41 protein-coding genes, 1 tRNA gene, 1 rRNA gene and 1 pseudogene are annotated in these 46,033 nt (G+C 66.1%); 15 read left to right on the top strand and 29 right to left on the bottom strand.

What is annotated here, in order from left to right; genetic code table 11:
- Window positions 1–92 precede the first annotated feature (92 nt).
- Window positions 93–167 (bottom strand) — tRNA-Gln (locus QM019_RS07680).
- Between the two features lie 163 nt (window positions 168–330).
- Between QM019_RS07680 and QM019_RS07675 the strand changes: the two genes are divergently transcribed.
- From QM019_RS07675 to QM019_RS07665, 3 genes and pseudogenes are all read left to right on the top strand, one after another.
- Window positions 331–711: a VOC family protein gene (locus QM019_RS07675; RefSeq protein ID WP_282852497.1), complete on the top strand. Its 381-nt coding sequence runs from the start codon at window positions 331–333 to the stop codon at window positions 709–711.
- A gap of 69 nt (window positions 712–780) precedes the next feature.
- Window positions 781–1,113 (top strand): annotated as a pseudogene (locus QM019_RS07670) (dihydrofolate reductase family protein); the annotation flags it as partial.
- A gap of 295 nt (window positions 1,114–1,408) precedes the next feature.
- Window positions 1,409–3,013 carry a DEAD/DEAH box helicase gene (locus tag QM019_RS07665; RefSeq protein WP_282852496.1) on the top strand — a complete coding sequence of 535 codons (1,605 nt, stop codon included), beginning with the start codon at window positions 1,409–1,411 and terminating at the stop codon, window positions 3,011–3,013.
- A 54-nt stretch (window positions 3,014–3,067) separates the two neighbouring features.
- On the opposite strand, the gene QM019_RS07660 is transcribed toward QM019_RS07665, so the two are convergent.
- Window positions 3,068–3,256, bottom strand: coding sequence for a PLP-dependent transferase (locus QM019_RS07660; protein WP_282852495.1), 189 nt, complete (start codon window positions 3,254–3,256; stop codon window positions 3,068–3,070).
- 75 nt (window positions 3,257–3,331) lie between these two features.
- On the opposite strand from QM019_RS07660, the gene QM019_RS07655 reads away from it, so the two are divergent.
- The 4 genes from QM019_RS07655 to QM019_RS07640 all read left to right on the top strand — a co-directional run bounded on the left by QM019_RS07655 (window position 3,332) and on the right by QM019_RS07640 (window position 7,383).
- Window positions 3,332–4,642: an ISL3 family transposase gene (locus QM019_RS07655; protein ID WP_282852499.1), complete on the top strand. Its 1,311-nt coding sequence runs from the start codon at window positions 3,332–3,334 to the stop codon at window positions 4,640–4,642.
- Entirely contained in the window at window positions 4,639–5,031 is a 393-nt protein-coding gene (locus tag QM019_RS07650) for a hypothetical protein (RefSeq protein ID WP_282852494.1), read from the top strand. Before QM019_RS07655 ends, QM019_RS07650 begins: the two co-directional genes overlap by 4 nt.
- A 22-nt stretch (window positions 5,032–5,053) precedes the next feature.
- Complete coding sequence (locus tag QM019_RS07645; RefSeq protein ID WP_282828773.1) at window positions 5,054–5,866, top strand: hypothetical protein; 813 nt, start codon at window positions 5,054–5,056, stop codon at window positions 5,864–5,866.
- A 206-nt stretch (window positions 5,867–6,072) separates the two neighbouring features.
- Entirely contained in the window at window positions 6,073–7,383 is a 1,311-nt protein-coding gene (locus QM019_RS07640) for an ISL3 family transposase (RefSeq protein ID WP_282852493.1), read from the top strand.
- Here QM019_RS07640 and QM019_RS07635 read toward each other — a convergent pair.
- From QM019_RS07635 to QM019_RS07605, 7 genes are all read right to left on the bottom strand, one after another.
- Entirely contained in the window at window positions 7,352–8,569 is a 1,218-nt protein-coding gene (locus QM019_RS07635) for an O-acetylhomoserine aminocarboxypropyltransferase/cysteine synthase family protein (RefSeq protein ID WP_282852492.1), read from the bottom strand. The two genes, QM019_RS07640 and QM019_RS07635, sit on opposite strands and share 32 nt — an antisense overlap.
- Window positions 8,566–9,618 (bottom strand): LLM class flavin-dependent oxidoreductase, encoded by a 1,053-nt coding sequence (locus QM019_RS07630; RefSeq protein WP_282852491.1) that lies wholly within the window; start codon window positions 9,616–9,618, stop codon window positions 8,566–8,568. The genes QM019_RS07635 and QM019_RS07630 overlap by 4 nt, the downstream gene beginning before the upstream one ends.
- A 10-nt stretch (window positions 9,619–9,628) precedes the next feature.
- A complete protein-coding gene (locus tag QM019_RS07625; RefSeq protein WP_282852490.1) occupies window positions 9,629–10,660 on the bottom strand; it encodes an ATP-grasp domain-containing protein in 1,032 nt (343 codons plus the stop codon).
- Entirely contained in the window at window positions 10,660–11,181 is a 522-nt protein-coding gene (locus tag QM019_RS07620; protein WP_282852488.1) for a flavin reductase family protein, read from the bottom strand. Before QM019_RS07620 ends, QM019_RS07625 begins: the two co-directional genes overlap by 1 nt.
- Complete coding sequence (locus QM019_RS07615; protein WP_282852487.1) at window positions 11,178–12,590, bottom strand: LLM class flavin-dependent oxidoreductase; 1,413 nt, start codon at window positions 12,588–12,590, stop codon at window positions 11,178–11,180. The genes QM019_RS07620 and QM019_RS07615 overlap by 4 nt, the downstream gene beginning before the upstream one ends.
- 143 nt (window positions 12,591–12,733) lie before the next feature.
- Entirely contained in the window at window positions 12,734–13,324 is a 591-nt protein-coding gene (locus QM019_RS07610; protein ID WP_282852486.1) for an HD domain-containing protein, read from the bottom strand.
- On the bottom strand, window positions 13,318–13,716 hold the full coding sequence (locus QM019_RS07605; RefSeq protein WP_282852485.1) for a hypothetical protein: 399 nt from the start codon (window positions 13,714–13,716) through the stop codon (window positions 13,318–13,320). Before QM019_RS07605 ends, QM019_RS07610 begins: the two co-directional genes overlap by 7 nt.
- Window positions 13,717–13,975: 259 nt before the next feature.
- On the opposite strand from QM019_RS07605, the gene QM019_RS07600 reads away from it, so the two are divergent.
- The gene (locus QM019_RS07600; protein WP_282852484.1) at window positions 13,976–14,614 is read left to right on the top strand and encodes a SatD family protein; all 639 of its coding nucleotides are present in this window, start codon (window positions 13,976–13,978) and stop codon (window positions 14,612–14,614) included.
- A gap of 244 nt (window positions 14,615–14,858) precedes the next feature.
- A complete protein-coding gene (locus QM019_RS07595) occupies window positions 14,859–16,265 on the top strand; it encodes an HNH endonuclease signature motif containing protein (protein WP_282852483.1) in 1,407 nt (468 codons plus the stop codon).
- Here the strand turns inward: QM019_RS07595 and QM019_RS07590 are convergent.
- On the bottom strand, window positions 16,262–17,194 hold the full coding sequence (locus QM019_RS07590; protein WP_282826426.1) for an NAD(P)/FAD-dependent oxidoreductase: 933 nt from the start codon (window positions 17,192–17,194) through the stop codon (window positions 16,262–16,264). The two genes, QM019_RS07595 and QM019_RS07590, sit on opposite strands and share 4 nt — an antisense overlap.
- Before the next feature lie 9 nt (window positions 17,195–17,203).
- On the bottom strand, window positions 17,204–18,688 hold the full coding sequence (gene gltX, locus QM019_RS07585; protein ID WP_193128333.1) for a glutamate--tRNA ligase: 1,485 nt from the start codon (window positions 18,686–18,688) through the stop codon (window positions 17,204–17,206).
- A gap of 38 nt (window positions 18,689–18,726) precedes the next feature.
- On the opposite strand from gltX, the gene QM019_RS07580 reads away from it, so the two are divergent.
- Both QM019_RS07580 and QM019_RS07575 read left to right on the top strand, forming a co-directional pair.
- Window positions 18,727–19,761 (top strand): magnesium and cobalt transport protein CorA, encoded by a 1,035-nt coding sequence (locus QM019_RS07580; protein ID WP_282852482.1) that lies wholly within the window; start codon window positions 18,727–18,729, stop codon window positions 19,759–19,761.
- A gap of 84 nt (window positions 19,762–19,845) precedes the next feature.
- Entirely contained in the window at window positions 19,846–20,694 is an 849-nt protein-coding gene (locus QM019_RS07575) for an ion transporter (RefSeq protein WP_282852481.1), read from the top strand.
- Here the strand turns inward: QM019_RS07575 and QM019_RS07570 are convergent.
- The 3 genes from QM019_RS07570 to QM019_RS07560 form a co-directional block, all read right to left on the bottom strand.
- Window positions 20,669–21,439, bottom strand: a complete 771-nt coding sequence (locus QM019_RS07570) for a fumarylacetoacetate hydrolase family protein (protein ID WP_282852479.1) — start codon at window positions 21,437–21,439, stop codon at window positions 20,669–20,671. The two genes, QM019_RS07575 and QM019_RS07570, sit on opposite strands and share 26 nt — an antisense overlap.
- 19 nt (window positions 21,440–21,458) lie before the next feature.
- The gene (locus QM019_RS07565) at window positions 21,459–23,021 is read right to left on the bottom strand and encodes an APC family permease (RefSeq protein WP_282852478.1); all 1,563 of its coding nucleotides are present in this window, start codon (window positions 23,019–23,021) and stop codon (window positions 21,459–21,461) included.
- 62 nt (window positions 23,022–23,083) lie between these two features.
- On the bottom strand, window positions 23,084–23,974 hold the full coding sequence (locus tag QM019_RS07560; RefSeq protein ID WP_282852477.1) for a universal stress protein: 891 nt from the start codon (window positions 23,972–23,974) through the stop codon (window positions 23,084–23,086).
- A 124-nt stretch (window positions 23,975–24,098) separates the two neighbouring features.
- Between QM019_RS07560 and QM019_RS07555 the strand changes: the two genes are divergently transcribed.
- The gene (locus QM019_RS07555) at window positions 24,099–24,764 is read left to right on the top strand and encodes a TetR/AcrR family transcriptional regulator (RefSeq protein ID WP_282852476.1); all 666 of its coding nucleotides are present in this window, start codon (window positions 24,099–24,101) and stop codon (window positions 24,762–24,764) included.
- Here QM019_RS07555 and gabT read toward each other — a convergent pair.
- Window positions 24,745–26,076 carry a 4-aminobutyrate--2-oxoglutarate transaminase gene (gabT, locus tag QM019_RS07550; protein ID WP_282852475.1) on the bottom strand — a complete coding sequence of 444 codons (1,332 nt, stop codon included), beginning with the start codon at window positions 26,074–26,076 and terminating at the stop codon, window positions 24,745–24,747. The two genes, QM019_RS07555 and gabT, sit on opposite strands and share 20 nt — an antisense overlap.
- A 143-nt stretch (window positions 26,077–26,219) precedes the next feature.
- On the opposite strand from gabT, the gene QM019_RS07545 reads away from it, so the two are divergent.
- Window positions 26,220–27,671 carry a PucR family transcriptional regulator gene (locus tag QM019_RS07545; protein ID WP_282852474.1) on the top strand — a complete coding sequence of 484 codons (1,452 nt, stop codon included), beginning with the start codon at window positions 26,220–26,222 and terminating at the stop codon, window positions 27,669–27,671.
- Here QM019_RS07545 and QM019_RS07540 read toward each other — a convergent pair.
- The 13 genes from QM019_RS07540 to QM019_RS07480 all read right to left on the bottom strand — a co-directional run bounded on the left by QM019_RS07540 (window position 27,668) and on the right by QM019_RS07480 (window position 42,996).
- Entirely contained in the window at window positions 27,668–28,765 is a 1,098-nt protein-coding gene (locus QM019_RS07540) for a branched-chain amino acid aminotransferase (protein WP_282852473.1), read from the bottom strand. The two genes, QM019_RS07545 and QM019_RS07540, sit on opposite strands and share 4 nt — an antisense overlap.
- Window positions 28,766–28,785: 20 nt before the next feature.
- Entirely contained in the window at window positions 28,786–29,835 is a 1,050-nt protein-coding gene (locus tag QM019_RS07535; RefSeq protein ID WP_282826405.1) for a 3-isopropylmalate dehydrogenase, read from the bottom strand.
- Between the two features lie 41 nt (window positions 29,836–29,876).
- Window positions 29,877–31,700: an ABC transporter ATP-binding protein gene (locus QM019_RS07530; protein WP_282852472.1), complete on the bottom strand. Its 1,824-nt coding sequence runs from the start codon at window positions 31,698–31,700 to the stop codon at window positions 29,877–29,879.
- 70 nt (window positions 31,701–31,770) lie between these two features.
- Window positions 31,771–32,796, bottom strand: a complete 1,026-nt coding sequence (ilvC, locus tag QM019_RS07525; RefSeq protein ID WP_125107794.1) for a ketol-acid reductoisomerase — start codon at window positions 32,794–32,796, stop codon at window positions 31,771–31,773.
- A 47-nt stretch (window positions 32,797–32,843) separates the two neighbouring features.
- Window positions 32,844–33,350, bottom strand: a complete 507-nt coding sequence (gene ilvN / locus QM019_RS07520) for an acetolactate synthase small subunit (RefSeq protein ID WP_125107793.1) — start codon at window positions 33,348–33,350, stop codon at window positions 32,844–32,846.
- Window positions 33,351–33,355: 5 nt separating this feature from the next.
- Window positions 33,356–35,116, bottom strand: coding sequence for an acetolactate synthase large subunit (locus QM019_RS07515; protein WP_282826399.1), 1,761 nt, complete (start codon window positions 35,114–35,116; stop codon window positions 33,356–33,358).
- Between the two features lie 29 nt (window positions 35,117–35,145).
- Window positions 35,146–36,867, bottom strand: a complete 1,722-nt coding sequence (gene ilvD / locus QM019_RS07510; RefSeq protein ID WP_125107791.1) for a dihydroxy-acid dehydratase — start codon at window positions 36,865–36,867, stop codon at window positions 35,146–35,148.
- 9 nt (window positions 36,868–36,876) lie between these two features.
- Window positions 36,877–37,329, bottom strand: coding sequence for a monovalent cation/H(+) antiporter subunit G (gene mnhG / locus QM019_RS07505; RefSeq protein WP_125107790.1), 453 nt, complete (start codon window positions 37,327–37,329; stop codon window positions 36,877–36,879).
- On the bottom strand, window positions 37,319–37,747 hold the full coding sequence (locus tag QM019_RS07500) for an MrpF/PhaF family protein (RefSeq protein WP_282826383.1): 429 nt from the start codon (window positions 37,745–37,747) through the stop codon (window positions 37,319–37,321). The genes mnhG and QM019_RS07500 overlap by 11 nt, the downstream gene beginning before the upstream one ends.
- Window positions 37,747–38,427 carry a Na+/H+ antiporter subunit E gene (locus tag QM019_RS07495; RefSeq protein WP_282852471.1) on the bottom strand — a complete coding sequence of 227 codons (681 nt, stop codon included), beginning with the start codon at window positions 38,425–38,427 and terminating at the stop codon, window positions 37,747–37,749. Before QM019_RS07495 ends, QM019_RS07500 begins: the two co-directional genes overlap by 1 nt.
- Complete coding sequence (locus QM019_RS07490; protein WP_282852470.1) at window positions 38,427–40,010, bottom strand: Na+/H+ antiporter subunit D; 1,584 nt, start codon at window positions 40,008–40,010, stop codon at window positions 38,427–38,429. The genes QM019_RS07495 and QM019_RS07490 overlap by 1 nt, the downstream gene beginning before the upstream one ends.
- Window positions 40,007–40,495 (bottom strand): Na(+)/H(+) antiporter subunit C, encoded by a 489-nt coding sequence (locus QM019_RS07485; protein ID WP_193128342.1) that lies wholly within the window; start codon window positions 40,493–40,495, stop codon window positions 40,007–40,009. Before QM019_RS07485 ends, QM019_RS07490 begins: the two co-directional genes overlap by 4 nt.
- The gene (locus QM019_RS07480; protein ID WP_345961021.1) at window positions 40,492–42,996 is read right to left on the bottom strand and encodes a Na+/H+ antiporter subunit A; all 2,505 of its coding nucleotides are present in this window, start codon (window positions 42,994–42,996) and stop codon (window positions 40,492–40,494) included. Before QM019_RS07480 ends, QM019_RS07485 begins: the two co-directional genes overlap by 4 nt.
- A 555-nt stretch (window positions 42,997–43,551) precedes the next feature.
- Here QM019_RS07480 and QM019_RS07475 point away from each other — a divergent pair.
- Together QM019_RS07475 and QM019_RS07470 are read left to right on the top strand one after the other, a co-directional pair.
- Window positions 43,552–44,355, top strand: coding sequence for a sugar phosphate isomerase/epimerase family protein (locus QM019_RS07475; protein WP_282852469.1), 804 nt, complete (start codon window positions 43,552–43,554; stop codon window positions 44,353–44,355).
- A 118-nt stretch (window positions 44,356–44,473) separates the two neighbouring features.
- A complete protein-coding gene (locus tag QM019_RS07470; protein WP_428831961.1) occupies window positions 44,474–45,793 on the top strand; it encodes an ISL3 family transposase in 1,320 nt (439 codons plus the stop codon).
- 122 nt (window positions 45,794–45,915) lie between these two features.
- Here QM019_RS07470 and rrf read toward each other — a convergent pair.
- Window positions 45,916–46,032, bottom strand: a 5S ribosomal RNA gene (rrf, locus tag QM019_RS07465).
- Between the last annotated feature and the right edge of the window lies 1 nt (window position 46,033).

The raw sequence follows: 46,033 nt of genomic DNA, 5'->3' as shown, positions 1-46,033 counted from the left end.
GGCCTCGACCTAGGTCGAGGCCCGCCCCCTGTTGTTTCCGCCGACGCGAACATCGGAAACGAAAAAACCCTCGCGCTCGCGAGGGTTTTCATTGGCTGGGGTACCTGGACTCGAACCAAGAACAACGGTACCAGAAACCGCCGTGTTGCCAATTACACCATACCCCATTGGTGCGCCCGCCGACCCGTGGAAGAGGCCGCGGCACAACGAATTACTTTACAGGGTTTTGAGCGAAACGCAAAATGGGCAGAACTTTGGCAACCGCTCACCTCCGGGCGCAATACTGACCGAGCCAGGAACCAGCAACCAAGTCAACGCCACGGAGGCACCATGATCACCAAGTTCGGCAACGTCATGATCTACGTCGAAAACCCTCGCGAGGTCGCGGATTTCTGGGTCGACACCGTCGGCTTCACCAAGGTCGACGAGCAGGCGGTCGACGGCACGACCCTCTTCATCGAGCTCACCCCGACGGCGGACTCCGACGCCCACATCACGCTCTTCGATCGCAAGGTCGTCGCGCAGTCCTCGCCCGAGCTCGACCTCGCGACTCCGTCCATCCTCTTCAAGAGCCCGAACATCACCGAGATGCGCGAGACGCTCGCCGCTGCCGGCACAACGGTCGGCGACATCATCGAGGCGGGCGGCATGACCACCTTCAACTTCGCCGACCCCGAAGGCAACTGGTTCGCGGTCCAGCAGGTCGCGTAGCTCAACCAATTCAAGAGGAGCCCCCGATGGCTTCCACCACCTCGCGCGAACCCGCCGTTCCACACCCCGGTCGTCGTGCTCACGAGCCAGCCGCGCGAGCCGCTGCACGTCGAGGGCGGCACGAGCTTCTACTTCTTCGATGGCGCGGCGGATGCGGCGCTCGCCTACGCGCGCGAGCTCGCGCCCGGCACCGACGTCCGCATCGGCGGCGGCACCACAACGGTGCGCGAGTTCCTCGCCGCCGACCTCATCGACGAACTGCACATTGCCATCGCGCCAATCGTGCTCGGCCGCGGCGAGCGGCTCTGGGATGGCCTCGAGGCGCTCGAGGAACGGTTCAACATCGAGTCCGTCACTTCGCCGAGCGGGGTCATCCACCTGATGCTCTGGCGGCGCGGCTAACTGTGCCGGGCCACCCACGTGCCGCCGGGCGTTCGCGCTCAGCGGCACATTTCTGTGCGCACCCGGGGCGCCAGCCCTGGCCCCGCATCGGGCTCGCCTGTAGACTAGGCAGTCGGTCCTCCTGTGAGGCCCATCGTCGCTGACGTAACTTGCCCGGGCATTCCAGCACCGTGCGGCACTCTTCCGCGGCGAACCGATGCGCAACATCTTGCGCACTCGCCGACTAAGTCACGATGCATGCTGCGCGACGCAATCCGTCGCGCTGGAGCCCGTGGCTGCACACCGAAAGCACAACTTGACTTCACCTACCTTCGCCGAGCTCGGCGTTCCGGCCCCCATGGCCACCGCCCTCGAGCAGAACGGCAAGACCACCGCCTTCCCCATCCAGCGCGACACCCTCCCCGACTCGCTCGCCGGCCGCGACGTGCTCGGCCGCGGCCGCACCGGCTCGGGCAAGACCATCGCCTTCGGCATCCCGCTCGTCGCGAACCTCGCGAAGGATGCGCAGGCCAAGCGCAAGCAGGCCCGCCCGCGCGGCCTCGTGCTCGCGCCGACACGTGAGCTCGTCACGCAGATCGCCGAGACCATCGAGATGCTCGGCACCCCCATGGGCGTGCGCGTCACCACGATCTTCGGCGGCGTCTCGCAGAAGCGCCAGGAAGACGCCCTCAACCGCGGCGTCGACATCGTCGTGGCCGCGCCGGGTCGCCTCGACGACCTCATGCGCCAGGGCGTTGTGAGCCTCGACTCGGTTGAGATCACCGTGCTCGACGAGGCCGACCACATGGCCGACATGGGCTTCCTGCCCGTCGTCACGCGCATCCTCAACGCCACCCCGAAGCGCGGCCAGCGCCTGCTGTTCAGCGCGACCCTCGACGGTGGCGTCGACGGCGTCGTGAAGAAGTACCTGCACTCCCCCGTGCTGCACTCGGTCGACAGCGCCGAGTCGCCCGTGCCGCAGCTCACGCACCACGTGTTCGAGGTCGCAGGCAAGAGCGAGAAGGATGCGCTCATCGAGGCGCTCGCGTCGGGCACCGACCGCCGCATCTTCTTCACGCGCATGAAGCACCAGGCGAAGAAGCTCGCGCGCCACCTCACGGCCCGCGGCATCCCCGCCGTCGAGCTGCAGGGCAACCTGTCGCAGAACGCGCGCGACCGCAACCTCGCGGAGTTCGTGAGCGGCGAAGCCAAGGTGCTCGTCGCGACCGACGTCGCTGCCCGCGGCGTGCACGTCGACGGCGTCACGCTCGTCGTGCACGTCGACCCACCCGTCGAGCACAAGGCGTACCTGCACCGTTCGGGCCGCACCGCCCGCGCCGGCAACGAGGGTGACGTCGTCACCGTCGTGTTGCCCGAGCAGCGCGGCGAGATGAAGCAGCTCCTGCGCGCCGCGAAGATTCGCGTGACGCCGGAGCAGGTCACCGCGGCCAGCCCACAGGTGGCGCCGCTCATCGGCGAGGTCGCCGAGCGCATCGACCCGAAGGTCACCGAGCGCAAGCGCGCCGAGACGCAGACCGCCCAGCAGCGCGCCAACGGCCAGGCGCCGGCCGGCGAGGGCCGCTCGCAGGGTGCGAACGCGAAGCGCAAGCGCTCGCGCGGCGGCCGCGGTCGCGGCTCAGGCCAGGGCGGCGCGTCGAACGCTCCGCGCGGCGGCGAGGGGCAGCGCCAGAACAGCACTCGCCCCGAGCACGCCGGGCAGGCTCACCGCGATGGTCAGGGCCAGCGCCAGGGCCAGCGGGACGGTCAGCGCACCGCGAGCGCGGGCCAGCGTTCGGGTTCGGCCAGCTCGAACCAGCGCGGCTCGGGCTCTGGCAAGTTCTCGAGCCAGTTCCCGACGCAGGGTTCGGGCCAGCGCCGCACCGGTCGCCGCGCCCAGAGCACCGGCGGTAGCACCCGCTAGCGCGAACACCGACTCATTGCGTTGTCAACGGTCCGTGAGGAGACCCCCGCGAATCTAGGCTCGTGCGGCCTCGACCCGCGCGACGACCGCCGCGAGGGCGCTGGCGAGGTCGGCCCGAAGGTCCCCCACCGACTCGATCCCGACCGACAACCGCACGAGTCCGTCATGAATCCCGAGCGCGGCGCGCCGCTCGGGTGTGAAGTTCACGGGCTCTTCGCAGTTGAGGGTGTAGCCCGGGACCATCGGCTGGTTCGCGGATAGGCGTCGAGGTCTTCCAGGATGGAAGTTCTCACGCTCACCATCTTGGAAGACCTCGACGTGCACCACCCTACGTTCGCGACCCCTGACCTGACCACGTTCTGCCGTCTCGACGAGCTCGGCCTTCAAGCCGTCGGGCAGCTGCTCGAGCCTGATCGGGCGGTGCTGGAGTGCCGCGTCGTCGATGACGACCCGTGGTGCCGGAAGTGCGGCGCGGAGGGCGTGCCGCGTGACACCGTCACGCGGCCGCTTGCGCACGAGCCGTTCGGGCACCGGCCGACGACGCTGCTGGTCCGGGTGCGCCGATACCGGTGCACGCACTGCCGCCGGACCTGGCGGCAGGACACGTCGAAGGCGGCGGCGCCGAGGGCGAAGATCTCCCGCGGCGGGATCGGGTGGGCACTCACGGCGATCGTGGTCGACCACCTCACCGTCTCCCGCGCCGCAGCAGGGCTTGGGGTGTCGTGGCATACCGCGAACACCGCGATCATCGCCGAAGGCAAGAAGCGGCTGATCGACGACCCGGCGAGGTTCGACGGGGTCACCACGATCGGTGTCGACGAGCACGTCTGGCGTCACACACGGTTTGGCGAGAAGTACGTGACCGTGATCATCGACCTCACCCCCGCGAGGAACAAGACGGGCCCGGCCAGGCTGCTGGACATGGTCGAGGGCCGCTCGAAGCAGGTGTTCAAGGAGTGGCTCGCCGCCCGGCCCGCGGAGTGGTCGAGCCGGATCGAGGTGGTCGCGATGGACGGGTTCTCCGGGTTCAAGACCGCCGCGGCCGAAGAGCTCCCCGACGCGGTCCCGGTGATGGACCCGTTCCACGTCGTCCGCCTCGCCGGCGACGCGCTCGACCGGACCCGGCAGCGCGTCCAACAAGACACCCTCGGGCACCGCGGTCACGCCGGCGACCCGCTCTACGGGGTCCGCCGCACCCTCCACACCGGCGCGAGCTTCCTCACCGAGAAGCAGACCGCCAGGCTCAACGCGGTGTTCGCCGCCGAGGAGCACGTCGAGGTCGAAGCGACCTGGGGCATCTACCAGCGCATCATCGCCGCCTACCGCGAACCCGACAAGAACAAGGCGAAACAGATGATGCGGGCGGTGAGCGACTCTGTCAGCAACGGCGTCCCCGCGCTGCTCAAAGAGGTCCGTCGCCTCGGCCGCACACTGAAGCAGCGCGCCGCGGACATCCTCGCGTTCTTCGACCGCCCCGGAACGAGCAACGGCCCAACGGAGGCCATCAACGGCCGGCTCGAGCACCTTCGCGGTTCCGCCCTCGGCTTCCGAAACCTCAGCCACTACGTCGCCAGATCCCTCCTCGAAGCCGGCGGATTCAGACCGCTCCTACACTCTCATTCGCGATGAGCCACGTTGCCACCTATGATGATGGCGTGTCTATCTCGATGAGCCAGCCTTCCGAGTTCACCCCCACCAATCTCGACTACATGCCGCGAGCAGAAGGTGATACGTCCGTCGTTTTCAAGGTTGTTCTCACCAACAACTCTTCCGAGGTTCTCGAGCCGATCGTTTTCCCCGAGGCAAGTTCGGGCGGTAAGCCGGCGATTATGGTTGCTGACGTGGGAAACCCCGATTATCCGAATCTTGGAATGGCTCCCACGATGTCGATTCTTCCTGGTCAGACCATCGAGTTTTACACGGCCTTCAACGTTGCAGATCCCTCCAACATCACACTCGAGGTTTCTCCGACGTCCTTCAAGTACGAAAACGCAATCTTCACGAACATTCCTTTCTGATATTTATCAACGGAGAAAAAAGATGAAGAACAAGATCATTGCAGGACTTGGTGTTCTGCTTCTGTCGGCCGGCGGATTGCTGATTGCAACTCCGGCTCTCGCTGCGGGATCGGATTCTCCGACTCCGTACACTGTCACGGAAACTGGTATTCAGCTTCCTGCTGGAGTCACTTTCCAGGACAACGGTCATGTGAATGTGAAGACCAACCAGGGCGATAAGGGAATCCACTTCGAATCCCTTAACAACCAGCCTTCGGGCCAGTGGATCGGTAAGGATTTCCTTCCGTTCACGGCTTTCGGATTCAACGTCGATAAGCTCTGTGTTAGCTGGGTACAGCTCAGCCAGTACAATGAGCACTTCGGCGAGGGTGGTCAGAAGCCCGTCGGAAAGGGTTGTGAAGTGACTCCCACACCGGAGCCTTCAGAGACGGTTACGCCTACTCCCGAGCCTTCTGTGACTACTTCTCCGACTCCGGAACCGACCACAACTCCGACCCCTGAGCCTTCTGTGACTACTTCTCCGACTCCGGAACCGACCACAACTCCGACCCCTGAGCCTTCTGTGACGCCCTCACCTGAACCGTCGACGTCCGTCACTCCAGAACCCACTCCGAGTCCTTCGGAGACTTCTGTCGTGGTGACGCCGTCTCCTTCTTCGAGCAGCACTCCCGTTTTTACGGCTCAGCGTTCGAACGACTCTCAGGTTCTCGCAGTAACGGGATCCGATTTCAACCCGATCGGTCCGATTCTTCTCGGATCCATCGTAGCTCTCGGCGGTGCTGTGTTCTTGACGATCGCATATCAGCGTCGTCGGAATTCGGCTCACTCCGAATAAACCAGCCTATTGAGTACCGGCGGAAGATCCTCGTTTCCCCCCAAAAACGATGAGATCAGTTTTGTTGTTATGGATAACATACGGTAGATAATCCGGCTCTTCGCAGTTGAGGGTGTAGTCGAGGGTCGGCGGCTGGTTCGCGGATAGGCGTCGAGGTCTTCCAGGATGGAAGTTCTCACACTGCCCATCCGCCGGAAGACCTCGACGTGCACCACCCTACGTTCGCGACCCCTGACCTGACCACGTTCTGCCGTCTCGACGAACTCGGCCTCCGGGCCGTCGGGCAGCTGCTCGAGCCTGATCGGGCGGTGCTGGAGTGCCGCGTCGTCGACGACGACCTGTGGTGCCGAAAGTGCGGCGCGGAGGGCGTGCCGCGGGACACGGTGACGCGTCCGCTGGCGCATGAGCCGTTCGGGCACCGGTCGACGACGCTGCTGGTGCGAGTGCGCCGGTATCGGTGTGACACGTGCCGACGGACATGGCGGCAGGACACGTCGAAGGCGGCGGCGCCGAGGGCGAAGATCTCCCGCGGCGGTCTCGGGTGGGCGCTGACAGCGATCGTGGTCGACCATCTCACCGTCTCCCGCGCCGCCGCGGGGCTGGGGGTGTCGTGGCACACCGCGAACACCGCGATCCTCGCCGAAGGCAGACGGCGGCTCATCGACGACCCGGCGAGGTTCGACGGGGTGACCACGATCGGTGTCGACGAGCACGTCTGGCGCCACACACGGTTCGGCGACAAGTACGTGACCGTGATCATCGACCTCACCCCGGTCCGCGACAAGACCGGACCGGCACGACTGTTGGACATGGTCGAGGGCCGCTCGAAGGCGGTGTTCAAGCAGTGGCTCGCCGCACGTCCCGCAGAGTGGTCGAAGAGGATCGAGGTCGTCGCGATGGACGGGTTCTCCGGGTTCAAGACCGCCGCGGCCGAAGAGCTCCCCGACGCTGTCCCTGTGATGGACCCGTTCCACGTCGTCCGCCTGGCCGGCGATGCGCTCGACCGGACGAGGCAGCGCGTCCAGCAGGACACGCTCGGTCACCGCGGTCACGCTGAAGACCCGCTCTATGGCGTCCGTCGCACCCTCCACACCGGCGCGAGCTTCCTCACCGAGAAGCAGACCGCCCGGCTCAACGCGGTGTTCGCCGTCGAGGAGCATGTCGAGGTCGAAGCGACCTGGGGCATCTACCAGCGCATCGTCGCCGCCTACCGGGAACCCGACAAGAACAAGGCGAGGGAGATGATGCAAGCGGTGATCGAGTCGGTCAGCAGCGGCGTCCCCACGATGCTCACCGAGGTCCGACGCCTCGGCCGCACGATGAAGCAACGCGCCGCGGACATCCTCGCGTTCTTCGACCGCCCCGGCACGAGCAACGGACCGACGGAGGCCATCAACGGCCGGCTCGAGCACCTTCGCGGTTCCGCACTCGGCTTCCGGAACCTCACGCACTACATCGCCAGATCGCTCCTCGAAGCCGGCGGATTCAGACCGCTCCTACACTCTCATTCGCGATGAGCCAGTTCACGTGCGTCGACGTGCCCGGATGAATCGCGAGCGACCGGGTGTCGCCGATGTTCGTCATCCGCGAGAACACGCACAGGTGGTCGACGAACGTGCGCGCGCCCTCGAGTCCGCCCGCCAGCGTCACCGAGAACACCGAGCCACTGCGGCCGTCATACAGCCGCCGAGCGAGCTCAAAGTCGCGGCCTCCGGGCAGCCCCGCGTAGTCGACCGACTCGACCCCGGGCTGCTCGGCCAGCCAGAGCGCGAGCTCGTGCGCGTTCGCCGCGTGCCGCTCCATCCGCAGCGACAGCGTCTCGAGGCCCTGCTGCAGCAGAAACGCGTTGAACGGCGACAGCGTCGCGCCGAAGTCGTAGAGCTGGTTGAAGCGCACGTACTGCTCGAACGCGCGTCGCGCACCCCACCGCGTGACCGCGTCGGCGAGCTGGGGGTATCGGTCGGCGTGCGCTGCCCAGTCGAAGCGGCTGCCGTCCACGACGACGCCCGATAGCGTCGCGCCGTGCCCGCCGAGGAACTTCGTCGACGAGTGCACGACGAGGTCGGCCCCATGCTCGAGCGGGCGAATCAGCGCCGGCGTCGCGATTGTGTTATCGACCATGAGCGGCACCGCCGCCGCCCGCGCGGCCTCCGCCACCGCCGCAATATCGACAATGTCGTTCTTCGGGTTCGGAATCGTCTCGGTAAAGACGGCGCGCGTCTCGGGTCGCAGCGCCGCCCGCCACTCATCGGTGTCGCGCCAGTCGGCGACAAACGAGACCGAGATGCCGAGCCGGCTCAGCGTGCGCTCGAAGCCGGCGATCGTGCCGCTGTAGATGCTCGCGGTCGAGACGAAGTGGTCACCCTGGCTGCACACCGCGAGAATCGTCGCCATGATCGCGGCGCTACCCGACGCAAACGCGACGGCACCCGAACCGCCCTCAAGCGAGGCGACGCGCTGCTCGGCCACCTCGACGGTCGGGTTGAGGTGGCGCGAATACAGTTGGCCGTCCTCGACGCCCGCGAAGCGATCCCAGGTGTCCTGAAACGAGTCGAAGCGAAACGCATTGCTCACGTGAATCGGCACGACGCGGTCGCCATGGTCGGCGTTCGGCCGCTCGCCCGCGTGCACCTGGCGCGTGTCGAAACCGAACGCATCCCAGTCGTAGTTCGGCGGCACGACGCCGTCGTGGGGCGTCGTCATTGGCCGACCAGTTCGGCCGTCCGCAACTGCTCCACGAGCGGAATCACCTGCTCGCCGAAGCGAATCAGGTCGCCCTCGGGGTCGGCGAACTGCAGCAGCAGCACGTCGAGGCCGACGCGCTCGAACTCGAGGATGCGCCGGGCCACCTGCTCTGGCGTGCCGACGAAGTTCGGGCGCAGGCCGCGGTTCGACACCGAGTAGTCCTCGAGCGAGACGTTGACGTTGAGTTCTGACTTCGAAATGAAGTCCTGGTACGACTCGAAGCCGGGCGAGCCCTCGGCGACGTTCGTGATGCGTTCGCGCTCGGCGAGGGCCTCTTCTTCGGTGTCGCGCACGATCGCGAACGCGGCCATGCCGAAGTGCTTGAACGGCGCACGCCCGGTCGCCTCGCGGCGCACGCGCATGTCGGCGATTTTCTCTCCGAGCTCCTCAACGGTGCCGCCGTGCGTCAGGTACGAGTCGGCGTACTGCGAGATGGATGCGCGGCCGGCCGGTGATTCGCCGCCCGCGAAGATGTGCGGCGCGGGGCTCGGCTTCGGCTGCAGGTGCGTGCCCTCGAACTTGATGAACTCGCCGTCGAAGTTCGCGACGTCGTCGCGCCAGAGCGTCGTCAGCGCATCCACGTACTCGCGCGTGAACGCGTAACGGTCGTCGTGCGCAGCGAACTCGATGCCGTACTGGCGCGCCTCCTCGGCCCACCACCCCGACACGACGTTGATGCTGAAGCGGCCGCTCGTGAGGTACTGCAGCGTCGCCGCCTGCTTCGCGGTGAGCTGCACCGGCTGGTGGTAGATCGGGCGAATCGCGGCGAGAATCTCGAGCTTCTCGGTCGAGGCCCCGAGCACTGAGGCGAGCGACCAGGCGTCGAGCACCGGCCCATCCGCCCCGCCGATGTCGCTGAGGTTGAGTTCGAGAATCAGCGTGATGTCGAAGCCGACCCGCTCGGCCGCGCGCGCGATGCGTTGTTGTGCCTCGAGGTCGGTCGGGAAGGTCTCATCAACGTTGCGAAGCCAACGATCCATCGTCGGTGTCCAGTAGCCAAAGCGCATGTGGGGAGGGTTACTTTCGGAGCTGGTCGAGGTCGCGGCCGAGCGCGCGAACGAGGGATGCGGCGGCCGACGCGGGGGCGATGGCCTCGACGTCGGGGTTGTAGTTCGTGTTCGTGTTGATGTCGTAGACGACGCGGCGGCCGTCGACCGTCTCCATGAACTCGATGCCCGCGACCTCGATGCGGTTCGCAGCGAGGAAGTCGCGCAGGCGCACGATGAGCTCGTCGTCGGCGGTCACCGATTCGCGGATGCTGAACAGGCTGTCGGCCCCGACCTCGCACGCGGCGGCGGCCGGTGCGAAGTCGCCGAGCTGAATCGGCGCGGCCGCCAGAGCCTCGACCTCGACGCCACCCGCGCCGACGGGCACGGCGCACGCCTCGGCCGGGCACAGCTCGAAGCTGCCGGCCGACGTGTCGACGCGCACGGCGTAGACGAACTCGCCGTCAACGAACTCGGCGCGCGTGATGAACGCCTCCGCGCCGACGAGGTATTCCTGCAGCAGCGTGATGCCGTCGATCGGCTCCTCGAAGTCGGTCCCGTCGACGTAGGTGACGAACTCCTCGAGGCGGTCGAAGCGGCGCACGCCCAGGCCCTTGCCGCCCTGGTTGTGCTTCGTGATGAACGGCGTCGCGAGCTCGGCGGCGCGGGAGACCAGCTCATCTTTGCCGAACACCGCGACGGTGTGCGGCACATCGAAGCCGGCTGCCGCGAGCGCCGAGGTCTGCGCGACCTTCGACACCTCGAACTCGATGACGTGGGCGCCGTTGACGACGCGGCGACCGTGCGCCTCGAGCCAGCGCAGCGCCGCGCGGGCGTACTCCTTGGCGTTGCCGTGGTCGCGCGTGTGTGACGAGGCGCTGAGGCGCGACCAGAAGACGCCCTGCGGAGGCTCGGCTGCGAGGTCGATCGAGCCCGAGGTGAGCTCGATCTCGCGCAGCGGCACCCCCTGCGCGGCGAACGCCTCGCGCAGCGGCGGCAACCAGTCTTCGTTTTCGTGCAGCACGTAGACGGCAGGCTCGGCCTGTGGCGTGAAGTCCCTCATCAAATTTCGAATTCCTCGAATCGGCCGAAGCGGCCGCGGTAGTACGCAAGTGGTCCGCCGGATGCGGCGGTCGCCTCAAGCGCGCGGCCAAAGTACACCGTGTGGGTGCCGCCGACCGGCGTGTCCATGACCTCGCAAACGATCGTGGCGAGCGCGTCGTCGAGCGTCGGCACGCCGCCGAACTGCGAGAGGCTGTAGTTCACGCTCGCGAACTTGTCGTCGTTCTTGCGCGAGAAGTGCTTCGCGAGTTCGGCGTTCTGCTCGCCGAGGATGTTCACCGCGAAATAGCCCGAGCCGGTCACGGCCGGGTTGGTCGTACTCGTCTTGTTGAGGCAGACGAGCACCGACAGCGGGTCCATCGACAGCGACGAGAAGGCCGACGCGGTCGAGCCGTAGAGCTTGTCGCCGAACGCGGTCGTGACAACCGTGACGCCCGAGGCGAAGTGGCCGACGACGTTCTTAAATTCGGCCTCGGTCAGCGCGTCGAACTGCGTGTGCGTGGTGGTGTTGGTGTCTGTCATAGTGCGAACTCCCGATCTTCTGCATCTTCGACCGTCTCGCTGAACGCCCCACGGTACCGGGCGGCCGGGTGCGTCTCGAGCACCCTCGACTGGCCCTCACCGTAGAGGCCCTCGCGCAGGGTCGTGCCGGTGTACTCGGTCTGGGCACGGCCGCGTCGCTGCAGCTCGGGGACGACGTAGTCAACGAGGTCCTCGAAGCTGCCCGGCGTCACGGCGTAAGCGAAGTTGAAGCCGTCGAGCCCGCCGACCTCGACCCAGCGCTCAAGTTCGTCGGCAACGGTTTCGGGCCCGCCCACGATGACGGGGCCCATGCCGCCGATGCCGCGGCGGGAGACGATGTCATTGACCGTCCACTGCACCGTGTTGTCCGAAGACGCAAGCGATGCGAGCACCGAGCGCAGGCTGTCGTTGTCGACGGCCTCGAGCGGCTGATCGCGGTCGAACTTCGAGTAGTCGATGCCCGTCCATCCGCCGTAGAGCGCGAGCACGCCCTCGGGGCTGGCGTAGCTCAGGTAGTCCTTGAGCTTCTCGATCGCCTTGGCGTCGTTCTCATCGGTGACGACGGTGACGAGGGCGAAGATCTTCACGTCGTCGCGCGAGCGGCCCTGGGCCTCGGCGCGGTCGCGGATGTCGTCGGTGATGACGCGCGCACCCTCGGGGGTTGCCGGCGAGATGAACACGCCCTCGCCGTGCGAGGCGGCGAAGGTGCGGCCGCGGGGCGAGGCGCCGGCCTGGAAGATCACCGGCGTGCGCTGCGGCGACGGTTCGGTGATCGCGAAGCCGGGCACCGAGAAGTGGGTGCCTTCGTGCTTAATCGGGTGCACCTTGGCGGGGTCGGCGAAGATGCCGTTCGCTTGGTCAAACACGACCGCGTCGTCGTCCCACGAGCCCTCGAGCAGCTTGTAGACGACGTCGAGGAATTCTTCGGCGAGCTCGTAGCGGTCGTCGTGGCCGAGCTGCTTTGTGAAGCCGTGGTTGAGTGCGGCCGAGTTGAGGTACGAGGTCACGACGTTCCAGGCGACGCGGCCCTTCGTGAGGTGGTCAAGGGTCGCGATGCGGCGTGCGAAGGGGAACGGCTGGTCGTAGGTGACGGCGGCGGTGACGCCGAAGCCGAGGTGCTTCGTGACGGCGGCCATGGCGGGCACCTGCAAAAACGGGTCGTTGACCGGGGTCTGCGCGCCGTCGCGGAGCGCGGCTGCGGCCGAGCCTCGGAAGACGTCGTAGGTGCCGAGCACGTCGGCGATGAAGATGCTGTCGAAGCGGCCGCGCTCGAGCGTCTGGGCGAGGTTCGTCCAGTAGTCGAGGTCCTTGTAGCGGTGCGCCTGGCTGTCGGGATGGCGCCACGTGCCCGAGCTTTGGTGCGTCGTCGTGGTCATGTCGAACGCGTTGAGAATAATGCGTTTCGTCATCGGCGTTCCGTTCTCTCGAGGTCAAGTGGTGGCGCGCACGAGTGACGCGACCAGTTCATCTTGTGGGCGATGGCCCGCCGAAGCGAACCGCCGTGACCCCGAGTTACAGCTATTACGGTGTGTGACGAGTTGGGCGATTGGGGCTAGCGAAGATCGTCGAGTTCGCGCAGCAGGTTCACGCGGGCCCGGTCTTCCCAGTGGTCGCGGCCGTAGTCGGTGAAGAAGAGTTGCGGGCGACCGACGAGGTCGTCGACCTGCTTGCGGCGGCGCGCTCGCCACGCCCGCCCACTCAGCTCCGGCAGCTCGACGCGGATACCCTCGATGTTCTCTTCGTACGCATCCCAGTCGAGCGCGAGGCCGACCAGGTCGGCGTCGGACACCCGCGCGCCGGCCGCGTCCTGCGCATCCGGCCGGTGGTTGATGGTGATGAGGATGAGCCGGGTCACCTCGTCGAGTTCGCTGTCGGTGAGGTTGCCCCAGAGCAGTTGCTCGGCGATGTCGACCGACGCGTGCTCGTCGTCGGGTGACGTGTTGGTGTGCACGGCGTCGTGGCACCAGAAGGCGATCTTCTCGAGCTGAGTGCCGCCGAGCGTCTCGAGCGCCGCGAGGCCCGACTCGAGGTGGTTCATGCCGTGGTAGTCGCGGTGGGGCTCCTGCCACATCTCAAGCAGCCGCTGCTGCACCGAGTCGGGCAGCCCGGCCGTGTCGAGATTGCCGCCGTCGTTGGTCACCACAGTCGCACCACTCCATACGCGATTCCAGCGAACGCGGCCGCCCAGAGCATGCTCGCGAACGTTCCAATAATGAAGAGCTCGCCCACGCGAGAGTCGGCCTGCGCGCGCAGCTCGGGGTAGCGCCCGAGGCCCTTGATCGCGATGATCATCGCGAGGCCCGCGGGGAAGCCGGCGACGAGCGTCGCGTAGACCGCGGCGCGCTCGAGGATGCCGATCCAGCGGCCCCCGCGCAGCACCCGGCCGGTTTCGAGTAGCGGCAAGCCGGACTCTGCCGACGGCTGCGGCGCGTCGATGCGGCGCAGCAGGAAGCGGACGGGCGGATTGCCGAGCAGCGCGACGACGCCGAGGGCGGCGATAATGAGGGCCTTGAGCAGCAGCTCGAGGAGGTCCATTTCGCCTCCTTTGGGGTGGGATGTTCGGGTGCAGTTCGCTTGCGGGCACTGAAGGTTTGGGCTTCATTTCTGAGAAATGAAGGTTTGCTTCGCGGTACGCGAGGCGCGCCTGTTGATTGTCGCAGTTTCAGCCAGGGCGTGTCGTGCCACGCCGAGGCTGGCCGCTAACGCAAGTCAAGCAGCAGCATGCGACATTGCGGCCACTCCACCTCAACCTCCACCCCTTTCAAAGCAGTCATAATGAAGGTAAACTCTTCATATGAGCAAAATGAAGGCAAATACTTCATGCGTGGCGCTGCTTGTTGACATCGTCGACTCGCGCGGCTCTGATCGCTCGGCGGCCCACGCGGCGATTCTCGACGCGCTGCCCCAACTCGACGCTGCGGCAGCGCTTGAGCCACTGCATCCCACCGTTGGCGACGAACTGCAGGGCATCTACCCCACGCTCGGTGCAGCGCTCGCTGCGAGCTACCGACTGCGACTCCTGCTCGACGGCGTGGTCGAGTTGCGCTTCGGCCTCGGCGGCGGCGAGGTTCGAGTGATCGACGAAGAGCGCGACATACAGGACGGCAGCGCGTGGTGGCGCGCCCGCGAAGCGATCGAGGCCGCCGAAGCCCTCGAAAACGACCCGCAATATGTCGACGTTCGCACCGGCATTGTCGATGGTCGCGAGGCGGCCAATCCACTGGCACCGGTGACCGTGCAGCTCGTGGATGCACAGCTCTCGCGACTCCGCGCCGGTACGCGCCACAGCCTCCACCTCTTGCTCGATGGCGTCGACAATCAGCGCGCCGCGGAAGCCCTCGGCATCAGCGCATCCGCGAACTCGCAGCGGGTGCGCACGAATCAGCTGCGCATCCTCGCCGACACCATCGCCGAGCTCGGCAAGCTCGCGTAGACGGCAAAGCCGCACCGCGCCGAGACGGGCAGCGGCACGCAATATCCAGCGTCGTCGCGTCATGTCGTAGGCCCGTGGTGCACTTGCTTCAGCGCCACGGGACTTCGACTCGCACAACGAGAGGATGCACGCCGAAGCACCTGGGCTTAATTAGCATGTTTGTTCTAATAGGCTGAAGATTCCTCTTGCCTTTCTGTTCTATTGCTGGGAGTATTGACACATCCCGCGAAGGAGGTGCAGCCCGATGCCATCTACGCCACCAGCCGACGACTACTTCAGCTCTGCCACGCCTCCTCCCGAAACTGACGGACTGAACGAGCCGCTGCAACAGATCGGCGACTTCCTCGTAGAGGTGAAGGCGGCACGCGGGAAGGCAGAGGCCGCCGAGACACAGGCACTCTCAGCCGCGTTCCTCATTACTGAGCAGCGGTCACACGCCGAACATGCGGAACACCCGCATCGCGGGGCGTATGCCGAGCTGTTTCGCCACAACCTTCGCTCGATCATGGGCTCCTATGGCGCCCTCCTCAACCTCAGCGACGCCGCACTGATCACGCGCGCGCACGCCTCACACCGGCTCACCTCAAAGTTCGCCTCTTGGCTCGAGCCGTTGCGCGCCGGCGAAGTCTCGAAGCAACAAGTTGACTCGATGCTGCGGCATTCGAAAGACCTGCCCGACGAGGTTCTCGACTCCTACGGCGAGCAGGTGCTCAACTATGCCAAGACGCACCTCCCCGGCAAGACCGAGAAATTCGCCGAGCGCCAGGCCGCACGGCTCGCGGCAAGCGAGTTCGAAGAGAACCATGCCCGCGAGGTACAAGAACGCCGCGTCGTCATCCAAGATATCGAGAACGGCATGTCTTGGCTCTCGGCGTACCTGCCCTCGAGCATGGCGAACGCTGCGTTCGACCTGCTGACCACCGAGGCCAAAATCCTGCGCGATGAGAACAAGCGCGAGATCGCCGAACACAACGAAGCGAACGGCGGGGATGCATCTGGCACAGACGCCGACGACTTCCGGCCCGACGGGCGCACCATCGAGCAAATCCGGGCAGACCTCCTCCTCGACACCCTGCTCACCTCCACCCCGCAGGGCATCCTCGAGAGCAAGTCCGCCGGCAAACGGCGCGTGGAAGCCAACATCAGCATCGTCGTGCCCGTGCTCGCGCTTCGCGACCCAGAAGCGCCGCGCGACATCGCGACGCTCAACGGCACACAGCCGATGAGCGTCGAGGAGGCTCGCGACTGGTTCGGCGACGTGCCCTCGATCGAGCGCATCCTCACCGACCCCATCAACGGCCACGTCATTACGGCCGACACCCGGGTCGCGACCGCATCGCTCACCCGCTACCTACGTGCACGAGATCAAACTTGCCGGCACCCCGGTTGTCGCCGACCCGCGGCGAAATGCGAGCTCGATCACACCATTCCGTGGGAAATCGGCGGCAAAACCGTGCCCGAAAACCTGCAATACCTCTGCAAACGCCACCACATACAGAAACACCGGAAGCCATGGCGAGTACGACATCTCGGCGGCGGCGTGCTCGAGTGGACCTCGCCTCTCGGACATGTGTTCATCGATTACCCAGAACCGATGGGCCCGGTGTCGGGCCCAGAGTTCAAGTACGCCGACGACCCAGCGCCGTTCTAGAACCCGGTGGCGTCGCGGTGCGCGGCGATCGCCGTGCGCGCACCCTTGCCCGCCGAGATGATGAGCACCTCGGGCCCGGGCGCGGTGAGCTCGCCCGTCGCGTAGAGGTTCTGCACACGGGTGCGGCCGAAGTTGTCGGCGACGATGAGGCCCTCGGCATCAAGATCGGGCCGCAGGTCGTCGTCAAGAAAACCGATCTGTGCCTCGAACGCCGGCAGCACGAACGCCGCCTCGACCGGCACCACATCGCCATCGACGGTGCGCACGCCCGTCATGGTCGCACGCTCCCCCACGACGTCCTCGATGTCGCGACGGTCAACGGCCACACCGAGCAGCCGCAGCCGCTCGGCATCAACCTCGTGCACCTGCTCCTCATTCGCAAACAGCGTCACGTGCGAGCCGATGCGCGACAACTGCGCGGCCCGGTACGCGAGCGTCTTCGCGCTCGGCACACCAAACACCGCGATTGAGGCATCGCGCTTATTCCACGCATCGCACACGACACACGAGTGGATGTGCGTGCCGTAGTACGCGCGCAGGGTCGGCAACTCCGGAAAAATTTCCTTCAGCCCTGTCGCCAAAATTACGCGATCGCCATGCACGAGCCGCGCCCGCGAGCCGCGCACCCCCTTCGCCTCGATCCGGAAACCCTCGCCGTCACGCGAGATCCGCGTCACCTGCGCGAACTGAATCTCGGCGTTCTCATACGCCTCGACCGACTCGCGGCCGGCCGCGCGCAGCTCGTTCGGAGGAATGTTGTCGCGTGAGAGGAAGCCGTGCGCCTCCATCGTCGCCGAGTGCCGCGGCCGATTGCCGTCGAGCACGAGCACGCGGCGCAACTGCCGCGCAAGCAGCAGCGCCGCCTGCAGGCCGGCGGGGCCGCCGCCAACAATGACGACCTCGTAGTGGTCTTCCGGCGCGATGGTCACATCGGCCCCCTAGGCGCTCAGGTGGTCGCGAAGCTTCTGGATGCGCGCGAGCGTCGCCTCGCGGCCGAGCAGCTCCATCGACTCGAACAGCGGCGGCGAGATGCGGCGACCCGACAGGGCGACGCGGGCAGGGCCAAACGCGAGCCGCGGTTTGATGCCGAGCTCGTCGATGAGCTTCGCGCGCATCGCGGCCTCGATCGGCTCGGTCGCCCACTCGCTCACGCCCTCGAGCGACTCGGCGGTTGCCGCGAGCACGTCGAGCGCGCCATCTTTCAGCGTCTTGAGCGCGTCGTCCTCGAACACGAGGTCGTCGGTCGACACGAACAGGAAGCCGAGCAGGCCGGGCGTCTCGCCGAGCAGCTGCATGCGTGACTGCACGAGCGGCGCGGCCTGGCGCACGATCTCGAGCTGCGCATCCGTCGCCGGCGTCGCGACGAGCTCGGCGGCCTGCAGGTACGGCACGAGCCGACCCGCGAAGTCCTCGGGCTCGAGCAGGCGCACGTGCTCGGCGTTGATCGCCTCGGCCTTCTTCAGGTCGAAGCGGGCCGGGTTCGGGTTGACGTCGGCGACGTCGAACGCCGCGCACATCTCTTCCATCGTGAACACGTCGCGGTCGGCCGCAATCGACCAGCCGAGCAGCGCGAGGTAGTTGAGCAGGCCCTCGGGCAGGAACCCGCGGTCGCGGTGCAGGAACAGGTTCGACTCGGGGTCGCGCTTCGAGAGCTTCTTGTTGCCCTCGCCCATGACGTACGGGAGGTGACCGAAGCGCGGAATGAACTTCGCGACGCCGATCTCGACGAGCGCGTGGTACAGCGCGATCTGTCGCGGCGTCGACGAGAGGAGGTCCTCGCCACGCATGATGTGCGTGATCTCCATGAGCGCGTCATCAACTGGGTTCACGAGCGTGTAGAGCGGCTGGCCGTTCGGGCGCACGACGACGAAGTCGGGGAACGAGCCCGCCTTGAACGTGATCTCGCCGCGCACGAGGTCGTCGAAGCTGAGGTCGGTGTCGGGCACACGCAGACGCAGGCTCGGCTCGCGGCCCTCGGCCCGGAACGCCGCCTTCTGCTCGTCGGTGAGCTCGCGCTCGAAATTGTCGTAGCCCTGGCGCGGGTCGCGACCGTTCGCGACGTTGCGCGCCTCGATCTCCTCGGCCGTCGCGAACGACTCGTAGAGGTGACCGGCCCCGAGCAGCTTCTGAATCACATCCTGGTAGATGTCACCACGCTGCGACTGGCGGTACGGCTCGTGCGGGCCACCGACGCCGATACCCTCGTCCCAGTCGAGACCGAGCCAATTCAGCGCCTCGAGAATCTGCTGATAGCTCTCCTCCGAGTCGCGCTGCGCGTCGGTGTCTTCGATGCGGAACACGAACGTACCGCCGACGTGCTTCGCATATGCCCAGTTGAACAGGGCGGTTCGGATGAGCCCGACGTGCGGGGTGCCGGTGGGCGACGGGCAGAAACGAACACGAATCTCTGATGGTGCAGTCATGGTCTCTCTATCCTAATGTTCGTGAGACCATTCGACTTGTGACTCATGGCCCGATCATTCGCCTTATTTCTGGCGGGCAGCCCTCGAAGGCCCCCGCCGGTACGACGCCCGCCGACGCCCTCGACTTCGTCAGTGACGCACCCGATCGCATGGCCATGTCGTTCTACCCAGAGCCCACGCCCGAGCAGATCGCCGAGCTCGGCACCGCCTGGCAGCTGCACCCGGTCATGCTCGAAGACATCCTCATCGCGAACCAGCGGCCGAAGCTCGAGCGCGCCGGGGACGTGCTGCTGCTCGTACTGCGCTCGGCCCGCTACCTTGACGACATCGAAGAGATCGACTTCGACGAGTTCCACGTGCTCGTGCGCCCGGGCAACGTCGCCGTGCTCTGCCAAGACAACGAATGGATCGACGGCACGCGGGTGAGCGATCACGACGCCGAGCATCCCTTCAGCCTGATTCGCCGCGACGACGACAGCGTGCTGGCGCAGACGAACCTGCTCGCGCTCGGCCCCGAGGCGGTCGTTTACCGCGTCATCGACGCGATCGTCGACGGTTACGAGCCGGTGCTCCGCGGCCTCGAGATCGACCAGGAGCAGATCGAGCGCCAGGTATTTAGCGGGGATGCGGCGGTCACCGAGCGCATCTATCGCCTGAGCCAGGAGGTCATCGACATGCTTCAGACCGTGTCGTCAATGACCGAGGTCGTGACGGCCTTGCGCGGCGGCTTCGGGAAGTACGACATCCCCGCCGAGCTGCAGAAGTACCTCGACGACGTCGCCGACCACCTGGCGCGCCACGTCGCGCAGACGCGCGAACTCAAGGAGTCGCTCACGCAGATTCTCAGCGTCAACTCAACCCTTGTGGCGCAGCGCCAGAACGAAGACATGAAGAAGATCTCCGGTTGGGCCGCGATCCTCTTCGCCCCGACCCTCGTCGGCGCCATTTACGGCATGAACTTCGACGACATGCCTGAACTCCACTGGGCGTTCGGCTACCCGATGGCGCTCGGCATGATGCTCGCGGTCGGCGTCGGGCTCTACTTCTTCTTCAAACGCGCAAATTGGATGTAGCTGGCCGCGTCCCGTCCGAAGGCGCAGGCCAAGTACGCCGACGGGGCGATGTCGATGCGCCCGCACGCTTTTTAGGCTTAGCGAATGCGTACCGCCTCCCCGCCTGAGCCCTGGCAGCCCAATCCTCACGCGACGGGCCTCCGACGTCGCATCGGCGAGTTCGTGCTGCACCCGGGGGTGCAGAACTTCATCATCGTCGTGATCATCGTTAACGCGGTCACGCTCGGTCTCGAGACCTCAGATGCGGTGATGGCACGAGCGGGCGGGCTCCTACACGTACTCGACATCGGCGCGCTCGTGATCTTCATCATCGAGCTCGCGGCGAAGATGTTCTCGCTCGGGCGCGCATTCTGGCGCGATGGCTGGAACGTGTTCGACTTCCTCGTCGTCGCGATCGCGCTCATCCCCTCATCGGGGCCGCTCGCGGTGCTCCGCGCCCTGCGCGTCCTGCGGGTGCTGCGGCTCGTCAACCGACTCCCCCAGCTGCGCCGCATCGCCGAGGCGATCATCCAGGCCATCCCGGGAATCGGCGCGATCGCCGCGCTCATGGCAATCATCTTCTACGTCGGCGCCGTGATGGCGACCGTGCTGTTCGGCGACTCACACCCCGAGATGTTCGGCTCGATCCCGACGTCGCTGCTCACGCTCTTTCAGGTGATGACGCTCGACAGTTGGGCGCTCGGGGTCGTCGTGCCCGTGATGGATGCGCATCCGAGCGCGTGGCTCTTCTTCATCCCGTTCATCCTCGTGTCGGCGTTCGTCATGCTCAATCTCTTCATCGCGGTCATCGTCGACACGATGTCGAATCTGCACGAGACGGCGCCCAGAGACGAACGCCAAGCCCTCCCACACGACCGCGAGCTCGCGGCAATGCGCCACGAGCTCGCAGAAATCAAGGCGTTGCTACTTAAGCAGCAGTCACCGGGTTCATAAGCGCGCCGATGCCCTCGATGGCGCAGGTGACCTCGTCACCCTCGACAATCTGGCCGACGCCCTCGGGGGTGCCGGTGAGCAGCACGTCGCCGGGCAGCAGGGTGAAGATGCTCGACGCGTACTCGATGAGCGTGCCGATCGAGCGCTCCATCTGGTTGAGGTTGCCGACCTGGCGGGTCTCGCCATTGACCTGGCTGCCGATCGCGCCCTCGGTCGGGTCGAACTCGGTCTCGATGTAGGGGCCGAGCGGGCAGAACGAGTCAAAGCCCTTCGCGCGCGACCACTGGCCGTCCTTGCGCTGCAGGTCGCGAGCGGTGACGTCGTTGCCGACGGTGTAGCCGAAGATGACCTGCGCCGCGTCGCTCGCGGGCACGTTGCGCGCCACCTGGCCGATCACGACGGCGAGCTCGGCCTCGTAGTGCACCTCTTCGGACTGCTTCGGCAGGATGATCGGATGCCCGGGGCCGACGATCGACGTGTTCGGCTTGAGGAACATGAGCGGTTCGCCCGGTACCTCGTTGCCCATCTCGGCGGCGTGGGCGGCATAGTTACGGCCAAACGCAACGACCTTCGAGCGCGGGATGACCGGGGCGAGCAGGCGCGCCTCGTCGAGCGGGATGCGCTCGTCGGTCGTCTCGAAGCCGGTATAGAGCGGGTCGCCGAAGAGCTTGACGAGTTCGTTGGTCTCTTCGTCGAGAATGCCGTAGGCGAGCTGGTTCTGGTAATCGAAACGTGCGATCTTCACCGCGCCAGCCTAACGCGCCCTACTCGGGCAACAACTCGACACCCTCGACCTTGTCGCGCTCGTACTCCGATACCTCGAGGGTTTCGCCGCGGAAATACCGCGGGTTCACGACGCGCATCACGATCATGAGCACCACGCCGAGCAGCAGCACGCCGATGCCAAGCACGAACACGAGGCCGACCCCGCTGATCGACGAACCCGAGCCATACCCGGGGTCGATCGAGTCGATGCAGGTCTGCACGAACATCCACACGAGTGTCGCGCCGCCGGCGAGCGGCAAGAGGAAGCGCATGAAGAAGTTGCGGAGGCTCGTGAACCAGCTGCGGCGGAAGTACCAGACCGCCGCGAGCCCGGTGGCACCGTAGTAGAAGCAGACCATCATGCCGAGCGCGGTGATCGTGTCCCACAGCGCGTTCTCGCTGAGCAGCCGCATGACCACATAGAAGACGATGGATGCCGTGGCCGCGACGAATGTCGCAACCCCAGGCGATTTGAAGCGCGGCGAGATCCTCGCGAACGACTTCGGCATCGCCTCGTAGAAGCCCATCGCGAGCATCGTGCGTGCCGGCGAGACCATCGTCGACTGGAGCGAGGCGAGCGACGAGGTGAGAATCGCGATCGACATGAGAATCGCATATGGCCCCATCACCTCGGGCGCGAGCACCGCGAAGATCGACTCCTGGTTCTTGGGGTTGCCGGCACCGAGCCCCTCATCGCCGACACCAGCCCACATCAGGGTCGCGACCGTGACGAGCAGGTAGAGCACGACGATGGTGATAATCGTGACGGTGGCGGCACGGCCGGGCGTGCGCTTCGGGTCCTTCGTCTCCTCGTTCATCGTGATGACGGTGTCCCACCCCCAGAACATGAAGATCGAGAGCGAGACGCCGGCGATGACCACCGAGAGGTCGCCGACCTCGAACGGGTTGAACCAGCTCACGTCGACCGGCGTCGCGTCGAAGGCGTCGCCGCCGAGCGCCGACGAGATCGCGGCGACCGAGTACCAGACGAGCGCGATGAGCTGAAACACGACGAGGCCCCACTGCACGCGCTCGGTCGTCTCGACGCCGCGATACCCGATCCACGCCGCGACCGCGACAAAGATCGTCGTGACGACGATGTTGAGGAACAGGTTGTCGCCCGGAACGTCCGCGATCGCGGAGTTACCGGTGATCTGCGCGAGCAGAATAAAGAAGAAGTCGGTCGCGACCGCCGCGAGGTTCGAGAGCACGAGAATCGTCGCCGACACGAGGCCCCAGCCGGTCATCCACCCGATGATCGGGCCAAACGCGCGCGTCGCCCAGGTGAACGAAGTGCCCGAGTCGGGCAGTGCCATGTTGAGCTCTCGGTACCCAAAGAGCACGAGCAGCATCGGGATGAAACCGATGAGCAAGATCGCAGGCGTCTGCAGTCCGACCTCCGACACGGTCGGCCCGAGCCCCGAGGTGAGGGTGTACGCGGGCGCAATGGTCGAGACGCCGATGACGGCGCCGCCAATCACGCCGACTTTGCCGACGCTGAGGCCCTTCGAGCTCGGGCCCTTAATCGCGGTGGTGATGGGGCCGTCGATCTGCTTCGTCATTCCGCTCCATTAATCGATTTAGTTCAGGACATAAGGATGCGCACCGACCGTACGCCTCAGGCTCAGTCGAGGTATTCGCTCGGCAGCACGACGACCGGCACCTCGAGCGCATCGAGGATGCGTCGGGCGCGCGAGCCGAGGAACACGCTGAGCCCGCGGCCGAGCCGGCTCGAGCCCAAATAGGCCACGTCGCCCGGGCGCCACTCGATCTTTGCGAGGGCATCCTCGAGGCGATGCCCCTCGGCGATCTCGATCGTCGCGCGCCCCGAATCGAGCAGCCCCGAAGCTACCGCTTCGAGCTGCTCGCCGCCGAAACGACGGGCCTCATCGGTGATCTCGCGCACGTCGCGCGGGGCGATTTGGTCGATCTGCACGAGTGACACGAGCCGCAGCGGCACGTCGCGTCGTACGGCACGCACGACCGAGCGGCCGATCACCACTTCGCTGCCCGAGCGCGTGCCATAGATGCCGGTGACCCGCTGCACGCCGCCGCCTGGATTCGTGAACCTGCGCGGTGCGAGACCGACCGGCACCGGGGATGCGTGCAGCAACGCGTTCGCGACCGAACCGAGCGTGAATTTGCCGAGCAGCGGCCCGGCCTGCGCGCCGATGACGATCATTTTCGCGTCGAGCTCGGCCGCAGCATCCAGCAACCCATGCGCGGCCGAATCGTTGAAGCGAAAGTCGACCTGCGCGTGGATGCCCTCGGGCACGCGCCGCAGCGCATCGTCGGCCCAGTCACGCAGCTGATGCGAGTAGATGTGGTCGCTCGGAACTGGGGTACCGACGCTCGCAGTACCAAAGGCGTTCGGCTCAGGCAGCACCATGACGATGCGCACCTCGGCGTCGATACCCTCGGCCATGAAGCTCGCGAACTCGAGGGCGTCGTAGCCGCGCGCATCCGCAATATACCCAACGACAAATCGATCACGGGATACCTGCGTTTCGGCCATTCGTTGCCACTCCTCTGTGTCGCGCACGCAACTCTGCGCGCCGACAATGCTACCCCGAATGGCATCGCTGACGAATGACGATCATTTATTGATTACGCTGGAGACATTCACCAAGGAGGTCGAAATGGTTGGCAATCGACGCCCGGCAGGGCGGCCGCGCACGCGCATCCTCGGCCGCGAGGTCATCACCGAGGCAGCCCGCAAGATCATTGCAACGAACGGCGTGCAGTCGTTCACGATGACGCAGCTTGCCTCGCAGCTCAACGTCACCCCGTCGGCCGTGTACAACCATGCAGATTCGAAGCTCGAGATCCTTCGTTGGATCGAAGACGCGATCATGGGCGAGGTCGACACATTGGCCTTCGAGACGCAACCATGGCGCGAGGCGCTCAAGGTGTGGGCCCGCAGCTATCGCGACACCATGGCGAACCACTCCGAGCTCATCACGGCCATCGCGACCACCGAAGTGATCGAGTCGCCTCAGACCGTGGCGATGTACGAGCAGGTGACGAAGGTGCTCGTGGCGGCCGGCTGGCCGCTCGACTCGGTCGTGCCACTCATCACGGCGCTCGAGTCGTTCATTTATGGCAACGCGATCAACGAACACGCGCCGGAAGACATTTACAACGTCGGCGAACTCGCCGGCTACGCCCCAACCTTCTCGAAGGCGGTTGAGGCGCAGCCGACGCGCAGCCAACACGATGTCAATGACGAGCTGTTCGATATCGGCTTCGAGGCCATCGTCAGCTGGTCATACGACCACTACGTAGTTACGCGTTCGCGCGGATAGCCTCTGCCAGCACGTTCAGGCCGTCGCGGAGAGTGTCCTCGGGCATCACGAGCGGGGGCAGCAGGCGGATCACGTTGCCGAAGGTACCGCAGGTGAGGAACAGCGCACCCTGCTCGAGGGCGGACTTGACGATCTTGCCAACGACCTCAGCGTTCGGCTCCTTCGAGCCATCCTTGACGAACTCGATCGCGAGCATCGCACCGCGACCGCGCACCTCACCGACGATGCCGACCTCGTCAACGAGCGGCTCGAGGATCTCCTTCGCCACCTCGCCGATCTTCAGCGCGGCGTCGAGCAGGCCCTGCTCTTCGTAGGCGTCGAGGGTTGCGAGTGCCGAAGCGTTCGCCACCGGGTTGCCCGAGTAGGTGCCACCGATGCCGCCGGGCTGCGGGGCATCCATGATCTCGGCGCGACCGACGACGGCCGAGAGCGGCATGCCGCCAGCGAGGCCCTTCGCGGTGGTGATGAGGTCAGGCTCGATGCCGCTCCACTCCGAGCAGAACCACTTGCCGGTGCGGGCCATGCCGGCCTGCACCTCGTCGGCGACGAAGACGATGCCGTTGTCGTTCGCGAACTTCACGAGCGACTCGAGGAAGCCGTCAGCGGGCACGAGGAAGCCACCTTCGCCGACGAGCGGCTCGATGACGATCGCAGCGACGTTGTTCGCGCCGACCTGCTTCTCGATGGCGGTGATGGTGCGGGCCGCAGCCTCTTCACCGGTCATGCCCTCGGGGTCGCGGAAGGGGTAGCTCAGCGGTACGCGGTAGATCTCGTTCGCGAACGGGCCGAAGCCGTCCTTATACGGCATGTTCTTCGCGGTCATCGCCATGGTGAGGTTCGTGCGGCCGTGGAAGGCGTGGTCGAACACGACGACGGCGTTGCGACCGGTGTACTTGCGTGCGATCTTCACCGCGTTCTCGAGCGCCTCGGCGCCCGAGTTAAACAGGGCGGCCTTCTTGTCGAAGCTGCCGGGGGTGAGTTCGGTGAGGCGCTTGCAGAGCTCGATGTAGTTGCCGTAGGGCGCAGTGTTGATCTGCAGGTGCAGCGCGTTCGCGGCGGCCTCCTGCACGGCCTTGACGACCTTGGGGTTCGCGTTACCGACCGTGGTCACACCGATGCCCGAGCCGAAGTCGATGAACTGGTTGCCGTCGACGTCGCGAAGTACGACACCGTCGGCGTCCTCGATGTAGCTGGGCAGAGCCGAGCCAATCGACGCGCTGACGTACTTGGCGCGCTCCTTCGCGAGCTCCTGCGACTTGGGGCCGGGGATCTCGGTGACAATCTTTCGCTGCTGTTCGAGACGGAACTCCATTGCTCTGCCTTCCTTTCGTTGCTGACGGACGCAATTCTTCGCCACTGAGGTCAGCGTACGCTGATGGCCCCGGCGATTTGATGTGGCCTTGCACCACACTCATTTCGCTTGTTGTGCATGCGCACGAGCAATAGGCTCGGTCCATGGTCACGACAATTGCCGGTCTGCTGCGCACCCCCGAGCTCGGGCTTCGGCCCCGCCTCGGCGACGACGCGCAGCTGCGCCGCCCCGTCGACTGGGCCGTCGTTACCGAACTCATCGACCCCTCCCCCTACCTCGCGGGTGGCGAGCTGGTTCTTACCACCGGGGTGCGGTTGCGCACTCCTGGCAATTTTGAGCAGTTCGTCTCGACGGCCGCGAAGGCCGGCTCGGCGGGCATCGGTTTCGGTGTCGGCATTAGCCATGACGAACTGCCGGATGCGCTGCTCGCGTCCGCGAGGCGCGCGGGCCTGCCGGTGTTCGAGGTGCCCTTCGAGGTCGCGTTCTCAGAGGTGATCCGCCGCGTCGCCGAGCTCAACGAGAGCGAGCGCGTCGCGAAGCTCGAGTCGCGCTACCGGCAGCGCCACCGCCTCGTCGAGCTACTGCTCAGCGACGGCGGGCTCGACGCCATGCTCGAGCGGCTCGAGAAAGAGACCGGCGCCCACTTCGCGGTGTCGCTCAACGGTGAGGTCGTGTCGGGCACGCTCGAGGTCGACGACCCGGCGGCGAGCGGCTGGGATGCGCTGCCAATCGCCCTCGGCAGCTCGGGCCAGGCGACGCTGCACGCGACGCGACCACGCGACGACGACCTCGTCAACGGCGCCCGCTCGCTCGTCGGGCTCTACCTCGCGCAGGCGGCCCGGCGCGTCCGTGCGGCACGCGAGCAGGCGGGGCAGGTGCTCGCCGAACTCGGCGACGACCGCTTCGATGACGCGGCCACCGCATCCCGCCTCGAGCAGCTCGGGCTGCGCCTCGACCGCAGCTACCGGATGGTCGTGGCCGAGCAGCAGCGCGGCTCGCGCGGCGAACTCGGCGGCATGCGCATCCCCGTCTCGCTGCAGGCGACGGCGACGGCGATCATCGATGACGCGCTCGTTGTGGTGCTCGACGAGCGCGTTGTCGACCCGCACATCGCGGCCGAGGTGCTGCTCGTGACGGCTCGCGCCGCCGGTATCTCGGTGCATCTCGGGGTCGGCGGCGCCTACCCCGTCAGCCCGGCGCTGCGCTGGAGTTGGTACGAGGCCCGTGATGCCCTCGCGTCGCTCGGCGATGGCGAAGAGATCGGCCACGCCGAGCGACTCTCGCTCGCCTCGCTCATCCTCAGCGCTGACGAGGCGCCGCTGGCGCAACTCGCGCAGCAGGTGCTCGGGCCGCTCGAGCGCAGCGACGCCGAGCACGGCACGGCGCTCGTCGACACCCTCGACGCCTGGCTCGCCCATTCGGGCAGCGTCGCCGAGGTGGCTGACGCGCTCGGCACGCACCGCAACACGGTGCGCTATCGCATCGAGCAGATCGTGAAGGTCTCGGGGCTCGACCCGCGGGTCACGGCCGACGTCGTGCAGTTCTCACTCGCACGCACCGCGACCCGCTTGCTGCGCCGGAGCGCCCGTCGCTAGACGAGCTGGTGCAGCCAGCCGTGGGCGTCGGGCACCTCACCGTTTTGAATGCCGGTGAGCTGCGCACGGATGCGCATGGAGAGCGAGTCGAGGGTGACCGGCGGGTTCTCGATGACGAAGTCGGTTGCCTTGAGCGTGCCGATCGGCGCGATCACGGCGGCGGTGCCGACGGCAAACGCCTCGGTGATCTCGCCCGCCGCGGCGCCCTCGCGCCACTCGTCGAGCGTGATGCGGCGGCGCTCGACCTTGTGGCCGGCTTCAGCGACGAGCTCAAGGATCGCCTCGTTCGTGACGCTCGCGAGAATCGAGTCCGACTCTGGGGTCGCGACGGTGCCGTCCTTGAACGCGAGCACGATGTTCATACCACCGAGCTCCTCGAGGTACTTCTGCTCAAACGCGTCGAGGAACAGTACCTGCTCGCAACCGTTCGCATACGCGGTCTGCTGCGGCAGCAGGCTCGCGGCATAGTTGCCGCCACACTTCGCCGCACCCGTGCCGCCCTTGCCCGCACGCGACAGCTCGCGCTCGAGCCAGATGCTGACCGGCTGAGTTGGGTCTTGGAAGTACGAGCCCGCGGGCGACGCGATGACGTAGTACGAGACCGACTCCGCGGCCCGCACACCGAGGAAATCCTCGTTCGCGATCATGAAGGGGCGCAGGTAGAGCGACTGGTCCTTGCCATACTCGGGCACCCAGCGCTGGTCAATCTCGACGAGTTGGCGCAGCGACTCGATGAACAGTTCCTCGGACAGTTCCGGCAGCGCGAGGCGACGGGCCGAGCCTGCGAAGCGGGCCGCGTTGCGGTCGGGACGGAAGGTGTGCACCGTGCCGTCGGCGTGACGGTAGGCCTTCATTCCCTCAAAGATCTCCTGCGCGTAGTGGAGCACCGCGCTGGCGGGGTTGAGCATGAGGGGGCCGTAGGGCACGACACGGGCATCCTGCCAGCCGCCGTCCTTGGTCCAGTCGATGACCACCATGTGGTCGGTGAAGTAGTGCCCGAATCCCGGGCTCTGCAGGATTTCGGCGACCTCGGCATCCGAATTCGCGCTGCTGTTGCGCTCGATCCGGAATTCGAGTTCGGTCGTGGTCGACATGGGAGTCCTCTCAAAAAAACTTAGTTGTTGAGCTGCGCGACGATGGCGTCGCCGATCTCACTCGTGCTGCGAGGCGCGCCGTCACGGGCGACGAGGTCGGCCTCACAGGCTGCCTCGACACGGTCGGCTGCCTCGGCGTGGCCGAAGTGGCGCAGCAGCAGGGCAACCGAGAGGATGGCTGCGGTTGGGTCCGCCTTACCGGTGCCTGCAATGTCTGGTGCCGAGCCATGAACGGGTTCGAACATGCTCGGGAACGCACCCTCGGGGTTGATGTTGCCCGAGGCTGCCAGGCCGATACCACCGGTAACGGCGCCAGCAAGGTCGGTGATGATGTCACCAAAGAGGTTGTCGGTCACGATCACGTCGAAGCGAGCGGGATCAGTGACCATGAAAATTGTAGCCGCGTCGATGTGCAGGTAGTCGACAGCGACCTCGGGGTACTCGGCGGCGACCGCGTTCACGGTGCGGTTCCAGAGCAGACCGGCGTTGATGAGCACGTTCTTCTTGTGCACAAGCGTGAGCTTGTTGCGGCGCGTCTTCGCGAGCTCGAACGCGTAGCGCACGGTGCGCTCGACGCCGTACGCGGTATTCACCGACGTCTCGGTCGCGACCTCGTGCGGGGTGCCGGTGCGCATCGTGCCGCCATTACCCGTGTAGAGGCCCTCGGTGCCCTCGCGCACGACGACGAAGTCGATGTCGCCGGGCGTCGCGAGCGGGCTCCGGGCGCTCGGCCAGAGCCTCGACGGGCGCAGGTTGATGTAGTGGTCAAACGCGAAGCGGAGCTTGAGCAGCAGGCCGCGCTCGAGGATGCCGCCCGCGAGCTTCGGGTCGTTCGGGTCGCCTCCGACGGCGCCGAGCAGCAGGGCGTCGTGGCGCTTGAGCTTGTCGAGCGCCTCGTCGCTGAGCACCTCGCCGGTCGCAAGGTAGTGGGATGCGCCGTGCGGGTAGTCCGTCTCGGTGAGCTCCACCCCTTCGGGCAGCGCCCCGCGCAGCACCTTCCGCGCCTCCGTAATGACCTCGGGGCCGATTCCGTCGCCCTGAATGATCCCAAGATCTAGCTGCTGTGCCACCCGGTGTGTCCTTTCACTCACGTCCTGCCAGCTTACCGCCGCTATTCGTCGATGCCGTAGTCCTCCCGCAGCCGCTCGCGGCTCGCGGAGGTGCCCTCGAGCTGCAGCGCGAGCAGCTCGGCATAGATGCCTCCGGATGCGGCAAGCTCGGCAGGCGAGCCGATTTCGTCGATGCGACCGTCGCGCAGCGTGATGATGCGGTCGACGTCGCGGATGGTCGAGAGGCGGTGGGCAATGATGAGGCTCGTGCGGTCGCCCGCCATGAGCGCATCCAAGCCCGTCTGCACCGCGCGCTCACTCTTCGTGTCGAGCGCGCTCGTCGCCTCGTCGAGGATGAGCACCGGTGCGTCCTTGAGCATCGCGCGGGCGACGGCGATGCGCTGCTTCTGCCCGCCGGACAGCTTGAGGCCGCGCTCGCCGATGACAGCGTCGAGGCCCTTCGGGAACCCCGAGATGAAGTCCCAGGCATTTGCCCGGCGGGCCGCGTCGACGATCTCGGCCTCGCTAGCCTCGGGGCGGCCATACGAGATGTTCTCGCGGATCGTGCCGCTGAACAGCGAAGGCTCCTGAAACACGACGCCGATCTGGTCGCGCAGCGAGCGCATCTTCAGGTGCGCGATGTCCTCCCCGAACAGCTCGATGCTGCCCGAGTTCACGCGGTAGAAGCCGAGCAGCAGGCTGACGATCGTGCTCTTGCCGCCGCCCGAGCCACTCACGAAGGCGATTCGTTCGCCGCGGCGCACGTCGAACGAGATGCCCGACAACACCGGCGTCTCCTCGTCGTAGGCGAAGCGGACGTCGTCGAAGCGCACCGGCAGGGCCATCGCCTGCCGTTCGCGGCTCTCGGCAGTTGCCGCCGGGTCGCGCAGCTCGAGGCCCTCGCGCTCATCCGGCGCCAGCTCCATCACCGTGAAGTAGTCGCGCGAGCCGGCCACCGCATGCTGGGCAGCGTCGATCATCCAGGACATCATCGACACGGGCGCCCGAGCCATGCTCACGAGCTGAATCAGCAGCACCATGTCGCCGAGGCTGAAGCGCCCCTGCGCGGTCTGGATGAACAGGATGAGGTAGATGCCGAAGAACGCGAGGTTGAGGGCGAGGCGGCGCAGGGCATCCATGCCGTGCCAGAGGCGCGACTGCGAGCCGGTGAGCCGCACGGTGGCCGTGAACTCCTCAACGAACAGCTTCCACTCGCGGCGTTCCTGCGCGAACGAGCGCACGGCGGGCAGTTGTCCCACGACCTCGCTGAAGCGACCGCGCGCGGTGTCGACGTGGGCGTTCTTTTCGTGCTCGATGCGCTGCCAGCGCTTCGACGTGAGCGCGGTGAGCCACATGTAGATCGGGAACAGCAGGAACAGCAGCAGCGCGATCGGCCACGAGTAGAACGCGGTGATGATGAGCACCGCGACCGTCGTGATCAGCATCGAGAACATGCTGTTCGCGAACGACTGCATGAACCGCGTCACCTCGGTGATCGTGCGGTCGAGGCGCGAGACGATCGTGCCCGTGAGCTCGTCGTCGAAGTAGCGCTGCGGCAATTGCAGCAGCTGGTTGTAATAGCGCGTCGACAGCAGCGAGCGCATCTTCGCGCTCATGACGTCGCCGAAGTATCCGCCCGCGGCGTCGGCGCCGGTGACCACGAGTTCAATCGCAAGAAACGCGACCGCGAGCCACACGACGCCCGCGATCGCGGCCTCGAACGTGCGATCGCCGCCGACGATCGCGACGATCTCGTCGGTCGCCGCACCGATGATGAACGGGGTGACGAGTGCGCCGGCCGCCGAGACGAGCGTCAGCACGATGATCGCGAGGTAGTAGGGGTTCAGTTCCTTCGTGTACGTAACCAGCTTCGCGAGACTCTTCACTCCTCCAATACTAGGCAAGGCGCCACCCGCGAGCGGGTGGCGCCTTGCCTCAAAAGGGTGGTGTTCGCGACTAGCGTGCGGCCTGACCGTCGGTGTAGTCGGTGTCCTGCTGCGACCACGAGAAGAGCTTGCGCAGTTCCTGACCGGTCTTCTCGATCGGGTGGCCCTGCTCCTGCTCGCGGAGCTTCTTGAACTCGGGCGCGCCAGCGTCCTGGTCCTCGATGAAGCGCTTCGCGAAGGCGCCCGACTGGATGTCCGCGAGCACTCCCTGCATGTTCTGCTTCACGTTCGCGTCGATAACGCGGGGGCCCGAAACGTAGTCGCCGTACTCGGCGGTGTCTGAGATGCTCCAGCGCTGCTTGGTGATGCCACCCTCCCACATGAGGTCGACGATGAGCTTGAGCTCGTGCAGCACCTCGAAGTACGCGATTTGCGGCTGGTAGCCCGCCTCGGTGAGCACCTCGAAGCCGGCCTGCACGAGGTGGCTCATGCCACCGCAAAGCACGGCCTGCTCGCCGAACAGGTCGGTCTCGGTCTCTTCGGTGAAGGTCGTCTTGATGACGCCGGCTCGGGTGCCACCGATCGCCTTCGCGTACGACTTCGCGGTCTCCCAGGCCGAGCCCGACGCGTCGTTCTCGACGGCGATGATGTCGGGGATGCCGCGGCCGGCCTCGTACTCGCGACGCACGGTGTGGCCCGGCGCCTTCGGGGCGACGAGGATCACGTCAACGCCGGCCGGCGGGGTGATGTAGCCGAAGCGGATGTTGAAGCCGTGCGCGAAGGCGAGTGTCTTGCCGTCGGTGAGGTTCGGCTCGATCTCCTCGGCGTAGAGCGAGCGCTGGCTCTGGTCGGGCGCGAGGATCATGATGAGGTCAGCCCACTTGGTGGCCTCGGCGTTCGTGAACACCTGGAAGCCAGCCTCTTCTGCCTTCGCGGCCGACTTCGAGCCCTCGCGGAGCGCGATTGCGACCTCGACGCCCGAGTCACGCAGGTTCTGTGCGTGCGCGTGACCCTGCGAGCCATAGCCGACGACGGCTACCTTCTTGCCTTGGATGATCGACAGGTCTGCGTCGTTGTCGTAGAAGATCTCAGCCATGTGTGATCGGTTCTCCTTGAATTCTGTTCTGGATGTGATGTTTGTGGTTAGCGCAGCACGCGCTCAGAGATGGACTTGGGGCCGCGGCCAACCGCGATTAGGCCGGACTGCACGAGCTCGCGGATGCCGTACGGTTCCAGCATGCGCAGCAGCGCCTGAACCTTGCCCGAGTCGCCCGTGGTTTCGATGACGAGCGAGTCGGGGGCGACGTCCACAACACGCGCCCGGAACAGGTTCACGGCCTCGATAACTTCGGAGCGCGTCTGCTTGTCCACGCGCACCTTGACGAGGATGTGCTCCCGCTCGACCGCACTGGCTGGGTCGAGCTCAACGATCTTGATGACGTTGACCAGCTTGTTGAGCTGTTTCGTCACCTGTTCGAGCGGGAAATCTTCGACGTTCACGACCACGGTCATGCGCGAGAGGCCTTCGACCTCCGAGGCGCCGACCGCGAGTGAGTCAATGTTGAAGCCGCGGCGTGCGAACAGGCCCGCAACGCGGGTGAGAAGGCCGGGCTTGTCTTCGACGAGCAGCGAAAGAATGTGCTTCGACATCTGAGTTACTCCCCCTCGTAGGCCGGGCTGGCTTCGCGCGCGTAGCGAATGAAGCTGTTCGAGACGCCTTGCGGCACCATCGGCCACACCATGGCCTCGGCCGACACGACGAAGTCGATGACGACCGGGCGGTCGTTCGTCTCGAGCGCGAGCTTGATCGCGTCGTCGATCTCGTCTTCTTTTTCAACGCGAATGCCGAGGGCGCCGTAGGCGTCCGCGAGCTTCATGAAGTCGGGCACCCGCACCGAGGCGTGCCCCGTGTTGAGGTCGGTGTGCGAGTAGCGACCGTCGTAGAAGAGGGTCTGCCACTGACGCACCATGCCGAGCGACGAGTTGTTAATCACCGCGATCTTGATCGGGATGTTGTTGATGACGCAGGTCGCAATTTCCTGGTTCGTCATCTGGAAGCAGCCGTCACCGTCAATCGCCCACACCACGCGGTCGGGCTCGCCGACCTTGGCGCCCATGGCCGCGGGAACCGCGTAGCCCATGGTGCCGGCGCCACCGGAGTTGAGGAACGAGTTGGGCCGCTGCAGGCTGAGGAACTGCGCCGCCCACATCTGGTGCTGGCCGACGCCGGTCGCGTAAACCGCCTCGGGGCCGGTGAGGTCGCTGATGCGCTCGATGATGTGCTGCGGCGCGAGCAGGCCGTCGGTCGACGGGGCAAAGCCGCGCGGGAACTCGTTGCGGAGCCCGTTGAGGAACTCCCACCACTCGCCGAGGTCGGGCTTTTCGCCCGAGTCCTCGCGCACGGCGCGGATCACGTCGGCGAGCACCTCCTTGGCGTCACCCACGATCGGCACGTCGGCGGTGCGGATCTTCGAGATCTCGGCCGGGTCGATGTCGATGTGCACGACCTTCGAGTTCGGCGAGAACAGTTCGGACTTGCCGGTCACGCGGTCGTCAAAGCGGGCGCCGACCGTGAACAGCAGGTCGGCCTCCTGTAGCGCAAGCACCGCGGGCACAGTGCCGTGCATGCCGGGCATGCCGAGCATCTGCTCGTGGTCGTCGGGGAACACGCCGCGCGCCATGAGCGTCGTGACGACCGGCGCACCGGTGAGCTCCGCGAGTTCCTTGAGTTCGGTGGATGCGCCGGCTCGGCCGACGCCGCCGCCCGCGTAAATCACGGGCTTGCGCGCCTCGCGCAGCGCCTCGCGCGCCGCGATGATCTGCTTGCCGTGCGCCTTCGTGATGGGGCGGTAGCCGGGCAGGTCAATCTTGACGGGCCAGCTGAAGTCGAACTCGTTCTGCTGGGCGTCCTTGGTGATGTCCACGAGCACGGGGCCCGGTCGACCGGTCGAAGCGAGGTGGTACGCGCTCGCGATCGCGCCGGGCACGTCCTCGGCACGCTTCACGAGGAACGAGTGCTTCGTGACGGGCATCGTGATGCCGACGATGTCGGCTTCCTGGAACGCGTCGGTGCCCATGAGCGTCGAGAACACCTGGCCGGTGATCGCGAGCATCGGCACCGAGTCCATGTAGGCGTCGGCGATCGCGGTAACGAGGTTGGTGGCGCCGGGGCCGGAGGTGGCGATGCACACCCCGACCTTCCCGCTCGCGGCGGCATACCCCTCGGCCGCGTGGCCGGCGCCCTGTTCGTGGCGTACGAGGATGTGGTTCAGCGTCTTCGCGTCGAGGATTGCGTCGTAGGCAGGCAGAATCGCGCCGCCAGGCAGACCGAACACGTCGGTCACGCCCAGCAGTTCGAGTGTGCGCACCACGGCAGCGGCACCCGTCATCCGCTCCGGTGCAACTTGAGTTGTCATATGCGTCGATATCTCCAGTGAGAAGGGAGTTAACCCGTGACGGCACCCTCTGAGGCGGAGTGCACAAGCTTGGCGAACTTCGCGAGCACACCGCGCGTATAGCGCGGAGGCAGCGGTTCCCAGCCTTCACGGCGGGAGGAGAGCTCGGACTCGTCGACGAGTAGGTCCATAGTCCGAGCGGCGATGTCAACCCGAATGAGATCACCGTCGCGTACAAAGGCGATGGGTCCTGCATCTACTGCCTCTGGCGCGACGTGGCCGATGCACAGGCCAGTTGTGCCGCCTGAGAATCGACCGTCAGTGAGCAATAGTACATCCTTGCCGAGACCGGCTCCCTTGATCGCACCGGTGATCGCGAGCATCTCGCGCATGCCAGGGCCACCCTTCGGACCTTCGTAGCGGATCACCACGACGTCGCCGTGGTGGATCTCGCCCCGGGTCAGCGCATCCATAGCCTCACGCTCGCGCTCGAACACGCGCGCCGGGCCTTCGAACACGTCGAGGTCGAATCCGGCCGATTTCACGACGGCGCCCTCGGGGGCGAGCGTGCCGTGCAGCACCGAGATGCCGCCCTTCTCGTGGATCGGGTTGTCGAGGGTGTGGATGACCTCGCCGTCGAGCGGCTCGGGCGAGAGCTCGGCAAGGTTCTCGGCCACGGTCTTGCCGGTGCAGGTGAGCGCGTCGCCGTGGATCATGCCCGCGTCGAGCAGCGCCTTCATGACGACGGGGATGCCGCCGACGAGGTCGACGTCATTCATGACGTACTGACCGAAGGGCTTCATGTCGGCGAGGTGCGGCACCTTGTCGGCGATGCGGTTGAAGTCGTCGAGGGTGAGCTCAACCTCGGCCTCGTGCGCGATGGCGAGCAGGTGCAGCACGGCGTTCGTCGAGCCGCCCATGCACATGACGACGGCGATCGCGTTCTCGAATGCCTTCTTCGTGAGGATGTGTTCGGTGGTGATGCCGAGGCGCAGCATGTTCACGACCGCCTCGCCCGACTTGTGGGCGTAGTAGTCGCGGCGACGGTCGGCCGATGCGGGCGCGGCCGACCCCGGGATCGACATGCCGAGGGCCTCGGCGACCGAGGCCATGGTGTTCGCGGTGTAGAAGCCGCCGCAGGCGCCCTCGCCAGGGCAGATAGCCTCTTCGATGCGCTTGCGGTCTTCCTCGCTCATGAGGCCCGCCTTGCAGGCGCCGACGGCTTCGAAGGCGTCGATGACCGTGACGTTCTCCTTCAGAGTGCCGTCGGTGAGGCGCACCTTGCCGGGGTAGATCGACCCGGCGTAGAGGAACACGCTCGCGAGCTTGAGGCGCGCGGCCGCCATGAGCATGCCGGGCAGTGACTTGTCGCAACCGGCCAGCAGCACCGAGCCGTCGAGGCGCTCGGCCTCCATCACGGTCTCGACCGAGTCGGCGATGACCTCGCGCGACACGAGCGAGAAGTGCATACCCTCGTGGCCCATCGAGATGCCGTCGGAGACCGAGACGGTGCCGAACTGCAGCGGGTAGCCGCCGCCGGCGTGCACGCCCTCCTTGCAGCCCTGCGCGAGGCGGTCAAGGCTCAAGTTGCAGGGGGTGATTTCGTTCCACGAGCTCGCAATACCGATCTGGGGTTTCGCCCAGTCGTCATCGCCCATCCCGACCGCGCGAAGCATGCCGCGCGACGCGGTGGCCTCGATGCCGTCGGTAATGACGCGGGACTTCGGCTTGATGTCAACGCCGTTGGTGGATGCAGAAGCTTGCTCGGTCATGAGCCAAGTCTATAGCTTGGGTGCGTTCGGATTTCGCGACTCAGGCTCGGGCGCATCGGCGGCGTCATCGGCGATCCTGACCCGCTCGCGAGCCGCTTCTTCTTCCTCAGCACGCTGGGCGCGCTTGACCTCGTCCTCGAGTTCGTCGATGCGCAGCTCGACGTGCTCAAAGTGACGGGATCGGTAGCCGCCGCGCGCGAGCACCATACCCGCGGCGGGGGTGGTGAGGAACTGGAATATGACAATCGGCACGAGGAACGCGATCGTCCACGCGTCGGTCTGCTGCAGCGCGACGCCGACGAGGATGAACAGCAACCCGGCCGCCTGGGGCTTCGACTGCGCGTGCAGGCGCGCGATCATATCGGGGAACCTCAGCAGGCCAAGGCCCGCGGTGAACGACAGGAACGCACCCGCGAGCACGAAGATGATCGTGGCGAGATCGAGCCAGGTGTTACCGCTCACTCCGCACCTCCCGGGCTACCACATCGTGGGCGAGCTCGTGCCGCGCCGCGTCCTCATGCCCGATCGAGCCGTCGGCGTCGCGGTGCCGCTCGACGTCGTCGTGCTCAGGGAGCGCCTGGTCGGATGTGCTCGAGTTGATCGAGTTGTCCGAGCGGCCGCGCGAGACAAAGCGGGCTACCGCCATGGTGCCGATCGACGCGGTCATCGCGAGGCCGAGCACGAGCGGCAGGGTCGTGGTGTGGCCGCGCAGGGCCATGTCGGCCGAGAGCACGCAGATGAGCACGGTCGCGAGCGTGTCGGAGCCGACCATGCGGTCGACGACACTCGGCCCGCGGATGATGCGGATGAGCGACATCAGGGCCGCCGAGGCGAAGAACGCCCCGATGAGCCAGATCAGCACGGTGAATAGCGGTTCCATCAGAGTTCCGCCTCCCATTCGGCTTGGCGGGCCTTGCGATCGGCCTCGCGCAGTACCTCGTAGCTCTGCTGCTCCCGCGAGGCGAAGAGCAGGGGTCGATCGTGCAGGCGCCGGTCGTCGTTGATGAGCGCGATGTCCTCGTGGTTGCCGAGCGCGACCACGATGGCGTCCTCGATCTGCTCGGCGGCGAGGCGGGCCCGCTGAATCTTCTCGTCGGTGTCGGCATCGAGCACGTGCAGGTAGAGGATGCTGCGCAGCCGGTCGACCTCGACGACGACTGAGCCCGGCACGAGCATGTTGATCTCGGCGGTGAGCGTGAGCAACCAGTCGGAGTGCACGCGCATCCGCACTGCGAGTATCGACGCTTGCGGCACCGCCTTGGGCCGCATCGCGAGCCAGGCCATCTGGAACGTCGAGCCGATGAGCCACCAGAAGAACTTCGCGAGCAGCACGATGGTGTACCAGACGTGGATGCGCCCCGACAGCAACACCGGCGGTAGCGAGAACATGCGCACGACGAGCAGCGAGAAGATGATGCCCGTGACGGCGCTGATGACGTCGAGGTGACCCCACAGCACGACCCAGAGCACGACGAGCCCGATGAGCAGCGGCAACTGCGTCATGACGGCCACGCCCGGGCGCTGGAGGCGCTCGGCACGAATGTGTGGATCGGCAGACATTAGGGCTTCGTCCCTTCTGTTCCGGCCACGATATCGATGTAGTGCTCGGGGATCGTGAGGTTGGCCGCGGCCGCGCTCGCAAACTCGTAGATCTGGCCGGCGAAAATCGTCATGCAGACGGTGACGAGCACCATGGCCGCGGTGGCGATATTCATGACCATCGAGTTCGCCTTGCGCTCGACGACGACCTCGCCGTCGAGCGTCTCTTCGAGGTGCGAGGTGAGCGGCGACTCGAAGCCGGTCACCTCCTCCTGCGAGCGCCAGAAGCCGAGGCTCCAGACGCGGATGAGGGCGTAGAGCGTGAGCAGGCTCGTGAGCGCACCGATGCCGATGCCCACCCAGACCAGCCACTGCGGCACCGACAGCGCGGTGCCCTCGGCACCCGCGATGAACAGGCCGAGCTTGCCGATGAAGCCCGAGAAGGGTGGGATGCCCCCGAGGTTGAGCATCGGGATGAAGAACAGCACGGCCACGAACGGCGAGCGCACGAGCATGCCGCCGAGGTGCGTCAGCGTCGCGGTGCCCGCGATGCGCTCGATCAGACCGGTCACGAGGAACAGCGCGGTCTGCACGAGAATGTGGTGCGCGATGTAGTAGACCGTCGCGGCCCAGCCCGTCTGGGTGCCGAGCGCGATACCGAAGATCATGTAGCCGATGTGGCTCACGAGCGTGAACGAGAGCATACGGCGGATGCCCGCCTGGGCGACCGCACCGAGAATACCGATCACCATCGTCAGCATCGCCACGATGATGAGCAGCACCGAGATGTCATTTTTACTGAAGAGCAGCGACTCCGAGCGCAAGATTGCGTAGACACCGACCTTGGTCAGCAAGCCGGCAAACACGGCCGTGACCGGCGCGGGCGCCGAGGGATACGAGTCGGGCAGCCAGAACGAGAGCGGGAAGAGCGCGGCCTTAATACCGAAGCCGACGAGCAGCAGCAAGTGCAGCGGCAGCTGCACCTCTTGCGGCAGCTCGGCCATGCGCACCGCGATCTCGGCGAAGTTGACGGTGCCGACGGCGGCGAAGATCGCCGCGATCGCCGCGAGGAAAATAAGCGATGAGACGAGCGACACAACGATGTAGGTGATGCCGGCCCGGATGCGCGAAGCCGTGCCGCCGAGCGTGATGAGCACGAAGCTCGCGACGAGCAGGATCTCGAACCCGACGTAGAGGTTGAACAGGTCACCCGCGATGAACGCGTTGTAGACGCCGGCCGCAAGCACGAGATACGTCGGATAGAAGATCGACACCGGCGTCTCGCCGTCGCCGTCGGTGGAGCCCTGGCCGATCGAGAACGCCATCACCGCGATGAGCACGATGCTCGTGACGAGCACCATGAGCGCCGAGAGGCGGTCGACGACGAGCGAGATGCCGAACGGCGCCGCCCATCCGCCGACCTGGATCACAAGCGCCTGGTCGGTCTGGTGCACCGCGATGAGCAGCGCGATCGAGATCGCGAGGGCGATGACCATCGTGATGCTCGCGAACACAATTTGCAGCCGCTGCCGACGCGCGGCGGTCAGCGTGATCGCGGCGCCGAGGAGCGGCACGAGCACGACGAGGGGAACGAGCCATGTCATACATCCCCCCCGTTCTTCGCGTCGAGTTCTTCCTTGGTACGTGCGCCCTTGATGGCCGCTTCGGCGCCGTCACCGAACTCGGTGTCGCCAGATTCGTCTTCGTCGAAGACCTCGTCGTCCTCTTCGGGGTCGACGTCCCGCAGCGAGATCGAGTCGTCATCGTCGTCGACCTCGTCGCCGTGCGCGAGACGCCATGAGCGGTACAGCAGCGCGAGCATGAACGCCGTCGTCGCGAACGTGATGACGATCGCGGTGAGGATGAACGCCTGCGGCAGCGGGTCGGAAAACGTGGACGGGTTGGCGCCGTCGCCCATGATCGGGGCGTCGCCGAAGCTGCCCGAGGTAAGGAAGATGAGGATGTTCGTCGCGTTGCCCACGAGCATCACGGCGAGAATCATGCGGGTAAAGCTGCGCTCGAGCAGCATGTAGACGCCACAGGCGTACATGATGACCATGCCGATGAGCAGCATGACGTTGAGAGTCATCGCTGGGCACCCCCGTCGTGTCGGCGGGCCGTCGGCCGTGAGCCCGCAGTCGCGTCATCGACCGGGGTGGCGCCGCGAATCTCGGCGTCGTCGATGACGGTCGCGGCGACGTTGCGCTGGCCGAGTTGCTCTTCCTCGGCCTGGATGTCGAGCTCGGAGCCGAGCGAGCGCAGGATGTCGATGACCAGGGCGATCACGATGAGGTAGACGCCGATGTCGAAGATTGTCGAGGTAACGAAGACGATCTGACCGATGCCCGCGACGTCGCTGTCGATCCAGAAGCTCATCAGCGGCGGGTGGCCAAACAGCATCGGCGCGAGGGCCGAGCCGGCCGCCAGCACCATACCGATGCCGAGCAAGCGGCCGGCGTCGACCCGCACGGCGGCGTCAAGCTCCTCACGGCCGCCCGCGAGGTAGCGCGCGGCGAGCGCAAGGCCCGCGACGACGCCACCGGCGAAACCGCCGCCGGTCGAGTTGTGCCCGGCAAACAGCAAGTAGAGCGACATGATGAACAGGCCGTGGAAGATGAGCCGGACGACGACCTCGACCACGATCGAACGGTTGTCGGGGGCGAGCGAATTACCGGCGATGAGCCAGGCGCGGCGGTCCTCGCCGAACTTCTGCAGCATGGCCGTGCGCTTCTTCAACGGGGGTCGCGGTGGTGGTGGCGTCTGTCGCTGCGAGCCACGCGCGCTGAGGTAGACGAGGCTCGCGACACCGGTCGCGGCGGCAATAAGCACCGACAGCTCGCCCATCGTGTCCCAGCCGCGAATGTCGACGAGGGTGACGTTGACGACGTTGTACCCGTGCCCACCCTCGACCGCGAGTTCGGCAAAGCTGAGGCCGTCGGACGGTGCGATGCGGAAACCCATCGCGAGGGCGGTGATAACGCCGATGGCAATCGCCACGGCGAACGCAATCACCCAGCGCAGCCATGACGGCAGGTTGTTATCGATGTGCGCGTGCTTCGCCGGCAGCCGACGCAGCACGAGCACGAACACGACGAGCGAGAGCGTCTCAATGAGCGCCTGCGTCATCGCGAGGTCGGGAGCCCCGTGCAGGGCAAAGATGATCGAAATGCCGTAGCCCGTCGCGCTAACCAGGATCACACCGTGGAAGCGTCGCTTGGTCTGCGTCACGGCAATGGATGCGAGCACGAGCACCGCCACGATCGCGAGCTGCAACCACGAGAACTCAAGGGTGAGGTCGAGCTGCGAGTAGTCGATGAACGGTAGCGGCACGACAATGGCGGCCGCGAGCACGATGAAGATGATCGCGAGGTAGAAGGGCAGCGAACCGCGCTGGGTGCTCGAGGTGACGCGGGCTGCGACCGAGTCAACGATGCGCAGCGACAGCCAGTAGCCGCGAGCCGCCTCGAAGACGGCGGGCATGAACGACTGAGCGTGCTCGACCTTGCGGCGCCCGGCGAACAGCCCGAGACCGCCCAGCAGTGTGAGTGCCGAGAGCAAGAGTGCCGGCTCGAGGCCGTGCCAGATCGCGAGGTGGTAGGGCTCCCCGGACTCGATGGCGGGCGCGGTGTCGGCGAACTGCGCGATGAGGTGATCGATCGGCGTCGCAAAGAACGGGATGACGACGGTCGCGACGACGAGGATCAACGGCGAGATCAGGTCTTCGATGTGGCTCGTCGCCTTGACCACCGGGTCGACGCCGCGCTTCGTCGCGAAGGCACCGTACAGAAAGCGACAGGTGTACGCGACGGTGAGGATCGAACCGATCGCGGTGCCGATGAGCGCGACCCAGCCCCACGAATCGCCTGCCGAGGCAGCCTCGATGAAACTCGAAAACACGGCCTCTTTCGCCACGAAGCCCCACAGCGGCGGGATGCCCGCCATCGATGCGGCCGCAATGATCGCGGTGACGGCAAGAACCGGAGCGCTACGCCCGAGACCGGAAATCTTACGAATGTCACGGGTACCCAGTTGGTGGTCGATGATGCCGACGATGAGGAACAGCGCAGCTTTGAACAGCGCGTGGCCGATCACCATGGCGACGGCGGCGAGCACTGCGTCGCGCCCGCCGAAGCCAGCGATGGTCATCATGAAGCCGAGTTGCGACACCGTGCCGTAGGCGAGAATCAGCTTGAGGTCGAACTGCCGTAGCGCACGCCACCCGCCGACCAGCATCGTAGAGACACCGATGATGACGAGCGTCTCGGAGAATCCAGGCACATCGCTGAAGGAAGGCACGAGTCGCAACACGAGGTAGACGCCGGCCTTCACCATCGAGGCGGCGTGGAGGTAGGCAGAGACCGGGGTCGGCGCAGCCATGGCGCCGGGAAGCCAGAAGTGGAACGGCAACTGCGCCGACTTGGTCAGCGCGCCGACGATCACGAGGATGAGCGCCGTGATGAGGAAGCCGTTGTGAGGGATGTCCGCGGTGAGGATCTGGCTGAAAAGCGCCGAGCCGGCCGCGACGTGCAACATCACCAGGCCGACGAGCATTGCGAGCCCACCCAGCGTCGTGACGAGCAGCGCCTGCATCGCCGGCACCCCGCGACGGGCGTCGACCGGTGTAGTGACCGATGAGCAGGTACGAGAGGATGCTCGTGGCCTCCCAGAACACGAACATCAGGTAAATATTGTCGGTCGTGACGAGACCGAACATGACGCCCGCGAAGCCGAGCAAGACGCCAGCGAAACGGCCGAGTCCGGGCTCATCCTTCGTGAAGTAACTCGCGCAGTAGAGCAGCACGAGCGAGCCGATAGCAGTCACGATCATCGCGAGCACCCAGCTCAGGGCGTCAATGCGGAAGTCGAAGTTCATGCCGAGCTGCGGCAGCCACTGGTACGACACGCGCCAGGTTTCGCCGGCGAAGACCTGCGGCGCGTGGCTCGCGGTCCAGATGGCAGCTACCGCCGACACTGCTGCGCCGACGTAGAAGAGGGAGGTGCCGGGGAGTTTGCGGAGGAGTGGCATGCCGACGCTCGCTACTGCGAAGAGCGCGAGCAGGAAAGCCATCCGCATCTCCCATCTATTCGAGCCACAACTTCAACCATTCTACCGGCTCGCAAGGGTGTGGGGTTACGCTGACCGCGATGATCAAGATCGGTATGAGCACCTCGTGCACTTTCCCCAAACCAACGGCGCAGTCCTTCCAGATTGCGGCGGTCGCCGGCTACGACGGCATGGAGGTGATGGTGTCGACGGAAAACGACTCACGCAACCCGCACATGCTGCGTGCGCTGTCGCATCGCTTCGAACTGCCCGTACTGTCGATTCACGCGCCGGTGCTGTTCTATACACAGTTCGTGTGGGGCACCAAGCCCGACGAAAAGCTGGTGCGCACCGTTGACCTCGCGCATGAGGTCGGCGCGACGACGGTGGTCGTGCACCCGCCGTTTCGCTGGCAGGGCCAATACGCCACTCGCTTCGAGGAGCTCGTAACGAAGCTCGAGCACGACTCCGGCATCGCCATGGCCGTCGAGAACATGTTCCCGTGGAACGTCGCCGGTAGCCAGAAGGCCTATCTACCCGGCACCAACCCGATCGAGATGAACGTCGAGTCGATCACCCTCGATTTCTCGCACGCCGCGCTCTCTGGCGACGACTCGTTCGAGATGGCGGAGGCGGCCGGCGACCGCCTCCGCCACGTCCACCTCTGCGATGGCGAAGCGCCAAACGGCAAGAAGCGCCTCTTTGACGAGCACAGGATGCCCGGTCAAGGCGGCCAGCCCGTTGAAAAGACGCTGCGCTACCTCGCTGAACGCGGCTGGGATGGCCAAGTCGTCGCCGAGGTGAATACCCGCTCGGCGCGAAAGGACGAAGCAAAGCGCCTGCACATGCTTCGCGAAACGCTCGAGTTCGCGCGTGAACACACGACGGTCGACTTCCCCAACTAATCCGGCTCTTCGGACATTCGGTGGGGGTAGGGCTCGCCGGGTGAGGTTCGACGGCTAGGGGTCGAGGTCCCCGAGGATCAGAAGCGCTAACCACCTGATCCATTACGAGGACCTCGACGTGCTTCACCCTACTTCGGGGTGCGCTGACGCGCGCTCTGCCACTGACCCGTGTTCCCGCTGCGACCTCCTGCTCGGCCTCGACGGCGTCCATGTCGAGCACGTGGACCGCCGCAACGGACTACTGATCGTGACGGTCTCGAGTCCTGCGGCGCCTGCCGGTTGCCCGTCGTGCGGGACCGTCGCGACCGGCCGTGGACGTCGCCGCCGGCTGCTTCATGACGTGCCCGGCATGACACGGGTGCGAATCGTGTGGCGGCAGCGAGTCTGGCGGTGCGACGAGTCGGGCTGTGCACGACAGACGTTCGTGGAACAGCTGCCGTCTCTTGTCGCCCCGCGTGGGGCACTCACCCGACGCGCGGTCGTCTGGGCAGTCGGTCAGCTGCGTCGCGAACACGCCACGATCGAAGGACTGCGTCGCCAGCTGGGCACGTCGTGGAAGACGGTGTGGCGGGCCGTCGAGCCGGAGCTTGTGAAGCTCGCGGCCGATGAGTCCCGGTTCGAGAACGTGACAACGCTGGGCGTTGACGAGCACATCTGGCATCACGTCGACCCGCGCAAGCGCGGTCCGAAAGAGCTGACCGGGATGGTCGACCTCACCCGCGACAGCACCGGGAAGACGCGGGCCCGGCTGTTGGACCTCGTGCCGGGCAGGTCGGGGAAGGCCTACGCGACCTGGCTCAGCGCACGTGGCGACGCATTCCGCGAGCAGGTGAAGGTCGCGGCGCTGGATCCGTTCGCCGGTTACAAGACCGCGATCGACGACCAACTGCAAGATGCCACCGCCGTGCTGGACGCGTTCCATGTCGTCAAGCTCGGCACCGTCGCGGTCGACGAGGTTCGCCGTCGGGTCCAGCAAGACACTCTCGGCCATCGCGGTCGGAAAGGTGATCCGCTCTACGGGATCCAGACCATCCTCCGCGCCGGGGCTGAGAACCTCACCGACAAGCAGTGGGCGCGCCTGACCGCAGCCATCGAGGCGAACCCGGCCCACGACGAGGTGTTCGTCGCATGGCAGTGCGCGCAGCAACTTCGCTCGGCCTATCACCAGAAGGACCTCGCTGAGGGGCGACAGATCGCCGAGAAGGTCGTCGAGTCGTTCCACACCTGTCCGATCCCCGAGATCGCACGCCTCGGCCGCACCCTGCGACGCTGGCGCTCAGCGTTCCTCGCCTACTTCACCACCAGCCGAGCAAACAACGGCGGCACCGAAGCAATCAACGGGATCATCGAGCTGCATCGTCGCCTCGCTCGCGGCTTCCGCAACCGCGAGAACTACCGCCTACGAATGCTCCTCGCCGCCGGCGGACTCACCCCATGACCCCACCGAATGTCCGAAGAGCCACTAATCCCAGAGCTCCGGCTCCGGCCGGGGCTCGATACAACGTCCGGAAAAAGCAAGAAGGGGTTCCCCATAATGGGGAACCCCTTCTCTTAAGTTAAGTTCGGCGGTGTCCTACTCTCCCACAAGGTCCCCCTTGCAGTACCATCGGCGCAAAGACGCTTAGCTTCCGGGTTCGGAATGTAACCGGGCGTTTCCATCTCGCTAAAACCACCGAAA

The sequence above is a fragment of the Gulosibacter sediminis genome, assembly GCF_030011715.1.
GTDB lineage: Bacteria > Actinomycetota > Actinomycetes > Actinomycetales > Microbacteriaceae > Gulosibacter > Gulosibacter sediminis.
The sequence above is the reverse complement of the archived record's forward strand: the minus strand, read 5'-3'. Positions and strand labels throughout refer to the sequence as shown.

Coding starts and splice junctions, on each gene's coding strand:
- QM019_RS07675 (WP_282852497.1), top strand. CDS start 331: ATGATCACCAAGTTCGGCAACGTCATGATCTACGTCGAAAACCCTCGC.
- QM019_RS07660 (WP_282852495.1), bottom strand. CDS start 3,256: ATGGTCCCGGGCTACACCCTCAACTGCGAAGAGCCCGTGAACTTCACA.
- QM019_RS07650 (WP_282852494.1), top strand. CDS start 4,639: ATGAGCCACGTTGCCACCTATGATGATGGCGTGTCTATCTCGATGAGC.
- QM019_RS07645 (WP_282828773.1), top strand. CDS start 5,054: ATGAAGAACAAGATCATTGCAGGACTTGGTGTTCTGCTTCTGTCGGCC.
- QM019_RS07635 (WP_282852492.1), bottom strand. CDS start 8,569: ATGACGACGCCCCACGACGGCGTCGTGCCGCCGAACTACGACTGGGAT.
- QM019_RS07630 (WP_282852491.1), bottom strand. CDS start 9,618: ATGCGCTTTGGCTACTGGACACCGACGATGGATCGTTGGCTTCGCAAC.
- QM019_RS07625 (WP_282852490.1), bottom strand. CDS start 10,660: ATGAGGGACTTCACGCCACAGGCCGAGCCTGCCGTCTACGTGCTGCAC.
- QM019_RS07620 (WP_282852488.1), bottom strand. CDS start 11,181: ATGACAGACACCAACACCACCACGCACACGCAGTTCGACGCGCTGACC.
- QM019_RS07615 (WP_282852487.1), bottom strand. CDS start 12,590: ATGACGAAACGCATTATTCTCAACGCGTTCGACATGACCACGACGACG.
- QM019_RS07605 (WP_282852485.1), bottom strand. CDS start 13,716: ATGGACCTCCTCGAGCTGCTGCTCAAGGCCCTCATTATCGCCGCCCTC.
- QM019_RS07600 (WP_282852484.1), top strand. CDS start 13,976: ATGAGCAAAATGAAGGCAAATACTTCATGCGTGGCGCTGCTTGTTGAC.
- QM019_RS07595 (WP_282852483.1), top strand. CDS start 14,859: ATGCCATCTACGCCACCAGCCGACGACTACTTCAGCTCTGCCACGCCT.
- gltX (WP_193128333.1), bottom strand. CDS start 18,688: ATGACTGCACCATCAGAGATTCGTGTTCGTTTCTGCCCGTCGCCCACC.
- QM019_RS07575 (WP_282852481.1), top strand. CDS start 19,846: ATGCGTACCGCCTCCCCGCCTGAGCCCTGGCAGCCCAATCCTCACGCG.
- QM019_RS07565 (WP_282852478.1), bottom strand. CDS start 23,021: ATGACGAAGCAGATCGACGGCCCCATCACCACCGCGATTAAGGGCCCG.
- QM019_RS07560 (WP_282852477.1), bottom strand. CDS start 23,974: ATGGCCGAAACGCAGGTATCCCGTGATCGATTTGTCGTTGGGTATATT.
- QM019_RS07555 (WP_282852476.1), top strand. CDS start 24,099: ATGGTTGGCAATCGACGCCCGGCAGGGCGGCCGCGCACGCGCATCCTC.
- gabT (WP_282852475.1), bottom strand. CDS start 26,076: ATGGAGTTCCGTCTCGAACAGCAGCGAAAGATTGTCACCGAGATCCCC.
- QM019_RS07545 (WP_282852474.1), top strand. CDS start 26,220: ATGGTCACGACAATTGCCGGTCTGCTGCGCACCCCCGAGCTCGGGCTT.
- QM019_RS07540 (WP_282852473.1), bottom strand. CDS start 28,765: ATGTCGACCACGACCGAACTCGAATTCCGGATCGAGCGCAACAGCAGC.
- ilvC (WP_125107794.1), bottom strand. CDS start 32,796: ATGGCTGAGATCTTCTACGACAACGACGCAGACCTGTCGATCATCCAA.
- ilvN (WP_125107793.1), bottom strand. CDS start 33,350: ATGTCGAAGCACATTCTTTCGCTGCTCGTCGAAGACAAGCCCGGCCTT.
- QM019_RS07515 (WP_282826399.1), bottom strand. CDS start 35,116: ATGACAACTCAAGTTGCACCGGAGCGGATGACGGGTGCCGCTGCCGTG.
- ilvD (WP_125107791.1), bottom strand. CDS start 36,867: ATGACCGAGCAAGCTTCTGCATCCACCAACGGCGTTGACATCAAGCCG.
- QM019_RS07500 (WP_282826383.1), bottom strand. CDS start 37,747: ATGGAACCGCTATTCACCGTGCTGATCTGGCTCATCGGGGCGTTCTTC.
- QM019_RS07495 (WP_282852471.1), bottom strand. CDS start 38,427: ATGTCTGCCGATCCACACATTCGTGCCGAGCGCCTCCAGCGCCCGGGC.
- QM019_RS07490 (WP_282852470.1), bottom strand. CDS start 40,010: ATGACATGGCTCGTTCCCCTCGTCGTGCTCGTGCCGCTCCTCGGCGCC.
- QM019_RS07485 (WP_193128342.1), bottom strand. CDS start 40,495: ATGACTCTCAACGTCATGCTGCTCATCGGCATGGTCATCATGTACGCC.
- QM019_RS07480 (WP_345961021.1), bottom strand. CDS start 42,996: ATGCAGGCGCTGCTCGTCACGACGCTGGGTGGGCTCGCAATGCTCGTC.
- QM019_RS07475 (WP_282852469.1), top strand. CDS start 43,552: ATGATCAAGATCGGTATGAGCACCTCGTGCACTTTCCCCAAACCAACG.